The 57,671-nt window shown below is 42.1% G+C and carries 58 protein-coding genes and 2 pseudogenes (2 of these 60 running past the window's edge); 19 read left to right on the top strand and 41 right to left on the bottom strand.

Features of this window, described 5'->3' with window-relative positions:
- From tusB to fkpA, 5 genes are all read right to left on the bottom strand, one after another.
- A protein-coding gene (tusB, locus tag PR709_RS11620) for a sulfurtransferase complex subunit TusB (RefSeq protein ID WP_004923919.1) crosses the window boundary here: on the bottom strand, positions 1-233 show its 5' portion. It extends 55 nt beyond the left edge of the window; the window shows 233 of its 288 coding nt (coding positions 1-233); its start codon is at positions 231-233; the stop codon falls past the left edge of the window.
- A gap of 20 nt (positions 234-253) precedes the next feature.
- Positions 254-613 (bottom strand): sulfurtransferase complex subunit TusC, encoded by a 360-nt coding sequence (tusC, locus tag PR709_RS11615; protein ID WP_004923916.1) that lies wholly within the window; start codon positions 611-613, stop codon positions 254-256.
- A gap of 126 nt (positions 614-739) precedes the next feature.
- A complete protein-coding gene (gene tusD / locus PR709_RS11610) occupies positions 740-1,141 on the bottom strand; it encodes a sulfurtransferase complex subunit TusD (RefSeq protein WP_004923913.1) in 402 nt (133 codons plus the stop codon).
- A complete protein-coding gene (locus PR709_RS11605; RefSeq protein ID WP_014656963.1) occupies positions 1,138-1,842 on the bottom strand; it encodes a helix-turn-helix transcriptional regulator in 705 nt (234 codons plus the stop codon). Before PR709_RS11605 ends, tusD begins: the two co-directional genes overlap by 4 nt.
- Positions 1,843-2,251: 409 nt before the next feature.
- A complete protein-coding gene (gene fkpA / locus PR709_RS11600) occupies positions 2,252-3,004 on the bottom strand; it encodes an FKBP-type peptidyl-prolyl cis-trans isomerase (protein WP_004923907.1) in 753 nt (250 codons plus the stop codon).
- A 210-nt stretch (positions 3,005-3,214) separates the two neighbouring features.
- Here fkpA and PR709_RS11595 point away from each other — a divergent pair, with 210 nt between their 5' ends.
- Positions 3,215-3,436, top strand: a complete 222-nt coding sequence (locus PR709_RS11595) for a SlyX family protein (protein WP_004923904.1) — start codon at positions 3,215-3,217, stop codon at positions 3,434-3,436.
- Between the two features lie 69 nt (positions 3,437-3,505).
- On the opposite strand, the gene slyD is transcribed toward PR709_RS11595, so the two are convergent.
- From slyD to kefG, 4 genes are all read right to left on the bottom strand, one after another.
- Positions 3,506-4,108, bottom strand: a complete 603-nt coding sequence (gene slyD / locus PR709_RS11590; protein WP_004923903.1) for a peptidylprolyl isomerase — start codon at positions 4,106-4,108, stop codon at positions 3,506-3,508.
- An 89-nt stretch (positions 4,109-4,197) separates the two neighbouring features.
- A complete protein-coding gene (locus tag PR709_RS11585; protein ID WP_004923902.1) occupies positions 4,198-4,401 on the bottom strand; it encodes a YheV family putative zinc ribbon protein in 204 nt (67 codons plus the stop codon).
- Between the two features lie 11 nt (positions 4,402-4,412).
- On the bottom strand, positions 4,413-6,218 hold the full coding sequence (kefB, locus tag PR709_RS11580) for a glutathione-regulated potassium-efflux system protein KefB (protein ID WP_004923898.1): 1,806 nt from the start codon (positions 6,216-6,218) through the stop codon (positions 4,413-4,415).
- The gene (gene kefG, locus PR709_RS11575; RefSeq protein WP_004923894.1) at positions 6,218-6,772 is read right to left on the bottom strand and encodes a glutathione-regulated potassium-efflux system ancillary protein KefG; all 555 of its coding nucleotides are present in this window, start codon (positions 6,770-6,772) and stop codon (positions 6,218-6,220) included. The genes kefB and kefG overlap by 1 nt, the downstream gene beginning before the upstream one ends.
- 166 nt (positions 6,773-6,938) lie before the next feature.
- Here kefG and PR709_RS11570 point away from each other — a divergent pair, with 166 nt between their 5' ends.
- Positions 6,939-8,876: an ABC transporter ATP-binding protein gene (locus tag PR709_RS11570; protein WP_004923891.1), complete on the top strand. Its 1,938-nt coding sequence runs from the start codon at positions 6,939-6,941 to the stop codon at positions 8,874-8,876.
- Between the two features lie 47 nt (positions 8,877-8,923).
- Here PR709_RS11570 and adiA read toward each other — a convergent pair whose 3' ends face one another.
- Together adiA and PR709_RS11560 are read right to left on the bottom strand one after the other, a co-directional pair.
- Positions 8,924-11,200, bottom strand: a complete 2,277-nt coding sequence (adiA, locus tag PR709_RS11565; RefSeq protein WP_004923888.1) for an arginine decarboxylase — start codon at positions 11,198-11,200, stop codon at positions 8,924-8,926.
- 116 nt (positions 11,201-11,316) lie between these two features.
- Positions 11,317-12,177: a MurR/RpiR family transcriptional regulator gene (locus PR709_RS11560; RefSeq protein ID WP_014656964.1), complete on the bottom strand. Its 861-nt coding sequence runs from the start codon at positions 12,175-12,177 to the stop codon at positions 11,317-11,319.
- Between the two features lie 237 nt (positions 12,178-12,414).
- Here PR709_RS11560 and murQ point away from each other — a divergent pair, with 237 nt between their 5' ends.
- Positions 12,415-13,326, top strand: a complete 912-nt coding sequence (gene murQ, locus PR709_RS11555; RefSeq protein WP_004923882.1) for an N-acetylmuramic acid 6-phosphate etherase — start codon at positions 12,415-12,417, stop codon at positions 13,324-13,326.
- 27 nt (positions 13,327-13,353) lie between these two features.
- Entirely contained in the window at positions 13,354-14,826 is a 1,473-nt protein-coding gene (murP, locus tag PR709_RS11550) for a PTS N-acetylmuramic acid transporter subunit IIBC (protein ID WP_004923877.1), read from the top strand.
- 41 nt (positions 14,827-14,867) lie between these two features.
- On the opposite strand, the gene PR709_RS11545 is transcribed toward murP, so the two are convergent.
- Positions 14,868-15,473 (bottom strand): LysE family translocator, encoded by a 606-nt coding sequence (locus tag PR709_RS11545; RefSeq protein ID WP_004923874.1) that lies wholly within the window; start codon positions 15,471-15,473, stop codon positions 14,868-14,870.
- A 97-nt stretch (positions 15,474-15,570) separates the two neighbouring features.
- Here PR709_RS11545 and PR709_RS11540 point away from each other — a divergent pair, with 97 nt between their 5' ends.
- The 3 genes from PR709_RS11540 to PR709_RS11530 are packed head-to-tail and all read left to right on the top strand — an operon-like array spanning position 15,571 to position 17,690.
- A complete protein-coding gene (locus PR709_RS11540; protein ID WP_004923872.1) occupies positions 15,571-16,551 on the top strand; it encodes a hydrolase in 981 nt (326 codons plus the stop codon).
- Positions 16,548-16,766 (top strand): YheU family protein, encoded by a 219-nt coding sequence (locus PR709_RS11535; protein WP_004923869.1) that lies wholly within the window; start codon positions 16,548-16,550, stop codon positions 16,764-16,766. The genes PR709_RS11540 and PR709_RS11535 overlap by 4 nt, the downstream gene beginning before the upstream one ends.
- A gap of 57 nt (positions 16,767-16,823) precedes the next feature.
- The gene (locus tag PR709_RS11530; protein WP_004923866.1) at positions 16,824-17,690 is read left to right on the top strand and encodes a phosphoribulokinase; all 867 of its coding nucleotides are present in this window, start codon (positions 16,824-16,826) and stop codon (positions 17,688-17,690) included.
- Between the two features lie 73 nt (positions 17,691-17,763).
- On the opposite strand, the gene PR709_RS11525 is transcribed toward PR709_RS11530, so the two are convergent.
- Positions 17,764-18,168 carry an OsmC family protein gene (locus PR709_RS11525; protein WP_014656965.1) on the bottom strand — a complete coding sequence of 135 codons (405 nt, stop codon included), beginning with the start codon at positions 18,166-18,168 and terminating at the stop codon, positions 17,764-17,766.
- 304 nt (positions 18,169-18,472) lie between these two features.
- Between PR709_RS11525 and crp the strand changes: the two genes are divergently transcribed.
- Both crp and PR709_RS11515 read left to right on the top strand, forming a co-directional pair.
- Positions 18,473-19,105, top strand: coding sequence for a cAMP-activated global transcriptional regulator CRP (gene crp, locus PR709_RS11520; protein WP_004923862.1), 633 nt, complete (start codon positions 18,473-18,475; stop codon positions 19,103-19,105).
- 195 nt (positions 19,106-19,300) lie between these two features.
- A complete protein-coding gene (locus PR709_RS11515; protein ID WP_154611450.1) occupies positions 19,301-20,275 on the top strand; it encodes a hypothetical protein in 975 nt (324 codons plus the stop codon).
- A gap of 25 nt (positions 20,276-20,300) precedes the next feature.
- On the opposite strand, the pseudogene PR709_RS11510 reads toward PR709_RS11515, so the two are convergent.
- Positions 20,301-20,435, bottom strand: a pseudogene (locus PR709_RS11510) (IS5/IS1182 family transposase); the annotation flags it as partial.
- Positions 20,436-21,397: 962 nt separating this feature from the next.
- Between PR709_RS11510 and PR709_RS11505 the strand changes: the two are divergent.
- Positions 21,398-21,532: pseudogene (locus PR709_RS11505) on the top strand (IS256 family transposase); the annotation flags it as partial.
- Positions 21,533-21,613: 81 nt separating this feature from the next.
- Here PR709_RS11505 and argD read toward each other — a convergent pair.
- From argD to ppiA, 12 genes are all read right to left on the bottom strand, one after another.
- A complete protein-coding gene (gene argD, locus PR709_RS11500; RefSeq protein ID WP_042117047.1) occupies positions 21,614-22,828 on the bottom strand; it encodes a bifunctional acetylornithine/succinyldiaminopimelate transaminase in 1,215 nt (404 codons plus the stop codon).
- A gap of 129 nt (positions 22,829-22,957) precedes the next feature.
- A complete protein-coding gene (locus PR709_RS11495) occupies positions 22,958-23,533 on the bottom strand; it encodes an aminodeoxychorismate synthase component II (RefSeq protein ID WP_004923848.1) in 576 nt (191 codons plus the stop codon).
- A gap of 326 nt (positions 23,534-23,859) precedes the next feature.
- Entirely contained in the window at positions 23,860-25,008 is a 1,149-nt protein-coding gene (gene nagA, locus PR709_RS11490; RefSeq protein ID WP_004923842.1) for an N-acetylglucosamine-6-phosphate deacetylase, read from the bottom strand.
- Positions 25,009-25,052: 44 nt separating this feature from the next.
- The gene (locus tag PR709_RS11485; protein ID WP_014656969.1) at positions 25,053-25,907 is read right to left on the bottom strand and encodes a tagatose bisphosphate family class II aldolase; all 855 of its coding nucleotides are present in this window, start codon (positions 25,905-25,907) and stop codon (positions 25,053-25,055) included.
- 9 nt (positions 25,908-25,916) lie between these two features.
- On the bottom strand, positions 25,917-26,351 hold the full coding sequence (agaF, locus tag PR709_RS11480) for a PTS galactosamine/N-acetylgalactosamine transporter subunit IIA (protein WP_004923836.1): 435 nt from the start codon (positions 26,349-26,351) through the stop codon (positions 25,917-25,919).
- Positions 26,352-26,363: 12 nt separating this feature from the next.
- On the bottom strand, positions 26,364-27,257 hold the full coding sequence (locus tag PR709_RS11475) for a PTS system mannose/fructose/sorbose family transporter subunit IID (RefSeq protein ID WP_036942174.1): 894 nt from the start codon (positions 27,255-27,257) through the stop codon (positions 26,364-26,366).
- Entirely contained in the window at positions 27,247-28,029 is a 783-nt protein-coding gene (agaW, locus tag PR709_RS11470; protein ID WP_004923830.1) for a PTS N-acetylgalactosamine transporter subunit IIC, read from the bottom strand. The genes PR709_RS11475 and agaW overlap by 11 nt, the downstream gene beginning before the upstream one ends.
- A gap of 10 nt (positions 28,030-28,039) precedes the next feature.
- Positions 28,040-28,522 carry a PTS N-acetylgalactosamine transporter subunit IIB gene (agaV, locus tag PR709_RS11465; protein WP_014656972.1) on the bottom strand — a complete coding sequence of 161 codons (483 nt, stop codon included), beginning with the start codon at positions 28,520-28,522 and terminating at the stop codon, positions 28,040-28,042.
- Between the two features lie 14 nt (positions 28,523-28,536).
- Positions 28,537-29,691, bottom strand: coding sequence for an SIS domain-containing protein (locus PR709_RS11460; protein WP_151207016.1), 1,155 nt, complete (start codon positions 29,689-29,691; stop codon positions 28,537-28,539).
- Complete coding sequence (locus PR709_RS11455; protein WP_088498889.1) at positions 29,688-30,983, bottom strand: D-tagatose-bisphosphate aldolase, class II, non-catalytic subunit; 1,296 nt, start codon at positions 30,981-30,983, stop codon at positions 29,688-29,690. The genes PR709_RS11460 and PR709_RS11455 overlap by 4 nt, the downstream gene beginning before the upstream one ends.
- 70 nt (positions 30,984-31,053) lie before the next feature.
- Positions 31,054-31,827, bottom strand: coding sequence for a transcriptional repressor AgaR (gene agaR / locus PR709_RS11450; protein WP_014656973.1), 774 nt, complete (start codon positions 31,825-31,827; stop codon positions 31,054-31,056).
- Between the two features lie 513 nt (positions 31,828-32,340).
- Entirely contained in the window at positions 32,341-32,913 is a 573-nt protein-coding gene (gene ppiA, locus PR709_RS11445) for a peptidylprolyl isomerase A (protein WP_014656974.1), read from the bottom strand.
- 366 nt (positions 32,914-33,279) lie between these two features.
- Here ppiA and yihA point away from each other — a divergent pair, with 366 nt between their 5' ends.
- Positions 33,280-33,891 (top strand): ribosome biogenesis GTP-binding protein YihA/YsxC, encoded by a 612-nt coding sequence (yihA, locus tag PR709_RS11440; protein ID WP_004923816.1) that lies wholly within the window; start codon positions 33,280-33,282, stop codon positions 33,889-33,891.
- Between the two features lie 112 nt (positions 33,892-34,003).
- Here the strand turns inward: yihA and PR709_RS19595 are convergent, their stop codons facing one another.
- A complete protein-coding gene (locus tag PR709_RS19595; RefSeq protein WP_438361642.1) occupies positions 34,004-34,051 on the bottom strand; it encodes a hypothetical protein in 48 nt (15 codons plus the stop codon).
- Positions 34,052-34,401: 350 nt separating this feature from the next.
- Positions 34,402-35,205, bottom strand: coding sequence for an SDR family oxidoreductase (locus PR709_RS11435; RefSeq protein ID WP_004923813.1), 804 nt, complete (start codon positions 35,203-35,205; stop codon positions 34,402-34,404).
- Positions 35,206-35,525: 320 nt separating this feature from the next.
- On the opposite strand from PR709_RS11435, the gene tolC reads away from it, so the two are divergent.
- The gene (gene tolC / locus PR709_RS11430; protein ID WP_272570897.1) at positions 35,526-36,878 is read left to right on the top strand and encodes an outer membrane channel protein TolC; all 1,353 of its coding nucleotides are present in this window, start codon (positions 35,526-35,528) and stop codon (positions 36,876-36,878) included.
- Between the two features lie 129 nt (positions 36,879-37,007).
- Positions 37,008-37,334: a hypothetical protein gene (locus PR709_RS11425; RefSeq protein ID WP_053110237.1), complete on the top strand. Its 327-nt coding sequence runs from the start codon at positions 37,008-37,010 to the stop codon at positions 37,332-37,334.
- Positions 37,335-37,413: 79 nt separating this feature from the next.
- Here PR709_RS11425 and polA read toward each other — a convergent pair whose 3' ends face one another.
- From polA to PR709_RS11405, 4 genes are all read right to left on the bottom strand, one after another.
- Positions 37,414-40,206: a DNA polymerase I gene (gene polA, locus PR709_RS11420; RefSeq protein ID WP_272570896.1), complete on the bottom strand. Its 2,793-nt coding sequence runs from the start codon at positions 40,204-40,206 to the stop codon at positions 37,414-37,416.
- A gap of 376 nt (positions 40,207-40,582) precedes the next feature.
- Positions 40,583-41,206 (bottom strand): thiol:disulfide interchange protein DsbA, encoded by a 624-nt coding sequence (dsbA, locus tag PR709_RS11415; protein ID WP_004923800.1) that lies wholly within the window; start codon positions 41,204-41,206, stop codon positions 40,583-40,585.
- A 33-nt stretch (positions 41,207-41,239) separates the two neighbouring features.
- The gene (locus PR709_RS11410) at positions 41,240-42,235 is read right to left on the bottom strand and encodes a serine/threonine protein kinase (protein ID WP_004923797.1); all 996 of its coding nucleotides are present in this window, start codon (positions 42,233-42,235) and stop codon (positions 41,240-41,242) included.
- 6 nt (positions 42,236-42,241) lie between these two features.
- Positions 42,242-42,511, bottom strand: coding sequence for a YihD family protein (locus PR709_RS11405; protein ID WP_004923794.1), 270 nt, complete (start codon positions 42,509-42,511; stop codon positions 42,242-42,244).
- Between the two features lie 215 nt (positions 42,512-42,726).
- Here PR709_RS11405 and mobA point away from each other — a divergent pair, with 215 nt between their 5' ends.
- Together mobA and mobB are read left to right on the top strand one after the other, a co-directional pair.
- Positions 42,727-43,314: a molybdenum cofactor guanylyltransferase MobA gene (gene mobA, locus PR709_RS11400; protein ID WP_272570895.1), complete on the top strand. Its 588-nt coding sequence runs from the start codon at positions 42,727-42,729 to the stop codon at positions 43,312-43,314.
- 2 nt (positions 43,315-43,316) lie between these two features.
- The gene (mobB, locus tag PR709_RS11395) at positions 43,317-43,838 is read left to right on the top strand and encodes a molybdopterin-guanine dinucleotide biosynthesis protein MobB (protein ID WP_004923791.1); all 522 of its coding nucleotides are present in this window, start codon (positions 43,317-43,319) and stop codon (positions 43,836-43,838) included.
- A gap of 294 nt (positions 43,839-44,132) precedes the next feature.
- On the opposite strand, the gene gorA is transcribed toward mobB, so the two are convergent.
- Together gorA and PR709_RS11385 are read right to left on the bottom strand one after the other, a co-directional pair.
- Entirely contained in the window at positions 44,133-45,485 is a 1,353-nt protein-coding gene (gene gorA, locus PR709_RS11390; RefSeq protein ID WP_004923788.1) for a glutathione-disulfide reductase, read from the bottom strand.
- 120 nt (positions 45,486-45,605) lie between these two features.
- On the bottom strand, positions 45,606-46,448 hold the full coding sequence (locus tag PR709_RS11385) for a 23S rRNA (adenine(2030)-N(6))-methyltransferase RlmJ (protein ID WP_004923787.1): 843 nt from the start codon (positions 46,446-46,448) through the stop codon (positions 45,606-45,608).
- 235 nt (positions 46,449-46,683) lie between these two features.
- Here PR709_RS11385 and PR709_RS11380 point away from each other — a divergent pair, with 235 nt between their 5' ends.
- A complete protein-coding gene (locus PR709_RS11380) occupies positions 46,684-47,085 on the top strand; it encodes a DUF1090 domain-containing protein (protein WP_004923780.1) in 402 nt (133 codons plus the stop codon).
- A gap of 176 nt (positions 47,086-47,261) precedes the next feature.
- A complete protein-coding gene (gene yhjD / locus PR709_RS11375) occupies positions 47,262-48,278 on the top strand; it encodes an inner membrane protein YhjD (RefSeq protein ID WP_272570894.1) in 1,017 nt (338 codons plus the stop codon).
- A 73-nt stretch (positions 48,279-48,351) separates the two neighbouring features.
- On the opposite strand, the gene PR709_RS11370 is transcribed toward yhjD, so the two are convergent.
- Positions 48,352-49,413, bottom strand: coding sequence for an NAD(P)H-dependent flavin oxidoreductase (locus PR709_RS11370; RefSeq protein WP_036942188.1), 1,062 nt, complete (start codon positions 49,411-49,413; stop codon positions 48,352-48,354).
- 85 nt (positions 49,414-49,498) lie between these two features.
- On the opposite strand from PR709_RS11370, the gene PR709_RS11365 reads away from it, so the two are divergent.
- Positions 49,499-50,380, top strand: coding sequence for a LysR family transcriptional regulator (locus PR709_RS11365; protein WP_071599670.1), 882 nt, complete (start codon positions 49,499-49,501; stop codon positions 50,378-50,380).
- Positions 50,381-50,486: 106 nt separating this feature from the next.
- On the top strand, positions 50,487-51,491 hold the full coding sequence (locus PR709_RS11360; RefSeq protein WP_014656982.1) for a serine hydrolase domain-containing protein: 1,005 nt from the start codon (positions 50,487-50,489) through the stop codon (positions 51,489-51,491).
- A gap of 55 nt (positions 51,492-51,546) precedes the next feature.
- Here the strand turns inward: PR709_RS11360 and PR709_RS11355 are convergent, their stop codons facing one another.
- The 6 genes from PR709_RS11355 to dppB form a co-directional block, all read right to left on the bottom strand.
- Positions 51,547-53,025: a M16 family metallopeptidase gene (locus PR709_RS11355; protein WP_014656983.1), complete on the bottom strand. Its 1,479-nt coding sequence runs from the start codon at positions 53,023-53,025 to the stop codon at positions 51,547-51,549.
- A gap of 169 nt (positions 53,026-53,194) precedes the next feature.
- Positions 53,195-53,890, bottom strand: coding sequence for a HAMP domain-containing protein (locus PR709_RS11350; RefSeq protein ID WP_004923758.1), 696 nt, complete (start codon positions 53,888-53,890; stop codon positions 53,195-53,197).
- A gap of 399 nt (positions 53,891-54,289) precedes the next feature.
- Positions 54,290-55,294, bottom strand: coding sequence for a dipeptide ABC transporter ATP-binding subunit DppF (dppF, locus tag PR709_RS11345; protein ID WP_004923755.1), 1,005 nt, complete (start codon positions 55,292-55,294; stop codon positions 54,290-54,292).
- A complete protein-coding gene (dppD, locus tag PR709_RS11340; protein ID WP_004923750.1) occupies positions 55,291-56,271 on the bottom strand; it encodes a dipeptide ABC transporter ATP-binding protein in 981 nt (326 codons plus the stop codon). The genes dppF and dppD overlap by 4 nt, the downstream gene beginning before the upstream one ends.
- Before the next feature lie 12 nt (positions 56,272-56,283).
- On the bottom strand, positions 56,284-57,186 hold the full coding sequence (dppC, locus tag PR709_RS11335; protein ID WP_004923748.1) for a dipeptide ABC transporter permease DppC: 903 nt from the start codon (positions 57,184-57,186) through the stop codon (positions 56,284-56,286).
- 11 nt (positions 57,187-57,197) lie between these two features.
- Positions 57,198-57,671 carry the end of a dipeptide ABC transporter permease DppB gene (gene dppB, locus PR709_RS11330; protein WP_040132698.1) on the bottom strand. The gene runs 546 nt beyond the window's last position, so 474 of the gene's 1,020 nt are visible here — the last part of the coding sequence; its start codon lies beyond the right edge, outside the window; the stop codon is at positions 57,198-57,200.

Here is a 57,671-nt window from a genome sequence, read left to right as displayed (position 1 = left end):
GAGGCTAAAGACACCTGCTCTGAAATCATATTCTGCAAGCCGCGGGCATTAACATCTGCATCTAATGCGTAGACTCGCGCACCTTTTTGTTGCAGTTCACGTAAATGAGTCGATTGACTTACCGCGGCAATCACACCGTCTTGTATCAGTAATACCGCATCATCTGGCGCAATCAGCCGCAAAATGGCCGTGAAATCACAATGAAAAGGTGAAGTTGCTATAGTATAAAGCATAGAAAAGATCCTACAACAGATCAAAATTTAAGCACAACATCACATTTGGATAATTTATCGCGAATTTGTGTCGAATTGATGACACTCGCGTCCACAATCCATCGACTCTCTTCGCAAATTCCTCTTTCCTTTAAAGAATCAGAGCAAATGTAAATATTGTCGATATCGTAAAGCGGCAAAATTTTAAAGGTAGAAATATAGTCCCGCGCTAAAATTTCAGTGGGATTTTGATTTGCCAGTAACTGGCACACACCATCCGACAAGAAAAACACTGAAATATCCTCCGTCAGTGCTGATGTCGCCAATAAGGCATCTAACCCTTCTCGGCCACTGGCATTTCCATGAGGCATTGATGTAAAAACAAAAGCGAATTTTTTCATATCTGCTCTAAATAATTCGAAATGCGGCTAGGCATTGAGGTAACGGCATCATTCGCACGGATCCCCCACGAACGTCACCATTTCTACTGCAATATCATGCTATTTTTGCAGTATAACGAGGAAGCCCTAAAAACGGATAGTACGATCTGCCGTCATCATTGCTTCTGCCAAACTGCCTAATCCGCTCATGATAAAGCCATCACCGAGGTTACTGACAGCAAGGGAGAGTAGCTCAGCTTGTTCTTTATCGACCACACCACGGCGCAATGCAGCAGACACACAGATATGCATTTCACAACCCGACTTTTGAGCAAGCTGTTGCCATGCTTTCACTAAATTAAATTCATCATTGGCAGGTGAAGTGAGCGCATTCGCATTTGTAACACCTTCACTGTAAAAAAACAGTGTTTTTAAACAATGCCCTTCTTCAAGAAGGGCATGAGCAAATTGGTAAGCACTCGCGGCTTGCTGAGTACCATAAGCAGGCCCGGTCACCAGCAAACAGTATGTTAGAGTTTGTGTGTTCATTCCCCACTCTTAAACTGGCGAATATAGAGATAAACAGTATGTTTAGAGATATTTAGGCGATCTGCAACTTGGTTTATCGCATCTTTGATATCAAAAATCCCTTTTTCATAAAGATTCAGGACAACCTGTTTATTTTTCGCATTATTTGACACATTACGATCAGAGCTAACTTCTTCAATCGTATATTCTAATGTTTGTGCAACCAAATCATCGACTGAGGAGGCAAAGTTAACGTCTGAAGTCACATCTTGCTTCTCTTCAGGGACAAAACTTTTGATGATTTCTGAGAATGGCACATCAAGATTCATGTTAATACACAGTAAGCCAATGACACGCTGATTGCGGTTACGAATGGCAATCGTAACCGATTTCATTAAATCGCCGCTTTTAGCCTTGGTGAAATAGGCTTTTGATACATTAGATTCTTCATCAGCCATGTCATGCAGCATACGCAATGCAAGATCCGTGATTGGTGAACCAATTTTACGCCCTGTATGTTGCCCGTTGGCTATTCTGACGGCTGAACATTTTAAATCTTCCAGAGAATGAAGGACAATTTCACAATGTGCACCTATCAACATAGCTAAGCCATCAACGGCCGCTTCATACGATTTTAGAATTTCATGATCGGTTTGGGTGAAAGGCTCATTATTAAGTAAATTAATATCACTGTGATCATTTGAAAGTACTGAGTTAGACATTTTTAAACACCATCCTTCAAGTGTACGAAAATTCACCAATCTGACTAATGAGGCGTTAATTGTTAGAGGCTTTTGCCTGCATTTCATTATAAAGCGTCAGTAAATAAGGCGAAGAAATAATAAAACGTTATATAGTGAAGTTAAAACTACGGGGCGCTGCCGTCAAGCGATTGCATGCAAGACAGTTTGTTTTATCACAAGTTTTAAACAAAATAAGCATTATTTTTAGCAAATAATCAATAAACTTATTCGAAATCAAATTCCAGATGGCTTTTCTTAAATATGTCAGCATAATCAACTAATTATTTATTATATCTTGTTTAACTTTTTCTTCGCAAAAAATAAGTTGATCCCGTCTTAACGTAAAAAACCCAGACAATGCTGGGTTTTTTAAACTACTGCTTAAAAGTTATTTGCCTGTTGGCTTGATATCTAACAATTCAACATCAAACACCAGTGTGGAGTTAGCAGGAATACCTGGAACACCATTTTCACCGTACGCCAGTTCTGCAGGGATCACTAACTGGATTTTCCCGCCTTTTTTCACGTTAACTAGACCTTCGGTCCAACCTTTAATCACTGAATTCAGTGGGATTGTCAGAGGTTCATTACGTGAATATGAGCTATCGAACTCAGTACCGTCAACTAATGTACCTTTATAATGAACAACAACGGTATCATCTGCTTTAGGTTTAGCGCCAGTACCTTCTTTTTCAATTTTGTATAACAGACCAGATTTCGTTTTCACTACGCCTTTTTCTTTCGCGTATTTTTCACGATATTCAGCACCTGCTTTTTCGTTAGCCGCTGACTCATCTTTCATTTTTTTTTCAGCTGCTTCTTTCACTTGGCCTTCAAACTGACGCAAAGTTTCTTCAACTTCTGCATCCGTCATTTTACTTTTGTTGTTAAACGCATCTTGAACGCCTGCAAGCAGTTGCGCTTTATCTAAATTGATACCAATATTTTTCTGCTCATCCAGTGAGTTTTGCATATAGCGGCCTAAAGATGCCCCTAACGCATAGGCATTACGCTCTTCGGCTGATTTAAATGCGCTACTTGTTGGCGCTTTCGTTGTCGTTTCAGCGGCCATAACTTGTGGTGCTCCGAAAGCTAGCGCCAATGTCGTTGCCAGAAGACTTGCCTTAAACAGTGATTTCATCCTAATCTCCGATATCTATTATAAGTATGCGTTGTTACTTACTTCATAATCTTTAGTATAGAATAGTAAGCAACAGAATTGACTACTTAGACAACATTAACAAAAAGAGGTTTCAACGCCTATCCTTTTAACTAAAACTTATCTATTGATTTGTAATGTTCAGTTATTATGATGATTTTTTTATGATGAAAAACCATAAGGAGCCACTAAATGGATTCATCGGACGCTTTTGAACAACGCCTTGAGCTTTTGGAAAGCAAAGTTGCTTTTCAAGAGGTAACGATAGAACAGCTCAACCAAGTCATTACGGACCAACAAATGCAACTGTCTAAATTACAAGAGCATATCCGTATTGTGGCTGAAAGACTAAAATCATCACAATCCTCGCATCTTGCGAGGCCTGAAGAAGAAACACCACCGCCACACTATTAAGTTTTCACCCATTATAAAAACAAAAAAGGAAAGCTATTTCAATGCTTTCCTTTTTTTAATATTGATTAATTAGTGGCAGCCACAACCGCCGTGTTTGTGACCATGTCCGTGACCTTCGCCACCACCACAGCAACCACCTTCTTCGCCATGGCTATGACCGTGACCACCGCCACAGCAACCCCCTTCATGGTCATGATCATGACCGTGAGCGCCATGTGCGTGACCATGAGCTAATTCTTCTTCTGTTGCTTCACGAATTGCGATGATCTCAACATTGAATTTTAGGTTTTGACCAGCCAACATGTGGTTACCATCAACGATCACTTCATCACCTTCAATACCGGTAATTTCAACTGGCACTGGTCCCATATCTGTATCAGCCAAGAAGCGCATACCAACTTGTAGTTCTTCAACGCCCATAAACACATCTTTTGGAACACGCTGAACTAAATTTTCATCGTATTGACCATATGCGTCGTCTGATGCCACTTCAACGTCAAAGTGATCACCCACCGCACGGCCTTCTAGCGCTTTTTCCAAACCTGAAATTAAAGAACCACGGCCATGTAGATAGTCGAGTGGCGCATTTGCCGGGGACTCATCAACTAAAACACCGTCTTCTGTTCTTACTTGATAAGCCAAGCTGACTACCAAATCGTTTGCTACTTTCATGACATCTCCTACTACCCATAGAGGGGGAAAAAATTTTGCTAATTGTACCGGAAAACAAGACGGCTGTATTGAGAATTGACAAAATTCTCTTACTCAGGTGTAAAAATTCCGATAACTTGTTCCTGCTTGCGTACATGAGGCGTTGCACTATCGTCAACTTGGCGCTGCTGATCCCCACAATTCACACATTCGACGACATCAATTTTATCTTCACGCCACATCATAAGAGTGTCTTGTGACTGACATTTAGGGCATGTTGCCCCTGCAATAAATCGCTTACGTGTTGACGACATTGTCCTATCCTTTATTCATCATGATTCCAGCTATGAGGCTGGCGGTGCTCTCTAAGCATCTCTTTTTCGAACAGCTCATTTAATTCTCTACGAGCCTCTTTCACACGGGAAATTTGACCACTATCCCCTTCATTTTCAGGGATAATCTCTCTTAATACCCGCATATCTAAGCGCCTAAAATGCTGTTTTGCACGATAGGCTTTATGAGGGTGCATTCCCGTACTGATTAACGCCTTGCTGCCAAGCTCTAGAGCACTGGAGAACGTTTCACGGCTGAAATCTTTAACGCCGCTTTGCAATAATTCATGGGCTTCAACGCGCCCTTTCGCTCTAGCAATAATATGCAGGTTAGGGAAATTTTCTTGGCATAAATGAACAATTTCCATGACCTCTTCGGGAACATCGCTCGTGATCACAATCGCCTTCGCTTTATCTGCCCCAGCAGAGCGTAGCAGTTGTAATTCGCGCGCATCCCCATAATACACCGTATAACCATAACGGCGCATGGTACTAATTGCCGTGACATCCTGCTCAAGTACCGTAATTTTAACTTTGTTCGCCATCAATAAACGCCCGACGACTTGCCCCATCCGCCCAAAGCCAACCAAAATAACGTGTGGGTCGTTATCTTCCACAAAGGGCTTCTCCGTGGACGTTGGCTGGCGATTATAACGGTAGTTGAGGTAGGCATCTATCAACTGCATCACAAGTGGCGTCGTCATCATAGACAAGGTGACGACGACTAACAGTAAATCCATTTGCCTTTCATCAATCACGCTTGCCCCAGAGGCGGTCGCAAAAATAACAAAAGCAAATTCACCACCTTGGCTTAATACCCCTGAAAACTGAGCTCTCGCGCCACCGCGTAATCTTGCTATCCAACTTAAGATATATAAAACCAATGCTTTAACCGTGACTAAAGCCAACACCCCAAGCAAAACTTGCGGTAGGTATGACCAAAGGACTTGTAAATTTAACGACATCCCTACTGAGATAAAAAATAGCCCCAATAATAGCCCTTTAAATGGCTCTATATTGATCTCTAATTCATGACGAAATTCCGTTTCCGCCAGCATTACACCAGCCATAAACGTACCTAATGCCATAGAGAAGCCAAGGCTTTCCATAATCAGTGCAGAGCCAAGCACCACGAGCAATGCCGCTGCGGTAAAGATTTCATGTACGCCAGATTTTGCAGCAAGACGGAACATTGGGCGTAACAGATAGCGTCCTACAACCCAAAGGCCAGCGAATGCCACCACTTTTATCCCTATACGATACCAATCATTACTTGCTGTATCGCCAGCTAACAGTGGGATCAACGCCATTATCGGGATCACCGCCATATCTTGGAATAGTAAAACCGAAAACCCTAGCTGCCCGCTCTCTTTGTTGGACATCCCTTTTTCGTTCATTAGTTGCAATGCCATTGCGGTTGATGACATCGCCATACCAAGACCACCCACAACGGCAGCTTGCCAAGAGAACTTAGCTAAAAAGAGTAAACCTGCCATTAAAGCAGCCGTCACAACGACTTGAGCCGTTCCTACCCCGAAAATTGAGCGGCGTAGCTCCCACAATTTGGATGGTTTCAGTTCCAATCCAATCAGAAACATCAAAAAGACAACGCCCATTTCTGAGAAATGGAGAATATCGTCAACGTTATGGATAAAGCCAAATACAAATGGCCCGATCACAATCCCTGCGAGAAGGTAACCCAGTACCGCCCCTAAACGAATTTTTTGTGCGATGGGCACCATCACTACACCAGCACACAAGAAAATAATCACAGATTCAAAGATATCGAGTTGCCCCATTAGGATAGCCCCCCAATTTGTAGCGGCTGTTGAATCCATTCGCGATATCCCGCAATAATCTGTTGTAACTGTTTTTTATCTTGCCGACGTGCTGCATAAATCACACTTGGCTCTAACCATTGCATATCACACATCGCTGCCGTTAATTCAAAAGGCCGTAAAATATCGCTCAAAGGGTAATGATTATACCCTCCGTATTGATAGGCCTCTTGAGGTTCCCCTGTAGTAATAATGGAACGCCAATATTTCCCTTTTAGCTTTTGATATCCCATATCCGTTGCGAAACGGCGAGTTAATACCCTATCAAACCACTCTTTTAATAAGGCCGGACAGCTATAGGTATAAAGTGGGTGTTGAAATACAATAATATCGTGCTGGCATAACAATTTTTGCTCTGCCGTCACATCAATAAAATAGTCAGGATACGTCGCATACAGATCATGAATTGTGACATGTTCTAAATCCTCAACGGCTTTGAGTAAAGCTTTATTGGCGACGGATTCATCAGGATCTGGGTGTGCATAGAGCACCAGTATTTTCAATTTATTTGACATCTTTCCCTCCTCAAAGGCGTGTCAGACGGATCATTTTCCGTTACCATGCAGCTTTTGGTAAAGCGCTTTTATTTTTACGCCCCGTCATTTTCATATGGCCATACGCTTGTTGAAAATCTGAGGGTATTCATTATTTAATTTAACATATTTTCAACTGACGGCTGCTATGATTGTTTTCTCTTCCTTACAAATTCGCCGTGGCGTACGTGTTCTTCTGGACAATGCCACCGCTACAGTTAACCCCGGTCAAAAAGTTGGGCTCGTGGGGAAAAATGGCTGTGGCAAATCCACACTGCTTGCGTTACTCAAAGGTGAATTACAAGCAGAAGCAGGCTCAGCTAGCTTTCCCAGCACATGGTCACTGGCATGGGTTAATCAAGAAACACCTGCGCTGGATGTTCCTGCTCTAGAATATGTCATTGATGGTGATCGCGAATTTCGTGCGCTTGAACAACAGCTACAATTCGCCAACGAAAAAAATGATGGTAATGCAATCGCGGCCTTGCATGGTCAACTTGATGCAATTAATGCTTGGAGCATCCGCTCTCGCGCCTCTAGCCTATTACATGGCCTAGGTTTTAGCCAAAACCAGTTACAAGAACCTGTAAAATCTTTTTCAGGTGGATGGCGTATGCGCCTTAACCTTGCTCAAGCGCTGCTATGTCGCTCAGACCTCTTACTGTTGGACGAACCGACCAACCACCTTGATTTAGATGCTGTTATTTGGCTAGAAAAATGGCTCAAAAGCTATCCCGGCACATTAATATTAATTTCTCATGACCGAGACTTCCTCGATCCTATTATCGATAAAGTGCTGCATATTGAACAAGAAACAATGTTCGAATATACGGGCAACTACTCCTCATTTGAACGTCAACGCGCCACGAAACTCGCTCAGCAACAATCTCTCTATGAGAGTCAGCAGGCTAAAGCGGCTCACTTACAAAGTTATATCGACCGATTTAGAGCAAAAGCCACCAAAGCGAAACAAGCACAAAGCCGTATTAAGATGTTAGAGCGTATGGAAATGGTGGCACCTGCACATGTGGATAATCCGTTTCATTTTTCATTCCGCCAGCCAGAGAGTTTGCCAAATCCATTATTAAAAATGGAGAAAGTCAGCGCGGGTTATGGTGATAAAGTCATCCTAAACTCAATCAAATTGAATTTAGTACCAGGCTCTCGTATTGGTTTATTGGGCCGTAATGGCGCAGGTAAATCGACACTGATAAAACTACTTGCAGGTGATTTGCAGCCTCTGCAAGGCGTAGTATCGCTAGCGAAAGGGATTAAACTCGGCTATTTCGCACAGCATCAGCTTGAGTACTTGCATGCGGATGAATCCCCTTTACAGCACCTAGCACGAATTGCGCCACAAGAGACTGAACAACAGTTACGTGATTATTTGGGAGGGTTTGGTTTTAAAGGCGATCAAGTTACTGATCCTAGCGGGCGTTTTTCTGGAGGGGAAAAAGCACGCTTAGTGTTGGCATTGATTGTTTGGCAACGGCCTAATCTGTTACTACTCGATGAGCCAACCAACCATCTTGATTTAGATATGCGCCAAGCCTTAACAGAAGCTTTAATTGATTTTGAAGGTGCATTAGTTGTCGTTTCCCATGATAGGCACTTACTACGCTCAACAACGGATGATTTGTATCTCGTGCACGACGGTTTAGTAGAACCTTTTGATGGTGATTTAGATGATTACCAGCAATGGCTAGCAGAGCAAAATAAACTGGAATTGCAGCAGGTTCGTGAATTGCAAGAAAAAGAGCGACCAACCAATAACGCAACGGTCACTGCGCAAGATAGGAAAGATCAAAAGCGCCGCGAAGCAGAGTTTCGTCAACAAACTCAGCCTATCCGTAAAAAATTGATTGAGTTGGAAAAGAAAATGGAGAAACATTCAGCGCTGCTAGCAGAATTGGAAGCAACATTATCTGACGCTGCAATTTATGAGCAAGAGCGTAAAGCTGAATTGACCGAGTGCCTGAAAAAGCAAACGGAGCAAAAAAACGCATTAGAAGAGGTAGAAATGGCGTGGATGGAGTTGCAAGAGCAGCTTGAAACCATGACTAGCGAATTTGAGGCCAACGCATAATTGTTTGATTAAGATAGCCCATTTAATATCGGGCTATCTTTTATCGCTTATTCATCACATGTTTTCACACACATCACATAATATTGGCCATCAATAATTTCTGTTCCTTCTGTTTCATGCTCAAACCCGGGAAATTCACTATCCCATGCCTGTAAACTCCGTAGATAATGAATATGCGGGCTATTTTCATCACCAAAGTTCTCCCCCGATAAGAGCATCGGGATCCCCGGTGGATAAGGAATAATCGAGTTTGCAGCCACTCTCCCCATGAGCTGATCAACGGGTACGGCTTCAACACGGTTAGCGACTATTTGTTGATAGGCATCGCGTGGGGTCATCATCACTTGAGGTAATTGCGAATAGGCCTGATTTAATCGTGCACCCGGATTATTTTTTTGTAGATAGGCAAACATTTTATCGCCGAGATCACGTAACCCCATTTCACCATAAATTTCAGGTGCTGACGCCACGACTTCGGGTAACACCTTTTTCAAGGCAGTGTTGTTATCATAATGGCGTTTAAAGGAAAGTAACGTATTAACTAATGTTCCCCATTTTCCTTTGGTGATGCCCATGGAGAATAAGAACATAATTTGGAAATCCGTCGTTCTTGTTGGCACAATGCCATAGTGATTCAGCCATGCTGTCACGAGAGCGGCAGGAACCCCTGTATCTAACAGCTTTCCATCGTCTCCCATACCGGGAGCAAGAATACTCACTTTAATGGGGTCTAGCATGGCCCAATTATCAGGAATATCATTAAAACCATGCCATTTATCTTCAGGGTGCATTACCCAACAACTCTGTTCCCTCATCAATAATTCAACAGGTGCATCTTCAAAGGCGTATCGTTTCCCTGTTGCGGGGTCTTTCACCATCTCCTGATTCCAAGGTTTGAAAAACCATTCATCATCATTGAGAAACTCTTTATATAGGTAGGCTAAAGATTGCCTAAAGTCGATAGATTCTCGGATCACTTCATCCGTCAGTGAACGTCCACTATTGCCGTCCATCATGTCGGCAGCAATATCATTAGATGCACAAATAGCATATAGCGGTGAGGTTGTTGAGTGCATTAGATAGGCTTGATTAAAACGATTAAAGTCAATGGCGTTACGCCCGTTACGCACATGAATAAACGACGCTTGAGACAGCGCATTGAGTAATTTATGGGTGGAATGGGTAGCGAAGATAGTCGGCTCGTTTTCTGTCCGCTCTTCGTCACGCATGGCAAAGTGGTTACGATAAAGCGGGTTAAAGCGCGCGTAACCATACCAAGCCTCATCAAAATGAATACGGTCTAAAGAGCCATCGAGCAAATCTTGCACTTTACGTGCGTTATAGCAGACACCATCATAAGTACAGTTAGTCACCACACTATAAGCGGGTTTTTGCTTTACTTTACCTTTCGTTAACGGGTTAGCCGCGATTTTAAATTTAATCGCATCTGGGGTCATTTCTTTTGGGTAAATTGGCCCGATAATACCGTAACGGTTACGACTTGGGATCATATAAACGGGTTTTGCTCCCGTTAAAATCAAGCCCTGCTCGATCGATTTATGGCAGTTACGGTCAATCACCACCACATCATCATCGGTCATACAGGCCTGCATAATTGTCCGATTAGAGCCGGACGTACCGACCACCACGGAATAAGATTGGTCGGCGCCAAAAATGCGAGCGGCGTTTTTTTCACACTCACCAAATGCACCGGTATGATCCAGTAGCGATCCCACTGCCACCCGTTCAATACCAATATCTGTACGAAAGAGATTTTCACCAAAGAAATCATGGTAAATACGTCCAGCAGGCGTTTTGGTAAAACCAACACCTCCTTGGTGCCCCGGCGCTGCCCATGAATATTCATGAACATCACTGTATTTAATGAGGCTTTTCATGAGCGGCGGGAGTAGTTGTGAGCGATAACGTTGGATAGCGGCAAGTACTCGACCCGCAATAAAGTCGGCAGAGTCCTCCAATATCCATGCGAACTCGTCAACTTGCTCCATCATATTGCGGTCAAAGGCGACCAATGCCTCTTCACGGTCACTAAGCAAGAAAACCGGTACATCTTCTTGCCTTCGGTGTAATTGCGTAATTAAGCGATGTGCTTGGATTTGTTCGTCACGATCCGACATATCGCGACCGTATAACAAGCAATCAATACTGGTATTTGAACGGATATAAGCGAGGCCATCTTCAAAGTCACGAATAATGACAGTTTCCACATGCTCATCATTCAACTCACTGGCAAGTCTTGCTACGGCATGGCTAATCACGGAATCTTTATCCGTTAGCTCGGTATAAACAATTAGTGCCCTCATTAATAATGCCCCTATAAATTACGTCAAATTATTCACTCACTACATTAGTCTTAACGCAAATAGGTACTTTTTGCAAAAACAAGCGGATTACTAATTGATAAAAAACAGCTTTATTTTTATTCATCTAGCCTGTTGATCATGACTCGCGCATTCATCACCAACATTTTCGCCCGTGCTTCACGTTTTTGTAATAGCGCCATAAACAGCAGATCGGTTAAGGTATTTTGTGCCGTGCGTGAGGAAATCGATGAACTGCGCCATTCATTTTCTTCCGCGATACTCTCAAGCACATAATCAGCTAATTGAGCAAGCGGTGACAGCCGGCTACGGGTGATTGCAATCACATTCGCGCCTTGCTTACGTGCAATACTCGCGGCGGTCAGCATGTCTTTACGTTTGCCCGTAAAAGAAATGACAATCTGTGTATCTTGTGGGGTCAATGTCAACGCTGCAGCAATTTGCACATGATGATCGGATTCCACCAATGTGGTAATGCCTATCTTTTGTAATTTATAGCTTAAATCCTTCGCGGTTAACCCCGAGCCGCCAATGCCAACAATTTGTACACGCTGGGATTTATCAATGGCATCCACAATTTTTTCAAACAGTTTGAAATCGATATGGCGAGTTGTTTCAGTAATCGAATAATTTTTTTCTAATGCTAATTTTTGTGCAACTACCATCAAGTTATCATTTTGCGTGATACGGTTATGCAACGCCGTATGCGGATTGGCCTCATCAAATTGCTGCCGTCCGATGATCTCACTTAACGCTAACTTCAATGCTGGATACCCTTTGACACCGACTTTTTGGCTAAATTTCACCACAGCGGATTGGCTCACATTTAATGTTTCCGCTAACTGCTGTGACGATAAGCTCAGTACACGCTCTGGCTTCTCAAGAATAAACTGAGCGATCCTACGTTGGTTTTCCGCAAGTCTTGGCAGCAAACAAGTGATGGTATCCAGTAAAGTCATCCTTAATTCCTTATTTGTTGAATATAATAAAAAATAAATTATTCCTATTAGAATAACTTCATTACTTAGTTTTAATCCTTTAAATTCAATAAGTAATTTATTTAAGCAATCTAAATTATCCGAAAATATTCTTTCATATTGGCAATTCAGAATAGAGAACGCCGTGATCATTATCACATCACTGGAATAAATAATTCCTTAATATCGCCTCATTAACTGAGGTAGGAGTAATTTATTATGACCATTGACTTAAGCAGAATGGTAACTGAAAGCCGTAACGCCGCGAGCACCAATATCGATCAACTGTCGACCATCGATATGTTGCAAGTCATTAATAACGAAGACAAGCAAGTGCCTTTAGCGGTTGAGAAAGTCCTGCCGCAAGTTGCCCAACTTGTCGATAAGGTGGCCCAAGCATTTCTTAATGGTGGCCGCTTAATTTATGTTGGTGCTGGCACTTCTGGCCGTTTAGGAATTTTAGATGCCAGTGAATGCCCTCCTACCTACGGTACACCTCATGAACAGGTGGTCGGCTTAATCGCTGGCGGTCACCAAGCTATTTTTCGCGCTGTGGAAAATGCCGAAGATAAGCCAGAGCTGGGTGAGCAAGACCTGCTTAATATTCAATTTAACGATAAAGATGTTTTAGTGGGTATCGCGGCAAGTGGGCGTACACCTTATGTACTCGGGGCACTGGCTTATGCGCGCAAGGTCGGCGCAGCTACCGCTTCAATCAGCTGTAATCCGAATAGCCCTGTCGCAAATGCTGCCGATATCGCCATCACCCCTATTGTCGGGCCTGAAGTCGTGACTGGCTCTTCACGTATGAAAGCAGGTACTGCACAAAAACTGGTGCTCAATATGATCACGACTGGCGCCATGATCCGTATCGGAAAGGTTTTCGGTAATTTAATGGTGGATGTCGAGGCAACCAATGCCAAATTGGTTGAGAGACAAGTCAAAATTGTCATGGAGGCAACTGAGTGTGACAGGCAAACTGCGGAGCTAGCACTACAACAATGCCAAAGACACTGTAAAACTGCAATTTTGATGATTTTATCTGGGCTTGATGCTCAGGAAGCGCGTCAATTGCTATCGGACAACCAAGGTTTTATTCGTACAGCTCTTAATGTCGCAAAGTCCGTTTAATACACGGGAACTGATAGGGTAAATGGCATGGCTAAAATAACAAAAGAAATGATGCAGGCAATCCTGCAAAATGTCGGGGGTAGTGAAAATATTCGTCATGCAGGAAACTGTATGACACGTTTACGTTTGACCCTCAACAATGACCAACTTGTCGATAAAACAGCAATTAAACAGATCCCCGGCGTTCTTGGTGTGATTGAAAGTGAAGATCAATTGCAGATTGTACTCGGCCCCGGCAAAGCACAAACCGCCTCTGATCTCATGAATCAGCTCTTAGAAAGCGATGAATCTGGTTTCTTTTCTAACATCGATACATCATTAGAAAATAACTTAAATGCCCTCGCTTCATCCAATAAACAGCAAATGAAGCAAAAGCAAACAAGTGCAATTCATCGTTTTTTATCTAAGTTTGCGACCATTTTTACCCCTCTTATTCCGGGCTTTATTGCAGCAGGCTTATTACTCGGTTTTGCTACGTTAGCAACTCAAACCCTTTACCCTGGGGGTTTACCGAAGTCGCCTGAACAACAGACATTCGCAGTTCATCTGATCCTGTATATGTCAGTGTTTAGTAAGGGGCTATTTAGCTTTTTAAGCATTCTGATTGGTTATAACGCGCAAAAAGCATTCGGTGGAAGTGGCGTCAATGGTGCTATCATCGCTGCACTATTCGTCCTTGGTTATGACCCAAATGCCACTTCAGGGGTCTTTTCTGGAATGACCAACTTCTTTGGTTGGGATATCGACCCGCGTGGTAGCATTATTGGCGTTTTAATCGCTTGTATTTTCGGTGCATCGGTTGAAAAACAAGTCCGTAAAATCATTCCTTCTAACCTCGATATGATTTTAACATCAACCATCACGTTGCTTATTGTTGGTGCTGCCGCTTATGTTGTCATTATGCCACTAGGAAGCTGGTTATTTAATGGCATGTCATGGCTGTTTATGCACTTAAACGGTAATCCTTTCGGAACGGCAATATTAGCGGGTTTATTCTTGATTGCGGTGATGTTTGGTGTACACCAAGGGTTTGTTCCCGTCTACTTTGCCCTAGTGGATGCACAAGGCTTCAACTCCCTATTCCCTATTTTAGCAATGGCGGGGGCAGGACAAGTCGGTGCAGCATTAGCGCTCTATGCGAAAGCGAAGAAAGGCTCTATCTTACGTAATCAAATTCGTGGCGCTATCATTCCGGGTTTCCTCGGTATCGGCGAACCGCTGATTTATGGTGTCACCTTGCCTCGAGTAAAACCTTTTGTAACGGCTTGCTTGGGTGGTGCTGCGGGTGGTTTCTTCATTGGGCTAATCGCTTGGATGGGGTTACCTGTCGGGCTTAATACCGTATTCGGGCCATCGGGTCTTGTCGCCATTCCGCTAATGACATCAGCCCAAGGCGTATTTGCAGGAATGGCTGTGTATGTTGGTGGTATTGCTGTTGCTTATGTGTGTGGATTTATTTTCACTTACTTATTTGGCAGCAAAAATATCGATTTAACATAAAGCCAATCAATGCAATGGGGGGGTTATCTATCCCCCCTTTTTTATTCGAGCCAAATTAATGGCACACACGCCGCGGTTAATAGCCCCATCACTAAGTTAAAAATAAACCACGCTCTGCGACTTTTTAGAAAATGGCCGATCAATGCTCCGCCCGCCATCCAGATTAGCCCTGCCACAAAATTAACGGTAACCACCGCAATACTCATGATGATAATGGATTGCACAAACAGTTCTCCGGGTAGACTATAGCTCCCCACAGCACCTAACCCCATCATCCATGCTTTAGGATTTAAAAATTGTAACAAACCACCTTGATACCATTTGATATTTTTTGTTGCTGTCGTTTCTGTTTTTAGTGGCGAATAACGAGCCGTAGCGGTTTTCCATGCTAACCACAATAGGTACGTACTACCCGCGATTTTCATCGCCACATGCAAAGCAGGATAAAGCAATAAAAGCGCTGCAACACCGAAAGCGGAGAGGTAAAGTATTGATTGCATGCCTAACATAATCCCTAATAATAAGGGAATACTGCGACGAAACCCATAATTTGCCGTGCTTGATGTTAATAGCATGTTATTAGGGCCAGGTGTTATTGCTGCAATGAATAGAAATGTAAAAAGAGAAAAAACCAGCCCTAGACTCATTTATAATCAATCCTCAAAAATTGAGCATACTTGCGTCATAAAAAAATAACAGTATGTTATGTGCCCTACAAGGGAATTACTAAATTAAATTAAGGCTATGTCAGAAAACTTTCGCCCTATTAATTGGGCTAAAAATCCACATCTTCAAACATTATTGCCAAGAATTTTTCGTAGAACGCCGAAAATCAAACCAATTTGGCAACGGCTAGAGCTACCTGATGGCGACTTTATTGATCTTGCATGGAGTGAAGCTCCCGAACAGGCAAGCAAAAAACCTCGTTTAGTCATCTTTCATGGCTTAGAAGGTAACTTTAAAAGCCCCTATGCGCATGGGATGCTTGAAAGTGCCCAAAAGCAGGGATGGCTGGGTGTGATTATGCATTTTCGCGGTTGCAGCGGCGAGCCTAACCGCCAAAAACGGATCTATCACTCTGGCGAAACCAGTGATGCACGTTACTTTTTGCATTGGTTAAAGCAGACTTGGGGGGATGTTCCGACAGCGGCTGTTGGTTATTCTCTTGGTGGCAATATGTTAGCCTGCTATTTAGCAGAAAATGGTGATGACGCCGATATTGATGCAGGTGTTGTTGTTTCCGCACCTTTAATGCTAGAGCCTTGCTCAATCCGTATGGAAAAAGGGTTTTCTCAATTTTACCAACGCTATTTACTTAATGGATTAAAGCGTAACGCAACACGTAAACTCGTTCGCTACCCGGGTTCATTACCGCTTAATTTGCTACAATTAAAGCAGCTAAAACGTATTCGTGAATTTGATGATGTGATCACCGCAAGAATTCATGGTTTTGAGAATGCGACCGACTATTACCAGAAATGCAGTGCATTACCAAGGCTGCCTCGTATTACAAAACCAACATTAATTATTCACGCAAAAGATGACCCTTTTATGGCACCTGAAGTCGTGCCAGATATCTCACGTTTACCTGCTAATATTGAATACCAAATGACAGAGCATGGTGGGCATGTTGGTTTTGTTAGTGGTAGTTTAAGAAAGCCAGAAATGTGGCTAGAGAAACGTATTCCACAGTGGCTAACACCGTATTTGGATAAACAATCATGATTATTCCTTGGAAAGATTTAGCACCTGAAACTTTGGAAAACCTAATTGAAGCTTATGTGCTCCGTGAAGGAACGGATTACGGCGAGCATGAAAAGACGTTACAGCAGAAAGTGGATGATGTGAAACGGCTGTTAGTTTCTGGGGAAATTGTGCTAGTCTGGTCAGAATTGCACGAATCTGTTAATTTTATGCCTAAAAATCAGTTTCGCCCGTAACCCCGTTTCGCTCATGGCTTAAACAGCGTGGACGTAACGCAACACAGGGAGTCCACGATGTCAAAAAAGCACCCCATTATTGCAATTACCGGTTCTAGTGGTGCTGGAACCACCTCAACAAGTCTGGCATTTCGTAAAATATTCCACCAATTAAATATTCAAGCCGCAACCTTAGAAGGTGATAGTTTCCATCGTTATACTCGGCCTGAAATGGACATGGCTATTCGCAAGGCGAGAGAGCAAGGCCGCCATATCAGCTACTTTGGTCCAGAAGCCAATGACTTCGCCTTATTAGAGCAGACACTGTTAGAATATGGCTTACATGGTAATGGTAAATCGCGTAAGTACCTGCATACCTATGATGAAGCGGTACCGTATGGGCTTCAACCCGGTACATTTACGCCATGGGAGTCCCTGCCTGCGAACAGTGATATTCTTTTTTATGAAGGCTTGCATGGCGGGGTGGTGACGCCAGAAAATGATGTTGCACAACATGTTGATTTATTAGTGGGCGTTGTACCAATTGTTAACCTTGAATGGATTCAAAAGTTGATCCGCGATACGACCGAACGCGGCCATTCACGTGAAGCCGTCATGGACTCCGTCGTTCGTTCAATGGGGGATTACATCAACTATATTACGCCGCAATTTTCACGTACGCATATTAATTTCCAACGCGTCCCCACTGTCGACACATCAAACCCATTTTCTGCGAAAGCGATCCCTTCACAAGATGAAAGTTTTATTGTGATCCGTTTTAGGGGGCTGGAACAAATTGACTTCCCATATTTACTGTCCATGTTAAACGGCTCATTTATATCAGCAATGAATACCATTGTTGTTCCTGGCGGTAAATTAGGCTTAGCCATGGAATTAATTATGACACCTCTCGTTGAAAAATTAATAAAGCAGAAACACGATTAAGCGCCGATGATGCTTATTATTATTTAATAAATAAGCATCATGAATTAAAAAAATTATATAATTAATAAATAAATTATTGATTCTGGATTTCAAAACTGTGGGTAACTTTAACCGCTTTTTCTAACATTAAAGAGACTGAGCAATATTTTTCAGCCGAAAGTTGAACTGCACGTTCAACCGCTTTTTCCGTTAAATCCGTTCCAGTTACAATAAAATGTAAGTTGATATGGGTAAAATAACGTGGAGCTTCATCGCGGCGTTGTGAGGTTAATTTAACTTCACAACCTTTTACGTCATGGCGGCCTTTTTGTAGAATAGACACAACATCCACTGAACTACACCCCCCAACCGCCATTAACACCATTTCCATTGGACTTGGAGCTTTATCACCTGAATTGCCATCCATCATAACTTGATGGCCTGATGCTGATTCTCCTAAAAATGAGAGACCTTCAACCCATTTAACTCTTGCTTCCATATTTAATTCCCCTAGGAAAATATTTTCTAAAAGATAACATTGTTGCATAAATACTTTCAATCAAATAGCTGCTTTAAGATGCTGAACCGATAAAAGCAAGACTTTCTCGGTTGAATATGTTACAAACAAAGTTCCACCTGATAGGGTTAAGATCAAAACTCAAGGTTTCAATTGATAATATTATAGTGTTGGTATTAACTTGCTCTATAATGCGAATTAATATGCTAAGCTAGTGACTTTAAAAACCAGCCGTTCTCGTTACAATTAACTGAATGGCTGTATTAACATACAGAGGATAACGCTAATGGTTCTCGGCAAGCCACAAACAGACCCTACTCTTGAATGGTTTTTGTCACACTGCCATATTCATAAATATCCATCCAAGAGCACTCTGATTCATCAGGGTGAAAAAGCAGAAACCCTTTACTATATCGTTAAAGGCTCAGTGGCTGTTTTAATCAAAGATGAAGAAGGCAAAGAAATGATCCTCTCCTATTTAAATCAGGGAGATTTCATTGGTGAACTAGGGTTATTTGAAGAAGGACAAGAACGTTCAGCTTGGGTTAGAGCAAAAAGTGCCTGCGAAGTCGCTGAAATTTCTTACAAAAAATTCCGTCAACTTATTCAGGTCAATCCTGATATTCTTATGCGCCTTTCTGCGCAAATGGCAAGTCGCCTGCAAACCACCTCAGAAAAAGTCGGTAACCTTGCTTTCCTTGATGTGACAGGCCGTATTGCACAAACTCTGCTTAATTTAGCGAAACAGCCCGATGCGATGACGCATCCAGATGGGATGCAAATTAAGATCACTCGCCAAGAAATTGGCCAAATCGTTGGTTGTTCACGCGAAACCGTTGGTCGCATTTTGAAAATGCTAGAAGACCAGAATCTGATCTCCGCACACGGTAAAACAATTGTCGTGTACGGTACTCGTTAACCGATATTAGTCTCACCACTTTGGTAAGACCGCGATTGCATAATGGCTTTATATCTTTGATATAGAGCCATTTTTGCTTCAACATCACCGAAAAACCAGAAAATAGCATTAATATCGTTATTTTATATTATTCATATCTACTAAAAAATAAAATCTAGAATAATTAATATACTATTATTTGAAGGTTTTATTAAAATGAAAATAAGTGAACATCGTCCATCCCTAAAATATATCAACCAAACAATCACGGCTCATGCAGAGATGCTAAAGCGTGGCAATATGACCCCTGAGACAATCTCTGAATCATGCCGGATAAAAAGAAATAATTTAGAGGCAAAATATAAGTTTCTTAACGAAACAAATAGCATTAAGCCAATATCAATCACCTTACCTACACCAGTAAAATTCGATGACAACGCATTTAAAGAGCGACAAGCTAAAATCGATGCGGCAATGAATATCGCCAATATCCTAAAGGAGAGTCAACTCCCTTCTCTGCCCTCATTATCGTTACCAGTGAACTATTCATTAAAATCGAAGCATTCAACAAATACGATTAAAGAGCATGATTGTAATATGAGTGGTAACCAGTCAGCTCATTCGTTAAATATACCTAGACCCACAACGGATCTTCGACAAAAACTTGAGCAGTTGAGATCTAAATGTGAGAGGGTTGCTGCTAATTTAGATGCTAATAGTTATTCTGCTGAATCACTAAAGGTGAATTCAATGATCCACCTGAAAAAATTAGAACTCAATGCAAGCCTTATTGGCACTGACTACTCAGAGCTGGATTTAGTATGGTATATGGATAAAAAAGCACAAACTCAATCCGAGAAAGAGGCAATAATTAAAAATTTCACGCCCCCAAAACCAATCGCACATCAAAAAGGAAGCCGAATTCCCCTCAAGATACCGACTATCACTCAGGAATTAGATCAACCTAGAAAAAAACGTTCCATTCATCAGGCTACTGACATTATTTCATCTCATTCTCAGGGCAAGGGGCGAGTGATTATCAATGGGCAGGTAAAAAGAGACCTGAGTGGAGTGGCATTATCCCCTTCGACTGCCGATCCGCGCAAAACAAATATCGATAAAATGTCCAAGAAAGAAATTAGCATTAATCATACAAAAAATATCAATACAAAAAGTGCTAGGGCATGTTGACCTTTGCTGTTTATTTTTTAATAAATCATATAGGGAGCCACATGACTGAACATGCTAAGGCGACCATGCTTTTATAATTGCTTGTTAATTTGTGATACCGAGTTACGACGGCTCGGTATTTCTAAATTTACAGGAAGGCATTTTCAACTACGTGCCAATATTACTTGTCCACAGCTCCTTAATTGAGACAGCGATAATTAGATTTTTAGCCCGAAAAATATAACGCTTGTTGCCGACATCCAGTGTGTGGACTGGCTGAATCATGCCAATGAAGTTATTTATTGAATAAGTGAAATCAAATCTCAGTAGATAAAATTAACTACTGGTAACTGATTGAACAGTTAAGGATTCTTAAGTCTATAGTCGAGGCGATTGTACTGTAAAAACACAAACAGCTAAAGAACACGCGGTAAAATCAAGACAGTATACCATGGGGTACTTGCGCCCCCGCCCATAGCTGATTATTAGTGGTCAGTGGCAGAATGAGCTCGGGTTTACGGCAGACAGTCACTTTACCCTCACACACCAAGCCGAGTCGTTGATTATCCGGCTGACTGATAATTTCAATCCTTCTTTATCTGCCATTGCGGCAATATCCACATACAGGCTCTTTTGTCACCCTCATATTCATATCTCGACTAACGGTAATAATCTTCATATGCTTACGAAATAGTACCAACTTCAGCATGAGCAGAAGCCATATTTCCATTCGATACATATTTGCTAGGATTTTTTCTACTTTAGTTTCATTCTATCGTTAATTAACGTTGGATGATTTTTATCACCTAAAAAATAATCCGGTCTATTTCCTTGGTTAGTCTCTTTAAATATTTCCCCTGTTTCTTTATTTATTAATTCCGCTTTCACCTTCGGAATAGATGTATGTGTAGTGGCATAGTTAATTTGGCCACCTAAATAGAGCTGTTATTATACACTGCATAACTTAACAGGTGACATGTATAACAAAGCAAATTCGACGTAACTTCAGGGCGGAATTTAAACGAGAAGCGGCTCAATCAGTTCACTCGACGGCTGACTAAACTGATCGTTGAAACAACATTAAATATGGAATTGACTGAACACCTTGAGCATGAAAAAAATCCCCCTCAATCAGGCTCTAATGATCCTGTGCGTAAAGCCATTTATTTAGCGATTGAATCGGCCTCTAAAAAGTAGAGTATGCCAATTCAAAACGGGAAACAGGCAATGAGCCGTTTTATTATTGTATTTGGTGACCGCCTAAACGGTCACATTTAATGAAAGGCAAATACCCCAAATTATTTATAGGGTCAAAAAGACTCAAAGAGGTATTAACCTCTTTGAGTGTTAAAAATGTATTTATTTCAGAATACGTTCAATCGCTTTTTCTAATTTCAACATACCACTATTAATTTCTTCTTCCGAAATAATTAACGATGGCGTAAAACGTAATACATTAGCGCCAGCATTAAGCATCATTAATCCTTCATTGGCACAAGCTTGTAAAATATCTTTCGAACGATCTTTTAATTCCCCTTTAAGCTCTGCACCAATTAATAGCCCCATGCCTCTAATTTCAGCAAAAATATTATATTTCTCATTCAGCTTATTCAAATGAGCAACAAATAATTCGCGACGCTTTGTCACACCATCAAGTACCTCTTTTGTATTGATAATATCAAATGCTGCATTACCAACCGCACAGGCTAATGGGTTACCACCATAAGTGGTACCGTGAGTTCCCAACCCCATAGCTTGCGCAATTTCATGGGTTGTTAACATTGCACTGATAGGGAAACCGCCACCTAAAGCCTTAGCTGTAGTCAGAATATCCGGTGTCACGCCGTAGTGCATATAAGAGAATAACTGCCCAGTGCGCCCCATACCACTTTGTACTTCATCAAATACCAGTAATGCATTGTTATCATCACATAGCTTACGCACACCTTGCATAAACTCTTGCGTGGCAGCAGTCACACCACCTTCCCCTTGAACAGGCTCTAATACCACCGCACAGGTATTTTCATCTATCACCGCTTTCACGGCATCGAGATCATTAAATGGCACATGAATAATATCAGCAGGTTTCGGCCCAAAACCATCCGCATATTTCGCTTGGCCTCCAACTGAAACCGTAAAGAAAGTACGCCCGTGGAAAGCTTGTTTGAACGCAATAATTTTGGTTTTATATGGGCTGTGCTTGGTAATGGCATAATGGCGCGCTAACTTAAACGCAGCTTCATTAGCTTCCGCCCCTGAATTGGCGAAGAACACTCGCTCAGCAAACGTCGCATTGATCAGCTTCTGTGCCAATCTTAAGGTTGGCTCATTAGTAAAAATATTACTGACATGCCATAGTTTCTCACTTTGCTCACGAACAGCAGCAACTAATGCGGGATGACAATGGCCTAATGCCAATACCGCGATCCCACCAGCAAAATCGATATATTCTTTACCTTGCTGATCCCAAACTCGGCTACCTTCCCCACGGACAGGAATAAATTCCGCTGGAGAATAAATAGGTAAAATAACCTGATCATAAGTTTGCCGATTTACTGCTTGTGGTTCTTTCATACCCCTCACCTGCCTTATCCAATGCCTAAGTGAAAATATAATCATTAAATATGAATAAAAAATCACAAAAGAGCAATAGCAAAGCGAGTGATGGGGATGAATTTATTTTTTTATAGATACAGTGAGTAACTAATATTTTAAAAAATTATTCAGCAATTCATGGCCTTGTTCACTCAGAATACTTTCTGGGTGAAACTGAACCCCCTCAATTGGCAGAGTTTTATGACGTATTCCCATAATTTCATCTACGTCACCGTTATTCAGTGACCATGCGGAGACATCAAAAGACGCTGGTAATGTTTCTGCAGCAATAACGAGAGAATGATAACGTGTAACTGTTAGTGGCCGATTTAAACCTTTAAATACCCCTTGGTGGTTATGATGAATAGCCGATGTTTTGCCATGCATCACTTCTCTAGCCTTCACAACCGTTGCACCAAAGGCTTGACCGATCGCTTGATGACCAAGACAAATGCCTAAGATAGGGATTTTCCCTGCAAAATATTTAATTGCTTCAAGAGAGATCCCTGCCTCATCAGGCGTACAAGGGCCTGGTGAGATCACTAGGTGTGTAGGCGCTAACAACTCTATCTCTTCGATAGAAATTTCATCATTACGTTTAACGAGTACTTCCGCCCCTAATTCACAGAAGTATTGATATAGGTTATAAGTAAATGAATCGTAATTATCAATAAGTAAAAGCATAGTAGCCTATCCGACTGATTTTTATCATTATATGTTATATTCCCATACACAGTTTTTTGCGCTTAGCAATCAGAACTCTGACTAAAAAATAGCAAAAAATAGTCGGGGGCAGGTATCATAACACAGCCGAAGCAGGAAAATAGCCTATTTAAATCAAGTAATCTGATTTACTGAAGCCAATTTCCATATAAAAATCATGGAATTATATTCACATACTGATAACAAGTTATTCTTAATTAATAAGAATAACAACGTTCCATTCTACATCTATTCATACAATTGCAAGACAACCGCTTAGGGCATGGCGTTTCATACCCTAAATCTGTTTATCGTTGAAAAACCCGCTTACCGTTTACAAAGGTTGCTTGTATTTCGCCTGCTGTATCACAGAGCGTTAAATTCGCTTGCTTGTTGGGGGCGATTGATCCCAGACGATCCGCAATACCTAATGCTTTTGCTGGATATAAACTGCCATGTAACCATGCTTGTGCGAATGATATGTCGCAAGCTTGCTGCAATGTTTTCACTCCTTGTTCGAGGGTTAAGGTACTCCCTGCGAGGCTACCACTTTCTGTTCTGACAACCCCCTTTTTCATCTGCACAGTCATTTCACCGAGAGAGTATTCACCATCAGGCATGCCAGTAGCACGCATCGCATCTGTAATCAGTAGTAACCGCTCCCCACAGCAGCGGTAAACCACTTTGATAGCGGCAGGATGTACATGATGACCATCACAGATTAATTCAACCTGACATTGGTCGTTGGTTAAGGCTGCACCGACCATGCCTGGCTCACGATGATGTAGGCCATTCATGCCGTTATAGCAATGAACAACCCCATCCGCACCTTGATTTAGCCCATCCTGAGTCAATGCATAATCCGCACTGGAGTGGCCAAGCATGACACGGATCCCTTGTGATTTTAACCAAGGTATTAGCTCAAGAGAGGTTGGATGCTCGGGTGCGAGAGCTACACATTTTAAACTTCCTTCAGCAAGTGATATCCATTGCTGTAATAGGGCTTTCTCAGGTTGGTGCAATAAGCTTTCTGGGTGAGCTCCTTTATGTTGGGCCGTAAAAAATGGCCCTTCAAGATAACTTCCTAGAATTTCGGCGCCATCTACCCCTTGCTTCTGACTATCTTTCACTTGAACCAATGCCCGCTCAATATCTTTATGCTGGGCAGTCACTGTTGTTGCTAAAAATGCGCCAACGCCTTTCGATGCTAAGAAACGAGATATATTATTGAGCGATTCATGGGTCGCATCCATCACATCGGCACCAGCACTACCATGAATGTGGGTATCAATAAGTGCAGGCAATAATGTGAATGGCAATAGCTCTTCAGCAGACTGCGTATTCGGGATAACGTGTTGGATACACCCATTATCATTCAATACGACTAAAACATTATCAGCCCACCCAGAAGGCAATAATGCCCTACGAACATATATCTGTTTATCTGATTTCATCATCTTACATCCTATCAGTGCCTCTTGTATGCGTCAGTAAACACGGCTTACATCATACCTGCACTGCCACAAATATTGATTTTACTTTCAACGACTTTACGCATTGCCTCTTTACCTGGTGTAATATATTTACGAGGGTCATTAGCGTCTGGGTGCTCAGCAAAATGCGCTTTGACAGCATCCGCAAAAGCAATTTTTAAATCTGTTGCCACATTCACTTTGCACACACCAAGTGAAATCGCTCGTTTAATCATCTCTTCAGGGATACCAGAAGCACCGTGTAGGACCAAAGGAATATCGACTTGCTGTTTAATCGCCGCTAAACGCTCAAAATCAAGGTGAGGTTCACCATGATATAAGCCATGGGCGGATCCTATCGCGACGGCCAATGAATCAATACCTGTACGCGTGATATACTCTTTCGCCGCCATAGGATCAGTATAGAAGCTATCTTTGCTATCAACGACTAAATCGTCCTCTTGCCCCCCTAATCGCCCTAACTCCGCCTCAACGCTGACATCATAATTTTGGCAATATTTCACGACTCTACTGACGGCTTCGATATTCTGTTCGAAAGCAAAGTGAGAGCCATCAATCATCACAGAACGAATACCGGCACGTACTTTACGGCAAATATCGTCATACTCCTCATGGTGATCAAGATGTAATGCAATCGGTAAGTGATTCACTCGTGCAGCTTCACGACAAATCGATACCATGTATTCCAATCCTGCATAAGTAAACGTGCTCGGTGTTCCTGCTAAAATAACGGGGGATGACATTGCTGCTGCTGTTTCGACAACAACTTGAACCGTTTCAAGGTTATGTACATTAAAAGCGGGAACTGCATAACCATTACGTTGTGCTTTTTTCAACATTTCACGGTTAGAAATTAAATACATATGCTCTCCTTAAATGCCATCATCATGAGCAACAGATTGTTTTTCACGTTGTTGCTCATGCCACAAACTGGTTAAACCCCGATGCCCACACTCCAATGCCATATCGCGGAATTCTGTTACTGACATTCCATCCCTCTCCAGCATCATTTCTGCGACCATTTGCATATTGGTTCCAGTGATAACTTGGTAGTTTTGATTTTCCAAGGCCATCAATGACGCTTGCCGAAATGGTGAGCCACCTAATAAATCTGTTAAAAAAACGACACCATCACCTTGATCACATTGCTGACTTGCCTTTCTTAATGCTTGTTGAAGCGAATCGGTACACATTCCCTCAGGAAAATCTATCGCAACACATTGTTCTTGTGGGCCAATAACCTGTTGTACTGCTTGTAACAGGCCACTCGCAAAACCTCCATGGCCTGTAATGACGACACCTAACATTTGCCATTCCTCTTATAAGAATCCAACTAATTTACCAAGCACGCCAAATACCACGGTGACACCAATTAATTTCACAGGTGAAAAACCTTTTTTCATTAGCCAGTAGACAAGTAACGTAAAGCTTAATGGCAATAAATTTGGCATCAGTTTGTCTAAAACGTCTGTCTGTAAAGCCACTTTTGCTTCACCAGCCGTCATGATTAGTGGTGTAGAAAGATGCACATAAGAGGCAACTAGGGCGCCGATAACCGTCATTCCAACAATAGAAGCGGCATGTGAGATATTTTTGGTATGTGCTTTTAGCATGGCTATCGCTTTTGTTCCCGCGCGATAACCATAATGAGCCAGTCCAAAACGCAATGCGAAATGCACGATATTGAACATAAGCAGAAAAATAATCGGCCCAAATAAACTGCCTTGTAGTGCGAGTGATGCCCCAATACCAGCACAGATGGGCAATAAGGTTAGCCAGAACAACGCATCGCCGATGCCGCCTAGCGGCCCCATTAACGCTATTTTCACTGCACGAATGGTGGAAATCTTCTCCTTGCTACGCTCCATCGCGAGCACTAAACCGGATAAAAATGTCACATCAAATGGATGCACATTGATAAATTCCATATGCATTTTCATAGAATTAGATAAATCTTCCGGTTTTTTATGAATTTTACGTAACGCTGGGATCAAGGTATAAAGCCAACCGCCAGCTTGCATACGTTCATAGTTAAAAGAAGCTTGTAGTAATAGCGAACGCAGTGCCATAACGTTAATATCACGGTGAGTCAGTGCTGTTGCAGGTTCGCTATCAAGGTAATCATCACGCTCAACCTGACTAGTTGCCATCGCTTGAGCCATTCGTTGCTCCGCTTTTGCTGCCAGAGCTTCATCATTGTCATTAAATGCCATCATTCATCTCCTGAGCAACTTTAGGTGAGCTGCCGTTATCATTGTTGTCATTACGTGTGCGGTTGAAGAAATCAATCAGTGCGATTGCAAACGCGCCAAGTGCGACCGCAATAATGGGCATATTCAGGAAAGTCACTGAAATAAAACCAAGAATAAAATAGGCAACATACGTCTTTTTCATCATGATTTTCATCAGTAGTGAGAAACCAATCGCAGGCATCATGCCACCCGCCACAGCTAAGCCATCCAATAGCCATTGAGGTGCTTTTTGTACCATGGCACTTGCGGCATCAGCACCAAAGTAGATGGGTAAGAAAGCAACAATAAAGTAGAAAGAAAACAGAATCAGGATCCCAAAATAGTTCACCATCTCAATACCGCGCCAATTGAGCTTTTTCACCATTTCGTCGCATTTATGCATCATGGGTGAATAGAGTGTGAACAGTAATGTGATACAGCCTTGTACCGCGATAGAAAACGGTACAGCAATACCGATAGCAACTTTAGGATCCGCATGTGTCATGATGGCAAATGTCGTGCCAATAATACCGCCAATCACGACATTGGGTGGCTGAGCACCAGCAAGTGGCACCATCCCCATCCAAACCAGCTCTAACGTTCCTCCGACTAATAACCCCGTTTGCACATCACCTAAAATCAATCCAACAATAGGCCCAATAACCACAGGTCGATGGAAGTGTGTCAAACCATTAAATAAATCGACTCCCGCGATCCCAGCAATCAAAGCGATAAGTAGTGCGTCAGTCATCATACTGACCTCCTTAGCTAATTAGCTTAGAGACGGCTTCCCCCGCCTCATCAGGTACACGACGAATTTCACAAGTGATCCCTAATTTTTCTAATTCGCGGAATGCATTAATATCGCTATCATCCACAGAGACCGTTTTATGAATTTGTTTTTTACCTTCGATAAAGTGCATATTGCCAACATTGACAAATTTGATAGGAACTCCACCTTGAACTAGGGTGAGTACATCTTGAGGCGTTTTACAAACGATAAAAATCTTTTGTCGATCCGCAGCCTTATGGATCACATCAATGGTTTTTTGCAGCGTAAAATAGCGAGTTTGTACACCATCGGAAACCACCATATCCATCAAAGATTGAGCAACGGGATCAACGGCGGCTTCATCATTTGCAACAACCACTAAATTAGCACCAAGAGAATTTGTCCAAGTCACGCCAACTTGACCATGGATCAAACGATTATCGATACGAGTCATCAATATATTTGGGGTAGACATACTCACTCCTATTATTATTTTGTTGATTTGTATGGGTATAGCTGAACACCTTTAACAACACGATTCACTTCCCCCGTCGGACAAGGGTTATCCGGTGATAAACCATGATTGAGAGAAGCTTCAAATGACAAAAGCTGTAAAAAGACGAGATAAGGAAATATCAACCAAATATCATTGAGTGGGCTATCAAGCACGACGGCCTGCTCTAAAGGTAAACTACTCAATGCCACAATGTGTTTTGCCCGCTGGTCATGTTTCAGCTCATTGAGCAAATCTATATCATAGTGACGGCAATACTCTTCGGCTGATAACATCACTATTACCAATGTTTCTTTATCAATCATAAATTTAGGGCCATGGCGAACCCCTAATGTTGAATCAAAGCGCGTTGCAACTTTCCCCGATGTGAGCTCTAACATCTTCAGCGCCCCTTCTTCGGCAATCCCCGTAAAACAACTTGAGCCAAGCACAACCATTCGACTAAAACCATTTCCTGTCATGCCTTGGATCATCGGCAACCATTGTGGAATGCCGGTTTCTGCAAGTGTGGCAATCTCTTCAACATAACTACGTGCTTGAGTAAAATCTTGAATACCAAATAGTAATAATGTCGCTAATGTCATACAGCTAAAGCTTGAGGTCATGGCAAAGCTGCTGTCATGAGAACCATCGGGCATGATTAAAGAGCAAACATGCTTTTTCCCTTCCGCATAACGTGCCAAAGCGCCATCTGGATTACAGGTCAACATAAGGTGATAAACATCGTCGAGTAGCTCATCTGCCAGCTCTACGACACCAACACTTTCAGGACTGTTACCCGAGCGAGCATAAGAAACTAATAATGTCGGTTTATGTTTATCGAGGTAATGCCAAGGTGTTGGTACAATATCGGTAGATGCATACGCATGTACGTCTAATCCACAATATTCACGTAACCAAGGTGCCATGGCTTTCCCTGCAAAGGCAGACGACCCAGCACCACATAACACAATTTGTAAACCCGGCTTGGCGAGCAGTTCAGATAAAAACGGTTGCCATTGCTCCGATTTAGCCGCTAACTCCCGATATAATTCACGCCATAAGCGGGGCTGATGAGTAATTTCTTGTGCAGTAAACAGAGCGCCGTGCTGCTCTAACCATGATTGTGAATATGACAATATTTCCTTCATGCCACCGCTCCTTTTGACTGTGATTCACATGCCAACGCATATTGAAGTAATACGCTTCGAACCTTATCCATGACCCACGCTTTTGGGTCATTCTCTAAGTCACCGACTTTAACGGCTTCGGCCTGCTCTGGTAGGTATTGGCTCAGCATCGAAATCGGTACTGGGTTTTGCCGTAAATTGTCCAATAATTTCGCCACTGCTTTTTCAACTTCAGGCTCCGCCCAGTAATAGCGAATACGGTCACTTAAGCTATATTGTCTGTCGATGTATTGCTGATGAGCATTCCCTTTGTAATAAGGGCTCCAACGCTCTGGCTGCTCATTCATAATTTGTTCGAGGGTTGCGTGTAAATGGGCAGCATCACGCTCACCATTCCATTCACGATCTAATTTATCGAGTGCAAATAACCCTTCACGTAAAGCAAACGTTAATGCAGGGCCAACTTTTAAGATCGCAAAATGGTCGCGGACTAACTGACGATACGCCTTTAGTGCTTGGTAATCGGTAGAGTGTGCTTCATAAACAAGATGGGGAACTGATTCGATAAATTGGCTAAGTGCTTTCGCTTTTTCAGGTTGATAATGTTCAACATTGTGATGATCAAATTCGACCCCTGGCTGAACAACCAAGGCAATCACTCGGGGCCACACATCGGCTAACCCATGCTCTTGCCATTTATTTTTATGGATAGACAATGTGGTTTTAGCAGCTTCGGGCGATGTTACTTGTAATCCATCCATCGATTCTTTCGCACCGCCCGGCACAGGAACTTCTGTGCCAATAACATAAACAGGGGCTTCACCACCATGATCTTGCCAGCTACGTTCAGCCACTTGGCATAGCCTTGCCGCACGGGAAGCGACAACGTCATCGCTCAAAGGAATAGGGTCATCAGCACAAGACATTGAACAATCAAGGTGAATTTTACGAAAGCCTGCCGCAACATAATCATAAATGAGTGTTTCTGATAGTTGCATCGCCTCATCAGCGCAACGGTTTTGCCATGCATTAGGGCCTAAATGATCGCCGCCTAACCACACTTTTTCACGTGGGAATGCCAATCGATCAGCGATTTTCCATACCATTTCACGAAAATCGCGAGGAAGCATACCGGTATAGCCACCGAACTGGTTAACTTGGTTAGAAGTGGCTTCAATTAATACTGAAGAGTTACGTTGTTTAGCAAAACGAATCGCACTTTCTAGAACCCAAGGGTGTGCGGAACAGACAGAGTAAACCCCAACGTCCTCGCCAGATTTATGGCGATGGATCAGCTGTAATAGCGGCTGCATAATATCTCCAAATAACTCAGATATGATTAAAAACGTTGCGTTTTTAATTAAGAATTAAAATAGATATGCCTTATTCATCAACAACAATGACTTCTACACCAAATGCCGTTAAAGCTTGGCGATAATGAAGTGGAATGCGGCTATCAGTAATAAGACGATGGATCAGTCTAGCTTCGCGTATTAAACAAAAACTCTTTCGCCCAAATTTAGTGCCATCTGCTACAGCGATAATTTGATGTGCCACATCACACATCACACGGTTGAGATGCGCTTCTCCGCTATTCGGTGTGGTGATCCCAGCTTCAAGATCAAAGCCATCTACCCCAAGAAACAACGTATCAAAACGGTACTGTGATAACTGCTGTTCGGCGGCAGGACCATAAAGGGAATAAGAATTTTTGCGTACGTGTCCACCAAGAACCATAACATCTACGCTGTCGAAACCGGCCAGTTCGTATGCGATATTGAGAGCATTAGTCATCACGACTAAATCACGGTGGTGTTTTAAAAAAGGAACGATTTCTGCTGTTGTTGAGCCTGAATCAATGATGAGAGAATCCCCATCATTCACAAATTCCGCCGCTTTTTTGGCAATACGAGTTTTAATTTCTCGATCCATGCGACCTTTCACTTGTAACGGTCTATCAAAAGCAAATTTATGATTCACCATTGCGCCGCCATAAGAGCGTAAGGCACAACCCTTTTTTTCCAGATAACGTAAATCATTACGAATAGTGACGCTAGAAACATTAAACTGTTTGCTTAAAGCATCGACACGAACACTCCCTTCTTGGCACAACATATCCATGATGCATTCACGTCTTTTTACGGTATCTGTACTCATGTTTATCACTCCGAAAAACATCACCTTGTTATCACGATTGACCATGCTAACAACATATCTGAATTACAGCAGAGTGAGCCAATCGAAAATGTGATCCTTGTTAAAGTTCATTTTTAGAGCAAAAAACCTCAAAAAACCTTTCGATTCCATTCAAATCGAAAGTCATCGCTTTCAATTGATTGACTTATTTTTTCATGCAAATGCCTAGCAAAGGCCAATATTTAAGTTAGTAAATCTATTAACAACGAAACACAAAGAAAAAATGTCAAACAAACCGTTTTCAAACCGCGCGGTGAGCAAGATCACAAAATTGAATTTATGTAAAAATAACTAGCAGGTTGATAAGAAGAAAAGAATGAAAAAAAGAGAAGGGAAAAAGAAAATAAATTCTAATTAATGAGGAAATATACTCTGTAAGTACATCACTACATAAATAGCACTCACAGTGATACAGCCTTATACATGAGAAATAATATAAGTGGGTAAATACTAGCGACCTACCCACTCTATCTATTATGGCTTTTTAATGACTTCCGCAGAAATAATTGATATTGGTTCAACAGGCACATTTTGATATGGACCAACATTCTCTGTTTTTACTTTAGAGATTTTATCCACTACATCCATGCCTTTTACCACTTTACCAAAAACAGCGTAACCAAAATCACGTTGACCGTGATCTAAGAAAGCATTGTCAGCGACATTAATAAAAAACTGGCTGGTCGCACTGTCTTTATTCGCTGTACGTGCCATAGAAATGGTTCCACGTAAATTGCGCAAACCGTTATCTGCTTCATTTTTAATTGGAGCACGAGTCTGCTTTTGCTGAAGATCTTTGTTAAAACCGCCACCCTGGATCATAAAACCAGGAATAACACGGTGAAACGTTGTTCCGTTGTAATAACCTTCATTCACATATTGTAGAAAGTTCTCAGTGGTCACAGGTGCTTTTTTATTATTCAGTTCTAATTCAATATTACCTGCTGAGGTGACTAATTTAACATACGTTTCACCCGCAGCTAATGCTAGAGAAGATGCGCTGATAGCACAGACCGCCAGTAAAGGCACAAAAATTCGTTTTAACATTCAAGATCCCTTTCGCTATAGCTAAATGACTTAATTATACTCGAAATAGTTCGAGGTGCAGCTAAGCGCATAAGCAAATATGTGACTCATGTGAATAGACATAGCCAACAAAGCTGCAACTGGAAGTATGACGAGTACAATTCACCAATTCTAGAGCTAAGCTGAATATATTGCTAAAGATTTACCTTTATTTACGTCAGATAAGCGAGTAATCATCAAAAACTGTCAGATGACGCCCAATATGTACGTAAAATCGTTGTTTCAAAAGCAAACAGCTACTGCTCTATCGCAATTTTGGCTTTGTTTGTCTGCCACCAGTCGCTATAATCCCTCAGCCTCAAAAGGTCAACTCAGGGAGAACAACCTATGACAATCAAAAACCATAACTACCATATGACAAAATTTGTCATCAGTGCACCCGATATCCGTCATCTACCAAAAGATACGGGTATAGAAGTTGCCTTTGCAGGCCGCTCCAATGCAGGTAAATCCAGCGCACTAAACGCGCTTACACAACAAAAAAGCCTTGCTCGCACCAGTAAAACGCCTGGACGGACACAGTTAATTAACCTGTTCGAAGTGGAAGAAGGCATTCGTCTTGTCGACTTACCGGGTTATGGCTATGCCGAAGTGCCGGAAGAGATGAAACGCAAATGGCAAAAAGCGCTTGGTGAATACCTACAAAAAAGGGAGTGTATTAAAGGTCTTGTCGTATTGATGGATATTCGTCATCCACTAAAAGACCTTGATATGCAAATGATTGAATGGTCTATTGCGATGGAAATTCCTGTATTAGTCCTTTTGACTAAGGCAGATAAACTCGCTTCTGGCGCACGCAAAAAACAATTAATGGAAGTCCGCCAAGCACTCTCTCCATTAGGGGGAGACGTCGAAGTCGAATATTTTTCAGCATTGAAAAAAATCGGTATTGATAAATTGCGTCTCAAACTTGATAGCTGGTATAGCACGCCAATTTGATCCATTTCGATCCTTGTGCGTCACTCGGCGCACAACGGCAAGCACGATAACTTTACACAAATTTTGGATAAAAAAATGCTCCAGTCAAAATTTTGACTGGAGCAGCTAATATTCAGCTAAATCCGATTACGTGAAGTAAAAGGTCTGAAAGATAGAACATCTTACCTCTGTACCCTACGCCTTATACTTTACTTGATTTTTTACGCGAAAAAAAGCTTTTCTGTAATTTTTTTTCAATGCTTACTACGATTCAGCGAATAAAACATCATAATAATAGCCAAAAAACGTATTTTTATTACATATTTATGAGAGCCAAGTCGCATTAATATGTAATGTAAATTTTTTATCTCATTAGGTAATAACGCGTATTTTGTTCAAATAACAGACAGAAATAAGCTTTATCGCATCTATATGGCAACATGCGATAAAGAAAATAAGAAGAGTGTTTTATCGAATCGGCGAATAGGTTGACGCCATTATTGATGACTCAGAGAATAAGCAAGCTCGCCTCTATTGTTTTATATCCGCTGATGACAATGCGCTTTCGGGAAGTAATGCTCCGCCATCAACGACAATAGTCTGTCCTGTCATATATCCCGCGGCTTGTGAGGCTAAAAATACCATAGCGGCAGCAATATCTTCTGCTTCCCCTAAACGCCCTAGTGGTACAGCACGAGCAATCCTTTGATTCAATTGCTCATCCCCTAAGTTTTCCATCGCAGGTGTTCGTATCATCCCCGGCTCAACGCCATTCACCGTTATCCCAAAAGGAGCCAACTCCAATGCGGCTGACTTAATAAAACCATTAACCCCCGCTTTAGAGGCGGCATAATGCGCAAGCCCTGGGTAAGCGACTTTAGGACCAGTGACAGATGAGGTGATTAAAATACGCCCTCTTCCCTGCCTTTTCATAATCGGTTGAGCAGCTTGAGCCAAATAAAAAGGCGCCATTAAATTAACACTCAGTGTCTGTTGTAATAAAGCCTCATCAATTTGCATAAATTCTGTTAGCGGAAAATAAGCTGCATTATGGATAACAACATCTAATTGATGATATTCGCGATCTATTTTTGCAACCAATGCTGTTATTTGTTGCTGCTTTGCACAGTCACAACCTTCCGCCTGAACGTTAAACCCTTTTGCTACTAATGAAGCTGCGGCTGCTTGCGCCTTTTGTAACTGCAAATCAGCCATAATCACGCAAGCCCCTAATTGAGCAAAGGCTTCAACAATCGCTAAACCAATACCTTGAGCCCCACCAGTAACTAGCACGACCTGCCCTTGAAATGCAGTTGGAGAAAATAAGCGTTCCATGATTAATCCTTTGGCTCTGAGATAAGCCTGTCGCCATAAAAGATATTACGTTACATGAGCGCTATATTGAGGTAAAAAAATGTACTGTGACAATCGTTCTTAGGTAGTAAATGCACATTACGTTCGTCAGTAAAATAATCTCATTTTTTACACTAACTTAATCAAGTTAGCTCATATAGCAAAACATATACATTAAATTAAACTTTTAAATGTGGTTTTTTATATTTACATTTTAATAGCTGAGCTATAATTTAATTAAAACCTCTTTCTTAAATCCCATTTAGACTAAACTGTAAAAAATTAATTAGGAATTAATAATAATGAATAAAATAATTAAATTATTTATTTTAATAAGTTCAATAATTATAGATTATAATTGTAACGCAGAGGATTTATTGCAAGTTTATAAAATAACGAAAGATAACAACCCCACATTAAAAAAAACAGAAAGTGAACGTTATCAAGCCTATAAAAAAATAGATGAAGAGCGTAGCTCATTATTCCCTCAATTAAAATTAAAAGCTAATTCAAACTATAAAAACAATGATGGTACAGATGATAATAAAAATATTAAGAACACCGAATTATCCCTACAAATGACACAATCTATAATTGATATATCTAAGTGGAAATCACTATCTATTCAAGAAAAACATGCAGCTATTTCAGATATTAACTATCAAATAAGCCAGCAAGATCTGCTGTTAGAAACGGCTATCTCTTACTTTAATATATTAAAGTCTATTGATGCCCTCACTTACATAAAAGCCCATAAACTCGCGGTTTATCATCAGTTAGATCAAACCACACAACGCTTTAATGTAGGGCTAACGACCATCACTGACGTACAAAATGCGAGAGCTAACTATGACAGTATCATTGCTCAAGAGGTTCTAGGTTACAACGAATTGAAGAATTCAGTTGAGGTATTAAGAAAAATCAGTGGAGTACGATATACTCAATTAGCAAAACTCAATATTAATAAGTTACAACTCACCAAACCAGATAATATCACATTTCTACTTGAAAATGCGCGAATTAAAAACCTGAGCTTATTAAAAGCTCGCCTGTCACAAGAAATATCAAATGATAAAATATCCCTCGCCAAAAGCGGGCATTTACCTATAGTCACTTTAGATGCTTCTACAGCCATCAATAACACTCGGCTAGATAAGAATAGTATCGAAAGCCAGCATAAAATAAATAACCATTCAGGGAAAAACAATGCAGCCCTCTCGTTAAATTTACCAATCTATCAAGGAAATACGGTTAATTCTCAAGTTAAGCAAGCTCAGTATGGTTTTGAGGCTGCAACAGAGCAACTTGAAAGTGATAATCGAAACGTCACCCAGCAAGTTAACTCTTCATACAATAATCTATTGTCGTCAATAAGTAGTATTAATGCCTATAAGCAACTAATCATTTCAACACAAAGCTCATTAGATGCCACAGAAGCGGGTTATCAAGTAGGAACACGCACTATTGTCGATGTACTATCTGCAACTGCCGCCCTCTATCAGTCGAAAAAAAATTTATCGAATGCCCAATATGATTATTTAATCAACCAATTAAAAATGGAATATTTACAAGGTTCCTTAAACGAAAATAGCATTCAGCGTATCAATAAAATGCTAGGTAATGAAATATCAATTTATGAATCAACAATGCAATAATTAGCATTCGAATTATTTAATATTAAATAATTTATTTTAATTAAAACTTAATAAATTTCATTTTTATCACTCATCATTTTCTATGCCATTATTGATTTTAAAGTAAAAATGAGCTCAAGGAAATAAACAGTGAAAGTAAATGAAATGTATTGCATTAAAAATGGAGAAGAGTTAATCATTTCTCCTTCACCACAAAAAAGGAAAATAACCATTCCAAAATTGATGGCATCGAGTAGAGGGCAAAAAACAAAAGCCCATCACCGTCTAGATATCAATGGAAAGCAAGTTGCAATTGCTGAAGTTGATACACGTTATAATCAATATGGAGTTACTTTAATCAGTATATCATCTTGGTCTGGAATTATTGAGCCTAATACCCAAATGAAAATCATGGCTAGTGAAAGAACATCCAAATATTCATCTGTACTTAGTTATGTATTAGTATTAATAGAATAATATATAATTTCACAATAGATAATATGACTAAATAAAACTGAGTCGAATTAAGCATTATCCGACTCAGTTCAGACTCTAGCTAGTGGGCTTCATCCCAGTTATCACCAATACCGACATCAACCTTCAACGGTACATCAAGTTGCATACTTTGTTCCATCAACTCACGTATTTTGGTGGTCACACTATCAAGCTCTGACTCTTTGACTTCGAAAACTAATTCATCATGCACCTGCATTAGCATGTCTGCATGCGGTTTTTCGGCCTGTAACCAAGCATCCACCGCGATCATCGCTTTCTTGATAATATCTGCTGCCGTACCTTGCATCGGTGCGTTAATAGCCTCACGTTCAGCCGCTTTACGACGCATTCCATTACTTGACTTAATGTCGGCAAGATACAAGCGACGCCCTTCTAACGTTTCAACATACCCCTGCTCAGCCGCTTGATGGCGCGTATTTTCCATATAGCGCAGCACGCCTGGATAACGTTCAAAATAGAGGTCCATATAACGCTGAGCTTCACCACGAGGAATGCCTAACTGTCGAGCAAGACCAAATGCGCTCATACCATAAATCAAACCGAAGTTAATCGCTTTTGCACTACGACGCTGATCACTTGTCACTTCATCCAGTGGTACACCAAATACCTCTGCTGCCGTTGCACGGTGAATATCTTTGCCTTCAGCAAACGCCGTTAATAGCCCTTTATCTTGCGATAGATGCGCCATAATACGTAATTCGATTTGCGAATAGTCCGCGGCCACTACTTTGTAGCCTTTGCGTGCAATAAATGCTTGGCGGATACGGCGACCTTCTTCCGTCCTAACCGGAATATTTTGTAAATTGGGGTCTCGAGATGATAAGCGCCCTGTCGCTGTCACTGCTTGATGATACGAGGTGTGTACCCGTTGAGTTTTCGGGCTGATCATCAACGGCAACTTGTCGGTATAGGTTGATTTCAGTTTTGCGAGACTACGGTGCTCAAGCAAGAGTTTAGGTAGGGCGTGATTTAGAGCCAACTCCTCAAGCACTTCTTCGTTGGTAGACGGTGCACCACTCGGTGTTTTTTTCACTATAGGCAGTTGTAGCTTTTCAAACAGAATCGTTTGTAATTGCTTGGTTGAAGCAAGATTGAACTCTTCACCCGCAAGCTCAAATGCCTCTTTCTCCAATTCTGCCAAACGCGCAGTGATCTCTTTCGATTGGGCCGCTAGCACCGCAGCATCGATTAATACCCCTTTACGCTCCATTCTGACAAGAACAGGCACTAATGGCATTTCAATTTCACGAAAAACGTGATTCAGTTTAGGCTCAGCCTCTAATTGAGGATACAGTGCTTGATGAAGCAATAACGTCACATCGGCATCTTCTGCCGCGTAATTGGCTGCCTGCTCAAGCGCTATTTGATTGAATGTCAGCTGCTTTTTCCCCTTCCCTGCAATCTCTTCAAAAGAGACCGTTTTATGGTTAAGGTGCCGTTCAGCGAGGCTATCCATATCATGGCGACCCATGCCCGCTACGCTATTTAGCACATAGGATTCCAGCATGGTATCAAATGCAATACCTTTCAGTTCAATATCGTAGTTGAGTAAAACCTCAGCGTCATATTTTAAGTTCTGACCTATTTTGAGTATTTTATCATTTTCCAATATCGGCTTCATGGCAGCCAACACATCATTTAATGGGAGTTGGGCTGGTGCATCAAGATAATCATGACCTAATGGCAAATAGGCCGCATAGCCGGGTTCAATGGCAAATGACATCCCAACTAAACGCGCTTCTTGTGTATCCAAACTGTCCGTTTCAGTATCAAAGGCAAAGATTGAGGCTGACGTGAGTTTTTCTATCCAGCGGTCTAAATCCGCTTTTTCCAAGATAGTTTGATAGTTTTCCGCACTCAACGTCGGTGCTGCCATGACGGCTTCAATTTTCTTTTCTGTTTTACTTGCCGCTGGCGCACTACTTTTACCACTTTTACCATCCATCCACGTGCCATTCTCAACATCCGCTAACCAGCGTTTAAACTCATAACGGCTAAACAACTGGTAAAGTTTGTCTGTGTCTGGCTCGGAGATCGCAAGTTCTTCGCAGCTTTTTTCTAGCTCCACATCGGTTTTGATGGTCGCTAATTGGTATGAAAGGAAAGCAACCTCGCGATTCTCTTCCATTTTCGGGGCTAATGTTTTCGATCCTCTAAAGCCAAGTGGGGCGATTTTATCTAAAGAGTCGTAAATCTCTTTTAAACTGCCAATGCCTTGCAGCAAAGCAAGTGCCGTTTTTTCGCCCACACCGGGAACGCCTGGAATATTATCGGAAGAGTCGCCCATCAATGCGAGGAAGTCGATGATCAGCTCTGGCGGAACCCCATATTTATCCTCAACTTCTTGAGGGCCTAAAATGGTATTGGTCATGGTATTGATCAAGGTGATATTAGGCTCAACCAATTGAGCCATATCTTTATCGCCTGTGCTGATCAAGACAGGGATCCCTTTTTGACTCGCTTGCCTCGCAAGAGTACCAATGACATCGTCCGCTTCAACACCGGAAACCACCAGCAACGGTAGTCCCATCGCTTCGACCATTTCATGCAATGGCGCTATTTGCTCACGCAAATCATCTGGCATCGGTGGGCGGTGTGATTTATAACTCTCAAACAGCTCATCACGGAATGTTTTTCCTTTGGCATCAAAGACGACAGCCACATGACTTGGCTTATATTGCATAATCAAGCTACGCAACATATTGAGCACACCATACATGGCTCCTGTCGGTTCGCCCGCACTGTTAGTCAGTGGTGGGAATGCATGATAAGCACGGTACAGGTAAGATGAACCATCTACCAATATAAGGGGATTTTCTGCTATCTGAGCCATAATCTGTCATCATCTTTTTGTCAGGAATGAATAATAATAGGATGCCACAATGTGCGCTTAGATACACGTCGAGTTTCAACTTCATCAACAATCCTCCCCCTACTCAATTAAATAAATTAAATCGTCATTTTACTCCTTCGCTACCCTATTTTGACCGATATAACCTGTGGATAACTCTGTGAGCAAAATAATGTTATGCCTTAGATTCAATGACTAAGAAAAGATCAAGGGGTTAAACAAGAAAATAAAATCAATGAGTTAGACGAAAATCGCTTGATCTAGCTCAAAAAAAGGATTTTAAACGTATTGTGGATATTGATTACGGAACGTGAATAATTATGAATGTGGCGGCGAGTCACGCCGCCACAAGGAGAGATTATTTTTTGTCGAGCAGATAGTTCACAACTTTAGAAAACTCTTGCCCATAATCTTCGGCTTTATCGACCGCAATGCCATCATTACGGATTTGGTATTTACCATCAACAAACATCGCTGGCACACCACGTAGTTTTAGATCTTGCGCTGCGTTTTGTTGTTTAGCGACTAAAGATTTTACAACGAAGCTGTTTAGTGCAGCATCATACTCTTCACCACTCACACCTGCTTTAATAAAGGCGTTACGGATATCGTCTACCGTACGAATAGATTGTGTTTTTTGGATACCTTCAAACAGAATTGGCGTCACTTTATCTTCAACTTTTAGAACGATTGCCACTGCCCAAGATTGGGTGAGGTTTTTCCCTAATGGGCCTAAGAAATCAACGTGGTAACGTTCCATTTTGACGCCTTCAGGTAAGTTTTTCTCTACCGTTTGTGGCACTTTATACACATTTTCAAACTGATAGCAGTGAGGGCAATAGAAAGAGAAGAACTCTAAAACTTGTGGTAAGTTTTGTACTGGTTGTTTTAAAGCAACGTACTCTTTCCCTTCTGAATAGTTTGCGGCCGCTGCCCCAAATGACATGGCAATACCAATTAAAGCCAACATGATTTTTTTCATATACTACGTTCTCCAAAAAATACCACTTATTTATTAAAATTGAGGGTTTAACTGCAAAGGGGCTTCCTGCAATCGTTCAATTTGCTGAGCAAATTCGACGGATTGTTTTTGCCAAAAATCATCATCCTGCAACCATGAAAATGCTCTTGGAAAAGCGGGATCTTGCCAGCGGCGAATAATCCATCCTAAGTAATGAACCATTCTCATGGCTCTCAGTGGCTCGATTAATTTGAGCTCTTTTACATCAAAGTCACAAAACTCATTATAGGCTTCTAACAGCGTATCTAGTTGGACTAATTGATCCTGACGCGAGCCATTTAATAGCATCCACAAATCTTGTACCGCTGGGCCATTACGCGCATCATCAAAGTCCACCAGCCAAGCCTCATCACGCCACAAAATATTACCGGGATGGCAATCCCCCTGTAAACGTATTGGTGATGAGATAGTTGGCCAATACTGCTTCACTTGCGTAATCAATCTATCGAGTGATTCAATAATGGAGGCCTGCCACCTTGGAGCGATCAATTCACTTTGTACGATAATTTGGCGAGGTTGCTCAAGATACTCAGCAACACCCAGTGTTGGGCGAAAAACAAACGTTTCTTTCTTACCAATTTGGTGAATACGGCCTAATAAGCGCCCGACGTCTTCAAGCTGAAATAAATTATCGGTTTCATACTGGCGACCACCAATACTTGGAAAAACAGCAAAGATGAAACCACCAAATTCCAGCACGGTTTGCCCTGCAAACTCCAGTGGCGCAGCCACAGATAAACCCGCATCTTGTAATTCTAATGTGAAATCATGCTCTTCTTGAATTTGTGACCGGCTCCAACGCTCGGGGCGATAGAATTTCACGACAAAGCGTTTTCGGTTTTCATCCTGAAACTGATAAACCCGATTCTCATAGCTATTTAGCTCTGTTAATCCTGATTCAGGGTAAATGCCCGCTTCCATCAACGCATCAAGGATCAAATCAGGGGAAATCCCACTAAAGTGAAAATGAGAGTGTTCGATATTATTCATCTCTGATTAATCTTTTATGATGCCGCGAGCGCGCAATAACGCGGTTTTAAAGTCTTCTTCATAATCTTTTTTCAAGCCCGGTATCGCTTCATCACTGCTTTTTCCACGCATTTTCAGGTGATATATCAACACATCATCTGTTAGCTCAGACAATGGTCCTTTAAAACCTGCCTCATCGGCCAGCTTTTGTAGTAATTCCACTAAGTTTAAGTCTGAGTTGTCTTTCCATACAGGATGCAGCAGCTCAATAACTTCATTTAAGCGATGGCATTTCATGTTTATTCCTTCATCACGAATATTCGGGCTAAATTAATTGCTATCATACAAGAGAAAAAGCGAATTGATGTCAATCTAAGTAAAGTTTAACTTTAATTCGCATGAACATTCGTTGATTTTATAGGAAAATAGAATAAATTTTGGCAAATACTATAACGAAATTTATTTTCGAACATGTTGAAACCTTTTATTGAAGATAGTCAGGAAAATTGAATATGTTAGATACGCAGTCGATTACGGGTGTCATACTCGCAGGCGGTTTAGGTCGGCGTATGGGGGGCGAAGATAAAGGCTTGGTACCTTTACTCGGTAAGCCACTGTATCAACATATTATTGAACGCCTAATCCCACAGGTAGGCACGCTGATTATCAATGCTAATCGCAACCAAGAGCGCTACCAACAAAGTGGATTTACCGTCATCTCTGACCTCAATCATGATTTTGCAGGGCCACTAGCAGGCATGCAAGCAGGGTTACATCATGCAGCCACAGAGTGGGTACTGTTTGTGCCTTGTGATGTACCTGCTTTTCCACTCACGCTTGCAGCAACCATGTTTCAACACAAAGGTGATAGCTTGGCTTGTTATGCCAATGATACTGAACGTGACCACCCAACTTTTGCCTTACTCCATCGTTCATTAGCCCCCTCATTGGATGAGTACCTTGCAAAAGGAGAGCGCAAATTAATGTTTTTTATGCAGGAAATAGCAGCGAAATGTGTGATTTTCCCTCCACAATTAGGCTCTTTTGCTAATTTAAATACCCCTGAAGATAGCCTCAACTGGGAGCAACAACAAAAATAATCATGAAACAAAAATCTCTACCTCTACTCGGCATCACCGCCTATAGTGGCACTGGCAAAACCACACTATTAAAAAAAGTGATCCCATTATTACGGCAACGCAATGTTCGCGTCGGTTTAGTCAAACATACACATCACGATATGGATGTCGATAAACCCGGCAAGGACAGTTATGAATTACGTAAAGCGGGCGCTGATCAAACACTTGTCGCCAGCCAAAAGCGCTGGGCGCTGATGACCGAAACCCCAGCTCAGGATGACGAATTAGACCTGCATTATTTGGCGAGCCGTTTTGATCCTAGCTCCCTCGATCTGATTTTAGTCGAAGGGTTTAAGCATGAGACGATCGATAAGATCGCGCTGTTTAGATCGGAAGTGGGTAAACCATTAGATGGCTTAATTGACCAACATGTGATCGCCGTCGCCAGCAATCAAATTATTGATACCACCTTGCCACAATTAGATATCAATAACCCAGAACAAATCGCTGATTATATTGTGTCTTGGTGGCAAAAAAGCCAATAGCCCCCTGCCGCTGGATTTTGGGTGCATTAAAAGCAGGGAATCAATATGTTAAAAATGGAAACAGTGCGACTCAATAGTATAGCGCGAGCTATTAAGCATGACACAACGGGATTTAGCCAATAAGTAGAGGCACGGTGAATACGATCCATAAAATAGTATCAGCATAGCCCCTACGCTCAGGTATTTCACTGGCAATGATTTAAATGGATTCGTCGGAGTTTAGTTATTTGGAGTGAAATGTCTGAGGCTGAACGGATAACGTTCAGCCTTTTTAACGTGTTGTGACGGTGACTCTTAACGCATTGTCACAAATTCTTCTGCCGCTGTTGGGTGGATAGCCACAGTATTATCGAAATCTTTCTTCGTTGCCCCCATCTTCAGTGCAACGGCAAAGCCTTGTAAGATTTCATCCATACCAAAGCCAATACCATGAATACCAACAATTTTCTCATCCGTTCCCACACACACCAATTTCATACGGCATGGCTGACGATGAGAAGTGACCGCGGTATACATCGCTGTAAATGAAGATTTATAACATTTAACCTGATCCGCCCCGTATTTTTCGATTGCTTCAGGCTCCGTCAAACCAACGGTACCAATAGGTGGATGGCTAAACACAACGGTTGGAATATTACTGTAATCTAAGTGTTCATCTGGCTTATTATTAAATAAACGTTCAGATAGACGACGACCCGCAGCAACCGCAACTGGTGTTAACTCAACAGCCCCCGTGTTATCACCTACCGCATACACACCCGCGACATTGGTGTTTTGGTATTTATCGACTTTGATATAACCTTTTTCATTCAGCTCAACACCCGCTGCTTCAATATTCAGGTTATCAGTCATTGGTTCACGGCCAATCGCCCAAATCAATGCATCGACAGTTTGTTCTTTGCCATTTTCCAATTTCAGCGTCAAAGAACCATCGGCATTTTTGACGACCTCTTTTGGTACAGATTCTGTATGCAGAGTTGGACCTTCGGTATTCATCACCTCAACCAAAGTTTCAACAATCAGAGGGTCAAACGAACGTAGCGGAGCATGTTTACGGACAAATAGATGAGCCTCACTGCCTAGGCCATTTAAGACACCCGCCAATTCAACCGCAATATAACCAGCACCAACAACCGCAACACGTTTTGGTAAATCTTCAAGCTCAAAGAAGCCGTCCGATGTCATGCCATATTCTGCACCAGGAATGGCAGGGATCACTGGGCGACCACCTGTTGCAATTAAAATATGATCAGCGGTATAAATTTCACCATCGACTTCAACAGTATGTGCATCGACAAAACGAGCAAACCCCTTGATCACATCGACCTTGTTATTACCTAATACACGGTCATAAGATTGATGGATACGATCAATATAAGCAGTACGACTTGCAATTAAGGTTTTCCAATCAAAACGGTTAATTGTGGTATCAAAACCATAGTCAGGGCCATAAGCACGGATCGCCTCAGAGATTTGTGCGGCATGCCACATCACTTTCTTCGGTACACATCCCACGTTCACACAGGTTCCACCTAACGCTTTCGCTTCAATTAGGGCACACTTTTGTCCATACATTGCCGCTCGGTTCATAGAAGCAATACCGCCACTTCCGCCACCAATCGCAATATAGTCGTAATGTTTGCTCATAACTTGGTTATTCCCATTTTTGATTAATTAAAAAGCTAATACTTACTATTATGCTATTTATCAATTTGATCACAATAGCAATAAAAGATAGGTATCTCCTCTTAATGAAATAGAGGCTGCCTATTCAGGCACAATCCACTCGACTAAGGTATGCCCTGTTCCTTCTGGAACGAGGGTTTTGTGTAGCCAAGGGAGCACTTTTTGCATCTGCTGCTCTAATTTCCATGGTGGATTGATCACAATCATACCTGATGCCGTCATGCCTCGTTGATCGCTATCAGGACGTACAGCTAATTCAATTTGCAATATTTTACGGATCCCAGTCGCTTCCAATTGACTGATCATGCGCTTAATTTGTTGTCTCAATACAACAGGATACCAGATCGCATACGTTCCCGTCGCAAAGCGTTTATAGCCTTCGACGATCCCCTTCACGACAGCTTCATAATCAGATTTCAGCTCATAAGGCGGATCAATCAACATAAAACCGCGACGGCTTGGTGGCGGTAATTTTGCTTTCAGTTGTTGATAACCATCGTCTTTGGACACCTGAGCACGGTTATCGCGAGAAAATTCTGCACGCAATAACGGGTAATCAGTAGGATGCAACTCAGTGAGCACCAATTTGTCTTGCTCACGCAATAAGTGCTTCGCTAATAGCGGCGAACCAGGGTAATAACGTAACCGCCCATTTTCATTCATGCGACGGACAATATTCATATAAGGAAGCAATTCCTCTGGTAAGTCCGGCTGTTCCCAAATGCGCGCAATCCCTTGTAGATATTCACCTGTTTTTTCTGCATGTTCACTGGTTAACTGATAGCGACCAGCCCCCGAGTGCGTATCCACATACAGGAAAGGTTTTTCTTTCTCTTTAAGAGATTCAATAATAAGGCTTTGAACAGTGTGTTTTAACACATCTGCATGGTTGCCTGCATGAAAACTATGGCGGTAACTTAACATGACACTTTTCTTTCCTGAGGAAATTCAACACTAGCCAAATATGACTATTATCAAATAGATTCTTTAAAGACAGCCTGTAAAATAAAACATAGACCGAATGATTTGTTCTGATTCTGAACCATTATAGCCAAATTTCGTTAAAATTAGCACTATTCCTAATTTGACAAAACGGCATGACTTCAACATGATAAAAAGCTATCCTAAACAAAATTAAAATATAATTAAGGACAAAAAAATGCATAAATCACTCATGACAACGATAACAGCGGTTTTACTTTTAGCAGGGACTTCGGCAACGGCAGGAAATAAACAAAATGGCTGTGAAATTAAAAAGCAGAAAATTGAAACTCAAATAAAATACGCCAAAAAACACGGTAACACTTACCGTGTTGCAGGTTTGCAAAGGGCTCTTGATAACGTTAATACCTATTGCACGCCGACATCGCTTTACCGTGACAGCCAAAAAAATGTGGCTGAAAAACGAGAAAAAGTACAAGAAAGAGAAGCTGAATTATTGGAAGCAAAACAAAAAGGAAATAGCGATAAAATCGCAAAGCGCGAACGTAAGCTAAAAGAGGCTCAAGAAGAGCTAAAAGAAGCACAAGCGGAGTTAGAGCTCTATAAAACAGGCCTATAAATTCTTCGTAACCTTCTATTTTTCCCACCAAATTCAGTCTTCATTTGCAATGAAATAACCGACCTTAAAGCCTATTTTGTAGATAAAAATGGGCTTTAAGGTGAAGAATTTTGCAAATTTACGCTATAGTATGGTGAAAATTAAGTAAAATTAGATACGGAGTCAAAGGGGAACGAATGTCGAATATGCATGAAGAAGAGCAAAAAGACGCCAGTAAATTAAAATCAAAGCTCAATAAAAGCATCGATAACAGTAAAAAAGCACTGACATTTTCTATGCGAGTAGTGAATTTTATTTGTGCAATTCCTTTTATTGCACACCTTATTCGTACTGCTCAACGATTCACTGATCGTATGGGGAACCAGTTCGGTGCTGCGATTACCTATTTTTCGTTTCTTTCTTTAATCCCTGTATTAATGTTTACCTTTGCAGCAGCGGGTTTTGTATTAGCCAGTAACCCAGAATTACTTGAACGGCTAGTTCGCGGTATTTCTGCCAGCATCAGTGACCCGACATTAGCCAATACATTAGAAAGAACCATTGATACCGCAATCCGCCAGCGGACTACCGTTGGTTTAACTGGTTTGGCATTAGCCGTTTACTCGGGCGTAAACTGGGTTAACAACTTACGATTAGCCATTTTGGCGCAATCACGCCCTGTTTGGGAGCGCAATGAAGATGAACATGAAAAAATTTATTTCCGCTATTTGCGCGATTTTCTATCCTTAATTGGCCTACTTATCGCCTTGATCGTAACAATTACGCTCACCTCTGTCGCAGGCTCCGCTCAAGCAACCATTGTTAGAACGCTTGGCCTAGATAATATCGAATGGTTAAAACCGGCTTGGACTCTGATTGGTCTGACGATTTCAATTATCGCTAACTTCTTGCTGTTCTTATGGATTTTCTGGATTTTACCGCGTATGCAGCACCGCCGCTCTTCCTTATTGAAAGGCACTCTACTCGCGGCTATTGGCTTTGAAGTGATTAAATCAATCATGACTTGGATTTTACCAAACTTAGCCTCATCCCCTTCTGGCGCGGCTTTCGGTTCGGTGCTGGGCTTAATGGCCTTCTTCTACTTCTTTGCTAGATTGACTCTATTTTGTGCTGCGTGGATCGCAACGGATGAGCCAAAGAACGCAACGGATGAGCCAAAGAACGCAAAAGAGAACGAAATTCTCACTTCTTAACGCATTGACAGGGTGGCAAAAGATCCATCATTTGCCCCCCTTCAAAATTTCTCACATGTTACAACTTTACACATTATTTCGTCATTTCTGATACAAGCGTCTCTACCAATACGCTCGCTGGCATCTCTCGCGCTTTCAACGCATTTTGGCCTGCCCAATGTGCGGCAAAATCATCACTCCCCATTTTACTTGCCGCTGCATGCAACTGTTTTCCAAGATCATACGCTATCGGGTAATCCGGTATAGCAGGACAATCATCCGCTTGTGTCATACGAATAAATTGGTTCACAATCCCTCTTGCGGGTCGGCCAGAGATAGCCGCTGTTAATGCCGTGTCCGCTGCATTTTGGCTTTTCAGCTTATGACGGTAACCTTCATTTGCTGCTGATTCAGGGCACAAAATAAACGCTGTACCAAGTTGAGCCGCCACGGCTCCTTGCTCTAAAGCTGTTTTAATTTCTTGCCCATCCATCAAGCCGCCCGCAGCAATAATCGGTAATTGGCTATTTTTCACTAATAATTCAACCAAGTGGAATGTTGTTATCGCTTCATCTTCGGCATTAACATCAAACATTCCTCGGTGCCCACCCGCTTCAATGCCTTGAGCGATAATGGCATCAATACCTGCCTGCTCGATCAACTGAGCCTCTCGTAAGCAAGTTGCCGTCGCCATTGTATAGATCCCTTGGGCTTTTAACTGATCAATCACCTGTTTATCCGGAATATTAAAATGGAAACTGACAACTGCTGGCCTCATTTCTAGCAGTAGTGCCAACATGTGAGGATCATCTAAGAATGATGTGTAAACTTGGTTTAATTGCTGAGGTGGCAATACGTTAAACTGAGCTAATTGTTGGGCAAAGTAATGAATCCATGCTTGTTCAATCTCACGATTACGTACGGGAGTAGAATGGCAGAACACATTCACATTAAAAGGTTTGTCTGTTAAAGCATTAGTTTTCTCAATCAATGCTTTAGCTTGAGGTACAGAGCTAGCCCCAAGCCCTAATGAGCCTAGCCCCCCTGCCTCAGAAACTGCCGCAGCCAACTCAGGTGTTGAAACGCCCGCCATAGGGGCTTGAATGATTGGGTAACGTAAGCCCAAACGTTGGAGAAATACTTCAGAATGCTCCATTATCTTTCCTTTATCATCAAGTAGGGTTACACTTATTATTCTGTTATTAAGAATAAATATAGCACTATATTCACGAAAAAAGAAAATGAACTCTGAATCCCTAAAAATATTTTGCATGGTCGCAGAAGAACTCAGTATCACACGCGCAGCAATGCGCCTCGGTAGGGTTCCCTCAAATATTACAACGCGTATTCAACAGCTTGAGTCCGATCTGGGAGAGCCGCTGTTTATTCGTCAAGGTAAGCAGATGCAATTGTCAGAAGCCGGCACACGCTTCCTACAATACGCCTATCGTTTACTGGCGTTAGAGCAAGAAGCCCGCCATGTCACGAGTTTAGGCAGAGAAGGAGGACAACTAAGAATAGGTAGCATGGAGAGCACGGCGGCCTGCCGGTTACCTCAACCTTTGGCAGCCTACCACCAACAGCACCCAACAACCCAATTATCATTATTAACCGGAACCTCACAAGCTCTAATCGAGCAAGTACGTCGTGAACAGTTAGATTGTGCTTTTGTGGCTCTTCCCCAAGATTTGTATGATATTAACCAACTCTGTGATATGGGTATTCAGTCACAAGTCGTTTGGCAGGAGCAGCTAGTCTTATTGCTTCCCGAGCAAGATAAATTAGCAAAGACCGCCTCAGATATTCAAACACGCTCACTTGCTACCTTCGCCCAAGGATGCAGCTACCGCTATATTGCTGAGCAGTGGCTAAATATCCCAAATCAACGAGATTGGCATATTCAGCAACTTAGCTCCTATCATGCGATGGTCGCATGCGTCAGTGCAGGAAGCAGTATCGCGCTACTACCGGCTCAATTATTTCATTCTATGGGGGATGCTTCCTCATTGTTAGCCTCGCTCCCCGTCACAACATGTGATACCTATTTGATTTATCGTACTGGATACCAAGTGCCTGCTTTTACGGCTTTTAAGACATTAATTTTATCGCGTGAGGTTAATTAAAAATTCACCGCCTTTCTGGACACATGGCAAGCTGATTATTCAAGTATGTTATAAGTGAATATGAGCACTCACTCTATCTCTAAAGACCAAATGAGTTGGGAGAAAAATGATAACTACACAATATATTCAGCAGTTAGAAGACTTACCTTGCGGCGTTGTGCTTTACTATCACAACCAAAAAAAGGCGAGTATCAGTACATTTTGTGCTAGAGGAAGCGATCTGGCAGGTCGGCCATTGACAGTTGATACCCCATTACGCATTGCCAGTAACACAAAAACGTTTACCGCAGCAGCCATACTTAGGTTAGTTGAAATGGGGAAATTATCGTTAGATGATGCCATTTCACAACATATCACACCTGAATTTAACCAATTACTGTGTGACAGCTATGCCACCGATCATATCACTATTCGTCATCTACTCAGCCATAGTAGCGGGCTTTTTGATCATGCAGATGATCACTACCTCAAGCGCGTACTTGCGAAACCGACACACCAGTGGACTCGGTTAGAGCAAATACAGCTCTATGTGCGTAAAAAATTCCCTATTGTCGCACCTTCAGACACATTTATTTATTCAGATACAGGTTACATACTGTTAGGCGATATCATTGAACGTGTTACGGGCCAATCGTTAGGCCACGCCGTTAGGGAGTTATTAAAATTCAATAAAATTGGATTAGATACCGCTTATTGGGAGTATTTAGAGCAACCTACGACAGATGCACCTCGTGCACGCCAATACCTAAAAGAGATAGAAGGTACACATATTCATGCTTCGATGGATGTGTATGGCGGGGGTGGTTTAATTACCTCATCTCAACAAATGGCTCGATTCCTTGAAGCCTTATTTAATGGCGAAATCTTTGAGAAACCAGAAACTCTACAGACAATGCTGAGTGTGGGTCACCATGTGGGCGCCCAAGAGTACCGATTAGGGTTGATGGCAAGTGTCGTAAATGGCATGACGCTATATTCACACCTTGGTTTTTGGGGATCTGCCGCCTATTACTCACCGGAAACCCAGACAAGTGCAGCCGGCTTTGTCGATGACAGGGATTCCCGAGAAACCTTAATTCGGGTGATTGAAGGGTTACTGACGCAACGTTAAAAAACAACAGGATGAAAAGTAAATAGCCCCTAAGTTGGGGCTATTTAATGACAGATTATTTCGCTGCTTTTGCAGGCTCCGCTTCAATTGCCGGTGTAGGCTCAACCTGTGGCCACAGCACCTTAGTAAATTTCTGGCGGATTTGCTCAGCATCCATCAACTGCTTCTCTTTCGGTTGAACCAACACAAAGGCAGCTTCTTGAGACAATAAACGACGCACTTCCATATTCACTTGATCCAGCGTTTGCCCCGCTAAGAAAGATTGCCTTAGTCGTTGATACTGCTCAGGAGCGATATCAACCACCCCATTTTGTTGAGAGATCAAGCGTTGGCCTGCTAACACATCCGTACTGGTACGAGCATAGGCCGCAAACAATTGTGATAATTGCACCTGTTTTTCATTGAGCATTTCATCAAACAATTCAGGTGAAATCCCATTTTGAACAGCGGTTGATAGCTCATTGAGAACAACATCTGTCACTGCTGCCATTTTTTCTGGCGCTGCTGCAACCGTTAACGTACAGCTAGCCTTCTGATATTGCACTCGGCAATCTAAGTTCGAATTCACTTCATCTTGGTTAAACTTTTGGCTAAAAGTTTTTTGTAATGAACGATAAAGTGCTTCACGGGCTAAATCACTTCCCCAATAGCGCATCAGTACGGCAGAGTCATTAATCGGTTGCCAATCGATATCCCAAATCAGGGATAAGCTATCTTTTGTTTGCTTATCTTGCAGAATGTCGATGGATTGAGGTTTCACCTGTGATAAAACAGCTACCGCAACAGGCTCTGAACGTTTACCTTCTAGTGAAGAGAACGTTTGAGTGATGTAATCAGATAACATGCGTGAATCAACATGACCTGCAACATACAGCGTCATAACATCTGGCGTATACCATTTTTGGTAAAACGAATTCACACTCTCTAAATCTACATTATCCTTAACCTTTTGCCCTGGGTCATAGCCCATCATTGCAGAGCCTTTCAGACGTGCGCGCCATACAGGATCCGTCGCATCAATAGGCAATGTAGCAACAGGAGCATTTGTCACACTCAGACCATTGTGCAGTGTGGTTTCGGTATAAGTTGCCCCAGCCGCGGAGGTTGCTAACCAGTTGAGTGCTTGTTTGAGAAGCTCTGGCTTATTGTGTGGTAAGCTCAAGCTATAAATTGTGTAGTCATATGAGACGACCGCTGGCGGAATGGGAACATCAGGATCGGTTGCCTGACGCCAAAAATTTTGCAACGTTGCGGTTGGAAATGCTTCTGTTTGATGTAACAGCGCCATTTTAGGGATTAAGTAGCTGTAACCTTTTTCATTTGCTTTTTCTGACAAAGACCCTGTTTTAATGGCCAATCTCAGTTGAATTCGGTCATTAGGACGCTGTGGAGTCTGCAATAGCTGCCAGCTAAAGCCATTTTCAAGCTTTCCTTGCTGCCATGCTGGATCAGGCTGCAATGGCTCAGCACTCGCAAGGCCAGCGACTGACAGTAGCACCACACTAAAGATATACCGAATTTTCAAACCCTGCATGTAAACCCCTATGTATTTTCTATCCTTGTATTTAACCGCAAAAATATGACTGATAAATTAACGAAAAACGCTAATTATAGGGTTAAACGATATGGTTTGGTCTCATACACTGTAAGTGACACCAATTATTAACGATATTAGACCACAAAGCTCGCCACATGTTCATGACTTAGTCTGAATTTTGCTGTTTTCTTTGGCGGTTATAATTCTTCGCCAATAAGCCTATCTCGTCATCCTTATGATAACCTGATACTTTGATGTCTTGATCGCCGCCATCTTGTAATTCTAGCGCAATTTTACGTAATGGCCTGACAATCATTCGACTTACACACCATGTCATCGCAATCGCAATGATCAAAACTAACAACAAATATGTCGTTATCATTAATGCCAACGTGTTGAAGGCGAATCGATAAACACGATTTGAATCAACTTGCAGCGTTAAATACCCTTGGGGTTTCGCCGTCAAGACGGTATTCCCATAGGCATACAAAGGTACTGTCATCTCTACTGGAATACCGGCAAATTTCACCGCCCAACTAGGAATTGGACGGGGTGTCGCAAAGTCTAAATGGATAACAGTCGCCCCATCGACTGTCACAATCGCTTTGCCCATAATACCCGATGTTTTCAAGCTCACGAGTAGCCGTTTAACTTCGTTCAGATCTGAACTTAATAATGATTCAGTCAATGGTTTTTGAATTTGTACAACCGCATTACTAAGCTGATTGAGATAGTCACCTTTTCTTTGCTCAAGTAAGTAACTAAATTGAATTGCCAAAAAAAGGGCGAGTGAGCTTAACGTGATCACAAAAAATACGATCATGCTTTTTAACGTTAGAGAACGTTGCACCCTGTTCTTCATGTTTCCGAAACCTTCTTTATCAAGCTTCTTTTGAATTGAATATTTTTCGCTTTAAAAAGCGGCCCTTTATCAACAAAGTCAGATAAACACCGACTAACATCCCCCCATTAACCCAACATATCACAATATTTTTTACCAATATTGCGAAACTGCAACTGGGCGCGAATCATTATTCAAGCCAAATAATCAATAAGTTTGGGTAGCGCGCCCAAAAAGGTAGGTTTTATGGGGCATTGGATGTCACTGAGTTATTCTCAGTATACTTGATTTTATCAATAAAGGAGCAGTTAAAAGTGAAAGTTTATGTAATTAAGACAAAGGGGGGATTTACGGAAACAACAACAACGTATCACACTGGATAACGGCAGAAAAGCAATATTTCTGCCGTCTTAGTGGGGATTAACTGGCTACAACGCTATTTTTTTCATCTTCATCGACGGCAAAACAGGCAACCAGTTGCCCTCCGTACTCTTTAAGAGCTGGTTGGAATTGCGTGCATTGCCCGAATGCTCGGCGGCAACGAGCTGCAAAAGCGCACCCCGGTGGTGGATTCAGCGGGCTTGGTAACTCTCCCGTCAACTTGATCCTTTCACGCCGTGAATCAGGGTTTAACCTTGGTGTTGCTGATAGCAGTGCTTGAGTATAAGGGTGCAAAGGATTATTAAAGATCTGTTCTTTAGTTCCTTTTTCTACGCAACGCCCCAAATACATCACCATCACTTCATCAGCTATATGTTCAACCACGGATAGATCATGCGAAATGAACACATAAGATAGCCCTAGCTCTTGCTGCAAATCCATCATTAGGTTAAGCACTTGAGCGCGTACGGAAACGTCCAGTGCTGAAACTGGTTCATCAGCAACAACAACATCAGGATCTAACATTAACCCTCGTGCGATTGCGATGCGCTGGCGTTGCCCGCCCGAAAACATATGAGGATAGCGCTCATAATGCTCCGTTTTTAACCCAACCTTAGCCATCATCGATAACACCTTTTCTCTACGCTGCTCTTTAGATAACGAGGTGTTAATCAATAAAGGCTCCTCAAGTATTTGCCCGACTTTTTTACGAGGATTTAAAGAGCCATATGGGTTTTGAAAGACAATTTGAATTTTTTGGCGACGTAGCTTTTCAGCCGCCTTGTCTTTAACCAGTAGGTTTTGGTCTTGATAGTAAAGCTCCCCCTCTGTGGGTTGTTCAATCATGGTCAGTAAACGACCTAGTGTCGATTTACCACACCCAGATTCTCCAACAACGGCGAGTGTTTTTCCTTTTTCTAGCTCAAATGAAACGCCATCGAGAGCTTTGACTAACCTTTCTGCCGAAAATATACCGCTTTTCGCTGAATAATATTTCTTTAAATTAATAGCCTGTAGTAAAGGCTTATGTTGATTTTCACTCATAGTGTCGGCCTCCCCATATCATCCAGCGGCATGTGGCATTTCACCTGCCTATCTCCAACAGAGCGCAATTCAGGCTCCTCAATACGACAACGCTCTGTCGCATAGGGGCAGCGAGGGTTCAACAGACAACCTTGTGGTCGGTCATATTTCCCCGGCACAACGCCCGGTAATGACGCTAACCGAGATTTATTAGTGGCAAACTCAGGCAAGGCACGTAACAGCGCTTGAGTATAGGGATGACGAGGATGTTTAAAGATATCAGAGGCCTTCGCTGATTCCACGACTTGGCCCGCATACATCACAATAATGTGATGTGCCGCTTCAGCAACCAAGGCAAGATCATGGGTGATCAAGACCAAGGCCATATTCTCTTGTTGTTGTAATTCAAGCAATAACTCAATAATTTGTGCTTGGATCGTCACATCAAGTGCGGTCGTCGGTTCGTCTGCAATCAATAACTTAGGCCGACATGCGATCGCCATCGCAATCATGACCCGCTGACTCATCCCACCTGATAGCTGGTGTGGATAAACATCAAGCCGCGATTTCGGGTCAGGGATCCCGACCATCGTCAGTAAATCAATTGCACGTTGTTTACGCGTACTTTTACTACCGCCTTGGTGCACTTTCAGCGCTTCCATTATCTGATAACCCACTGTAAAACAGGGGTTCAGACTGGTCATAGGGTCCTGAAATATCATCGCTACATCGGCACCAACAATTTGCCGACGCTCTTTTTCGGGAATAGACAATAAGTCACGCCCGTCAAATTGCAACGAATTAGCCATCACTTTCCCAGGATAGTCTATCAGCCCCATTATCGCTAAAGAGCTTACCGATTTCCCCGAGCCAGACTCACCCACTATGCCAACAACCTGACCTTTTTCAACGCTATAGCTGATGCGGTCAACGGCACGGAACGGGGTACTTTCATCACCAAAGTGTACCGAGAGTTGTTCTACATTTAACAATGCCATTAGATTACCTCATCACTGCTTGAGTTTTGGATCAAATGCATCACGCAAACCATCACCCATCAGGTTAAACGCTAATACAGTTAACAAGATTGCCAGACCAGGGAAGGTGACGACCCACCACGCACTTTGAGCGAATTGCAGCACGTCAGACAACATTGTGCCCCATTCAGGTGTTGGTGGCTGTGCTCCCATACCAAGGAAACCCAAAGCAGCCATATCTAAGATGGCATTAGAAAAGCCAAGTGATGCTTGAACAATTAGCGGTGCCAAACAGTTCGGTAAAATATTAACAAACATCTGACGCGTAGCACCGGCGCCTGCCACACGTGAAGCGGTGACATAATCGCGATTCACTTCTACCAACACCGCGGCGCGAGTAAGCCGGATATAGTGAGGCAATGCAACGAAGGTCAGTGCAAGTGAGGCATTAACGATTGAAGGGCCAAAGATTGCCACCAATACTAAAGCCAGCAATAAACTCGGTAGGGCTAACATGATGTCAACGATACGCATAATCACAGCATCGACCACACCACCAAAATAGCCTGCAATAACGCCGACCGTCACCCCCATAATCAATGAGAGCACCACCACAAGGCAGCCGACTAACAGAGATAAGCGTGCACCATACATTAAGCGAGATAACAGATCTCGACCAACGTCATCCGTACCTAAGATAAATTGCCAACTTCCGCCGGATTCCCAAACAGGTGGTACCAATAAGAAATCGCGGAACTGCTCATCTGGTGCATGAGGGGCTAAAACACCTGCAAAAATAGCCACTAAGATCATTAAAATGATATATGCCATTCCGGCAACCGCACCTTTATTACGCTTAAAGTAGTGCCAAAATTCTTGGAATGGGGTCATCGGCTTAGGGGCGCTGACAACCGTTGGCTCAGTAGATTGAGACATGTAAGCGCTCCTTATTTTTTATGACGAATACGTGGGTTAACAATGCCGTACAGCAGATCAACCACGAGGTTAACAAAAATAATCAAAGTTGCGACTAATAAAACCCCACCTTGAACCACTGGGTAATCACGACGTTGAAGCCCTTCAATCAGCCAACGACCTAGACCTGGCCACGAAAAAATAGTTTCCGTTAGAATTGCGCCAGCGAGCATAACACCCACTTGTAAACCAATCACGGTGACAACAGGCAGCATCGCATTTCTCAGCGCATGAATAAGAATAACGCGTGCACGGCTAACCCCTTTGGCTCGAGCCGTACGAATGTAATCTTCCCCTAGTACTTCTAGCATCGATGAGCGAGTCATACGGACTATCACCGCCAGAGGTATGGTTCCAAGCACAATGGAAGGAAGTATGAGATGCTCAACCGCATCAATAAAGTTCCCTTCATCCCCCCAAATTAAGGTATCAATCAGCATAAAACC

It is taken from the genome of Providencia sp. PROV267, assembly GCF_028477825.1.
In the GTDB taxonomy this organism is placed as follows: Bacteria; Pseudomonadota; Gammaproteobacteria; order Enterobacterales; family Enterobacteriaceae; genus Providencia; species Providencia stuartii.
Note: the sequence above shows the minus strand (reverse complement) of the source record. Positions and strands in the feature narration are given on the sequence as shown.

Excerpts from the sequence above, each read along its gene's own strand:
- dppF (WP_004923755.1), bottom strand. The coding sequence starts at position 55,294 with ATGAGTGAAAATCAACATAAGCCTTTACTACAGGCTATTAATTTAAAG.
- PR709_RS11535 (WP_004923869.1), top strand. The coding sequence starts at position 16,548 with ATGATTATTCCTTGGAAAGATTTAGCACCTGAAACTTTGGAAAACCTA.
- PR709_RS11365 (WP_071599670.1), top strand. The coding sequence starts at position 49,499 with ATGAACTCTGAATCCCTAAAAATATTTTGCATGGTCGCAGAAGAACTC.
- PR709_RS11370 (WP_036942188.1), bottom strand. The coding sequence starts at position 49,413 with ATGGAGCATTCTGAAGTATTTCTCCAACGTTTGGGCTTACGTTACCCA.
- PR709_RS11380 (WP_004923780.1), top strand. The coding sequence starts at position 46,684 with ATGCATAAATCACTCATGACAACGATAACAGCGGTTTTACTTTTAGCA.
- PR709_RS11350 (WP_004923758.1), bottom strand. The coding sequence starts at position 53,890 with ATGAAGAACAGGGTGCAACGTTCTCTAACGTTAAAAAGCATGATCGTA.
- PR709_RS11405 (WP_004923794.1), bottom strand. The coding sequence starts at position 42,511 with ATGAAATGCCATCGCTTAAATGAAGTTATTGAGCTGCTGCATCCTGTA.
- fkpA (WP_004923907.1), bottom strand. The coding sequence starts at position 3,004 with ATGAAATCACTGTTTAAGGCAAGTCTTCTGGCAACGACATTGGCGCTA.
- gorA (WP_004923788.1), bottom strand. The coding sequence starts at position 45,485 with ATGAGCAAACATTACGACTATATTGCGATTGGTGGCGGAAGTGGCGGT.
- PR709_RS11585 (WP_004923902.1), bottom strand. The coding sequence starts at position 4,401 with ATGTCGTCAACACGTAAGCGATTTATTGCAGGGGCAACATGCCCTAAA.
- PR709_RS11525 (WP_014656965.1), bottom strand. The coding sequence starts at position 18,168 with ATGGAAGCAAGAGTTAAATGGGTTGAAGGTCTCTCATTTTTAGGAGAA.
- PR709_RS11385 (WP_004923787.1), bottom strand. The coding sequence starts at position 46,448 with ATGTTAAGTTACCGCCATAGTTTTCATGCAGGCAACCATGCAGATGTG.
- nagA (WP_004923842.1), bottom strand. The coding sequence starts at position 25,008 with ATGATGAAATCAGATAAACAGATATATGTTCGTAGGGCATTATTGCCT.
- murP (WP_004923877.1), top strand. The coding sequence starts at position 13,354 with ATGGCTAAAATAACAAAAGAAATGATGCAGGCAATCCTGCAAAATGTC.
- adiA (WP_004923888.1), bottom strand. The coding sequence starts at position 11,200 with ATGAGGGCACTAATTGTTTATACCGAGCTAACGGATAAAGATTCCGTG.
- PR709_RS11355 (WP_014656983.1), bottom strand. The coding sequence starts at position 53,025 with ATGCAGGGTTTGAAAATTCGGTATATCTTTAGTGTGGTGCTACTGTCA.
- dsbA (WP_004923800.1), bottom strand. The coding sequence starts at position 41,206 with ATGAAAAAAATCATGTTGGCTTTAATTGGTATTGCCATGTCATTTGGG.
- agaF (WP_004923836.1), bottom strand. The coding sequence starts at position 26,351 with ATGTTAGGTGTCGTCATTACAGGCCATGGAGGTTTTGCGAGTGGCCTG.
- PR709_RS11595 (WP_004923904.1), top strand. The coding sequence starts at position 3,215 with ATGGATTCATCGGACGCTTTTGAACAACGCCTTGAGCTTTTGGAAAGC.
- mobA (WP_272570895.1), top strand. The coding sequence starts at position 42,727 with ATGTTAGATACGCAGTCGATTACGGGTGTCATACTCGCAGGCGGTTTA.
- tusD (WP_004923913.1), bottom strand. The coding sequence starts at position 1,141 with ATGAACACACAAACTCTAACATACTGTTTGCTGGTGACCGGGCCTGCT.
- mobB (WP_004923791.1), top strand. The coding sequence starts at position 43,317 with ATGAAACAAAAATCTCTACCTCTACTCGGCATCACCGCCTATAGTGGC.
- PR709_RS11475 (WP_036942174.1), bottom strand. The coding sequence starts at position 27,257 with ATGGCATTTAATGACAATGATGAAGCTCTGGCAGCAAAAGCGGAGCAA.
- PR709_RS11570 (WP_004923891.1), top strand. The coding sequence starts at position 6,939 with ATGATTGTTTTCTCTTCCTTACAAATTCGCCGTGGCGTACGTGTTCTT.
- argD (WP_042117047.1), bottom strand. The coding sequence starts at position 22,828 with ATGAAAGAACCACAAGCAGTAAATCGGCAAACTTATGATCAGGTTATT.
- dppC (WP_004923748.1), bottom strand. The coding sequence starts at position 57,186 with ATGTCTCAATCTACTGAGCCAACGGTTGTCAGCGCCCCTAAGCCGATG.
- PR709_RS11540 (WP_004923872.1), top strand. The coding sequence starts at position 15,571 with ATGTCAGAAAACTTTCGCCCTATTAATTGGGCTAAAAATCCACATCTT.
- polA (WP_272570896.1), bottom strand. The coding sequence starts at position 40,206 with ATGGCTCAGATAGCAGAAAATCCCCTTATATTGGTAGATGGTTCATCT.
- tolC (WP_272570897.1), top strand. The coding sequence starts at position 35,526 with ATGAATAAAATAATTAAATTATTTATTTTAATAAGTTCAATAATTATA.
- murQ (WP_004923882.1), top strand. The coding sequence starts at position 12,415 with ATGACCATTGACTTAAGCAGAATGGTAACTGAAAGCCGTAACGCCGCG.
- agaW (WP_004923830.1), bottom strand. The coding sequence starts at position 28,029 with ATGATGACTGACGCACTACTTATCGCTTTGATTGCTGGGATCGCGGGA.
- PR709_RS11605 (WP_014656963.1), bottom strand. The coding sequence starts at position 1,842 with ATGTCTAACTCAGTACTTTCAAATGATCACAGTGATATTAATTTACTT.
- PR709_RS11455 (WP_088498889.1), bottom strand. The coding sequence starts at position 30,983 with ATGCAGCCGCTATTACAGCTGATCCATCGCCATAAATCTGGCGAGGAC.
- tusC (WP_004923916.1), bottom strand. The coding sequence starts at position 613 with ATGAAAAAATTCGCTTTTGTTTTTACATCAATGCCTCATGGAAATGCC.
- PR709_RS11560 (WP_014656964.1), bottom strand. The coding sequence starts at position 12,177 with ATGACTTTACTGGATACCATCACTTGTTTGCTGCCAAGACTTGCGGAA.
- PR709_RS11495 (WP_004923848.1), bottom strand. The coding sequence starts at position 23,533 with ATGCTTTTACTTATTGATAATTACGATTCATTTACTTATAACCTATAT.
- kefB (WP_004923898.1), bottom strand. The coding sequence starts at position 6,218 with ATGGGGCAACTCGATATCTTTGAATCTGTGATTATTTTCTTGTGTGCT.
- dppD (WP_004923750.1), bottom strand. The coding sequence starts at position 56,271 with ATGGCATTGTTAAATGTAGAACAACTCTCGGTACACTTTGGTGATGAA.
- PR709_RS11485 (WP_014656969.1), bottom strand. The coding sequence starts at position 25,907 with ATGTATTTAATTTCTAACCGTGAAATGTTGAAAAAAGCACAACGTAAT.
- PR709_RS11410 (WP_004923797.1), bottom strand. The coding sequence starts at position 42,235 with ATGAATAATATCGAACACTCTCATTTTCACTTTAGTGGGATTTCCCCT.
- kefG (WP_004923894.1), bottom strand. The coding sequence starts at position 6,772 with ATGTCAAATAAATTGAAAATACTGGTGCTCTATGCACACCCAGATCCT.
- yihA (WP_004923816.1), top strand. The coding sequence starts at position 33,280 with ATGACAATCAAAAACCATAACTACCATATGACAAAATTTGTCATCAGT.
- PR709_RS11460 (WP_151207016.1), bottom strand. The coding sequence starts at position 29,691 with ATGAAGGAAATATTGTCATATTCACAATCATGGTTAGAGCAGCACGGC.
- crp (WP_004923862.1), top strand. The coding sequence starts at position 18,473 with ATGGTTCTCGGCAAGCCACAAACAGACCCTACTCTTGAATGGTTTTTG.
- PR709_RS11360 (WP_014656982.1), top strand. The coding sequence starts at position 50,487 with ATGATAACTACACAATATATTCAGCAGTTAGAAGACTTACCTTGCGGC.
- PR709_RS11435 (WP_004923813.1), bottom strand. The coding sequence starts at position 35,205 with ATGGAACGCTTATTTTCTCCAACTGCATTTCAAGGGCAGGTCGTGCTA.
- agaR (WP_014656973.1), bottom strand. The coding sequence starts at position 31,827 with ATGAGTACAGATACCGTAAAAAGACGTGAATGCATCATGGATATGTTG.
- PR709_RS11545 (WP_004923874.1), bottom strand. The coding sequence starts at position 15,473 with ATGAGTCTAGGGCTGGTTTTTTCTCTTTTTACATTTCTATTCATTGCA.
- yhjD (WP_272570894.1), top strand. The coding sequence starts at position 47,262 with ATGTCGAATATGCATGAAGAAGAGCAAAAAGACGCCAGTAAATTAAAA.
- ppiA (WP_014656974.1), bottom strand. The coding sequence starts at position 32,913 with ATGTTAAAACGAATTTTTGTGCCTTTACTGGCGGTCTGTGCTATCAGC.
- agaV (WP_014656972.1), bottom strand. The coding sequence starts at position 28,522 with ATGTCTACCCCAAATATATTGATGACTCGTATCGATAATCGTTTGATC.
- slyD (WP_004923903.1), bottom strand. The coding sequence starts at position 4,108 with ATGAAAGTAGCAAACGATTTGGTAGTCAGCTTGGCTTATCAAGTAAGA.
- PR709_RS11515 (WP_154611450.1), top strand. The coding sequence starts at position 19,301 with ATGAAAATAAGTGAACATCGTCCATCCCTAAAATATATCAACCAAACA.
- PR709_RS11530 (WP_004923866.1), top strand. The coding sequence starts at position 16,824 with ATGTCAAAAAAGCACCCCATTATTGCAATTACCGGTTCTAGTGGTGCT.